The 57091-nt window shown below is 65.2% G+C and carries 50 protein-coding genes and 1 pseudogene (1 of these 51 cut by a window edge); 30 read left to right on the top strand and 21 right to left on the bottom strand.

The window, feature by feature from the left end:
• A protein-coding gene (locus tag ACQ3DC_RS19120) for a DNA/RNA non-specific endonuclease (RefSeq protein WP_430752959.1) crosses the window boundary here: on the top strand, positions 1-43 show its end. It extends 2132 nt beyond the left edge of the window; 43 of the gene's 2175 nt are visible here — the last part of the coding sequence; the start codon falls outside the window, past its left edge; its stop codon occupies positions 41-43.
• A 296-nt stretch (positions 44-339) separates the two neighbouring features.
• Positions 340-1068 carry a hemerythrin domain-containing protein gene (locus ACQ3DC_RS19115; RefSeq protein WP_430752958.1) on the top strand — a complete coding sequence of 243 codons (729 nt, stop codon included), beginning with the start codon at positions 340-342 and terminating at the stop codon, positions 1066-1068.
• Positions 1069-1192: 124 nt separating this feature from the next.
• Here the strand turns inward: ACQ3DC_RS19115 and ACQ3DC_RS19110 are convergent, their stop codons facing one another.
• Positions 1193-1570: a hypothetical protein gene (locus ACQ3DC_RS19110; RefSeq protein ID WP_157242406.1), complete on the bottom strand. Its 378-nt coding sequence runs from the start codon at positions 1568-1570 to the stop codon at positions 1193-1195.
• Between the two features lie 247 nt (positions 1571-1817).
• Between ACQ3DC_RS19110 and ACQ3DC_RS19105 the strand changes: the two genes are divergently transcribed.
• From ACQ3DC_RS19105 to ACQ3DC_RS19095, 3 genes are all read left to right on the top strand, one after another.
• Positions 1818-2441, top strand: coding sequence for a TasA family protein (locus tag ACQ3DC_RS19105; RefSeq protein WP_430752957.1), 624 nt, complete (start codon positions 1818-1820; stop codon positions 2439-2441).
• Positions 2442-2508: 67 nt separating this feature from the next.
• Positions 2509-3129, top strand: coding sequence for a signal peptidase I (locus ACQ3DC_RS19100; protein ID WP_430752956.1), 621 nt, complete (start codon positions 2509-2511; stop codon positions 3127-3129).
• Between the two features lie 118 nt (positions 3130-3247).
• Positions 3248-3709: a hypothetical protein gene (locus ACQ3DC_RS19095; RefSeq protein ID WP_430752955.1), complete on the top strand. Its 462-nt coding sequence runs from the start codon at positions 3248-3250 to the stop codon at positions 3707-3709.
• Positions 3710-3776: 67 nt separating this feature from the next.
• On the opposite strand, the gene ACQ3DC_RS19090 is transcribed toward ACQ3DC_RS19095, so the two are convergent.
• A complete protein-coding gene (locus tag ACQ3DC_RS19090) occupies positions 3777-4808 on the bottom strand; it encodes an NADPH:quinone reductase (RefSeq protein WP_430752954.1) in 1032 nt (343 codons plus the stop codon).
• Between the two features lie 106 nt (positions 4809-4914).
• Between ACQ3DC_RS19090 and ACQ3DC_RS19085 the strand changes: the two genes are divergently transcribed.
• Positions 4915-5886, top strand: coding sequence for a CapA family protein (locus ACQ3DC_RS19085; protein ID WP_430752953.1), 972 nt, complete (start codon positions 4915-4917; stop codon positions 5884-5886).
• Between the two features lie 71 nt (positions 5887-5957).
• On the opposite strand, the gene ACQ3DC_RS19080 is transcribed toward ACQ3DC_RS19085, so the two are convergent.
• Positions 5958-6656, bottom strand: a complete 699-nt coding sequence (locus tag ACQ3DC_RS19080) for a maleylpyruvate isomerase family mycothiol-dependent enzyme (protein WP_430752952.1) — start codon at positions 6654-6656, stop codon at positions 5958-5960.
• 323 nt (positions 6657-6979) lie between these two features.
• Between ACQ3DC_RS19080 and ACQ3DC_RS19075 the strand changes: the two genes are divergently transcribed.
• The 4 genes from ACQ3DC_RS19075 to catC all read left to right on the top strand — a co-directional run bounded on the left by ACQ3DC_RS19075 (position 6980) and on the right by catC (position 10844).
• On the top strand, positions 6980-8365 hold the full coding sequence (locus ACQ3DC_RS19075; protein WP_430752951.1) for an MFS transporter: 1386 nt from the start codon (positions 6980-6982) through the stop codon (positions 8363-8365).
• 128 nt (positions 8366-8493) lie between these two features.
• Entirely contained in the window at positions 8494-9438 is a 945-nt protein-coding gene (locus ACQ3DC_RS19070; RefSeq protein ID WP_430752969.1) for a LysR substrate-binding domain-containing protein, read from the top strand.
• Positions 9435-10538 carry a mandelate racemase/muconate lactonizing enzyme family protein gene (locus ACQ3DC_RS19065; protein WP_430752950.1) on the top strand — a complete coding sequence of 368 codons (1104 nt, stop codon included), beginning with the start codon at positions 9435-9437 and terminating at the stop codon, positions 10536-10538. Before ACQ3DC_RS19070 ends, ACQ3DC_RS19065 begins: the two co-directional genes overlap by 4 nt.
• A gap of 27 nt (positions 10539-10565) precedes the next feature.
• The gene (gene catC, locus ACQ3DC_RS19060; protein ID WP_157242418.1) at positions 10566-10844 is read left to right on the top strand and encodes a muconolactone Delta-isomerase; all 279 of its coding nucleotides are present in this window, start codon (positions 10566-10568) and stop codon (positions 10842-10844) included.
• A gap of 21 nt (positions 10845-10865) precedes the next feature.
• On the opposite strand, the gene ACQ3DC_RS19055 is transcribed toward catC, so the two are convergent.
• The 5 genes from ACQ3DC_RS19055 to benA form a co-directional block, all read right to left on the bottom strand.
• A complete protein-coding gene (locus tag ACQ3DC_RS19055; RefSeq protein WP_430752949.1) occupies positions 10866-13697 on the bottom strand; it encodes an AAA family ATPase in 2832 nt (943 codons plus the stop codon).
• Positions 13698-13750: 53 nt separating this feature from the next.
• Positions 13751-14578: a 1,6-dihydroxycyclohexa-2,4-diene-1-carboxylate dehydrogenase gene (locus ACQ3DC_RS19050; RefSeq protein ID WP_421093617.1), complete on the bottom strand. Its 828-nt coding sequence runs from the start codon at positions 14576-14578 to the stop codon at positions 13751-13753.
• Positions 14578-16149, bottom strand: a complete 1572-nt coding sequence (benC, locus tag ACQ3DC_RS19045) for a benzoate 1,2-dioxygenase electron transfer component BenC (protein WP_323057246.1) — start codon at positions 16147-16149, stop codon at positions 14578-14580. Before benC ends, ACQ3DC_RS19050 begins: the two co-directional genes overlap by 1 nt.
• Before the next feature lie 121 nt (positions 16150-16270).
• Positions 16271-16807: a benzoate 1,2-dioxygenase small subunit gene (benB, locus tag ACQ3DC_RS19040; RefSeq protein WP_321216128.1), complete on the bottom strand. Its 537-nt coding sequence runs from the start codon at positions 16805-16807 to the stop codon at positions 16271-16273.
• Between the two features lie 35 nt (positions 16808-16842).
• A complete protein-coding gene (benA, locus tag ACQ3DC_RS19035) occupies positions 16843-18228 on the bottom strand; it encodes a benzoate 1,2-dioxygenase large subunit (protein ID WP_323057247.1) in 1386 nt (461 codons plus the stop codon).
• A gap of 330 nt (positions 18229-18558) precedes the next feature.
• Between benA and catA the strand changes: the two genes are divergently transcribed.
• The 3 genes from catA (at position 18559) to ACQ3DC_RS19020 (ending at position 21904) form a co-directional block, all read left to right on the top strand.
• Complete coding sequence (gene catA / locus ACQ3DC_RS19030) at positions 18559-19443, top strand: catechol 1,2-dioxygenase (protein ID WP_323057249.1); 885 nt, start codon at positions 18559-18561, stop codon at positions 19441-19443.
• A 109-nt stretch (positions 19444-19552) separates the two neighbouring features.
• Positions 19553-20878 (top strand): benzoate/H(+) symporter BenE family transporter, encoded by a 1326-nt coding sequence (locus ACQ3DC_RS19025; RefSeq protein WP_430752948.1) that lies wholly within the window; start codon positions 19553-19555, stop codon positions 20876-20878.
• Between the two features lie 612 nt (positions 20879-21490).
• Positions 21491-21904, top strand: a complete 414-nt coding sequence (locus tag ACQ3DC_RS19020) for a thermonuclease family protein (protein ID WP_430752947.1) — start codon at positions 21491-21493, stop codon at positions 21902-21904.
• A gap of 77 nt (positions 21905-21981) precedes the next feature.
• Here the strand turns inward: ACQ3DC_RS19020 and ACQ3DC_RS19015 are convergent, their stop codons facing one another.
• The 3 genes from ACQ3DC_RS19015 to ACQ3DC_RS19005 all read right to left on the bottom strand — a co-directional run bounded on the left by ACQ3DC_RS19015 (position 21982) and on the right by ACQ3DC_RS19005 (position 25134).
• The gene (locus tag ACQ3DC_RS19015; protein WP_323057252.1) at positions 21982-22899 is read right to left on the bottom strand and encodes a hydroxymethylglutaryl-CoA lyase; all 918 of its coding nucleotides are present in this window, start codon (positions 22897-22899) and stop codon (positions 21982-21984) included.
• Positions 22899-24218 carry a CaiB/BaiF CoA transferase family protein gene (locus ACQ3DC_RS19010; RefSeq protein WP_321216115.1) on the bottom strand — a complete coding sequence of 440 codons (1320 nt, stop codon included), beginning with the start codon at positions 24216-24218 and terminating at the stop codon, positions 22899-22901. Before ACQ3DC_RS19010 ends, ACQ3DC_RS19015 begins: the two co-directional genes overlap by 1 nt.
• A gap of 124 nt (positions 24219-24342) precedes the next feature.
• Positions 24343-25134 (bottom strand): IclR family transcriptional regulator, encoded by a 792-nt coding sequence (locus ACQ3DC_RS19005; protein ID WP_321216114.1) that lies wholly within the window; start codon positions 25132-25134, stop codon positions 24343-24345.
• 142 nt (positions 25135-25276) lie between these two features.
• Between ACQ3DC_RS19005 and ACQ3DC_RS19000 the strand changes: the two genes are divergently transcribed.
• The 5 genes from ACQ3DC_RS19000 (at position 25277) to ACQ3DC_RS18980 (ending at position 31378) form a co-directional block, all read left to right on the top strand.
• Positions 25277-26122 (top strand): ABC transporter ATP-binding protein, encoded by an 846-nt coding sequence (locus ACQ3DC_RS19000; RefSeq protein WP_321216113.1) that lies wholly within the window; start codon positions 25277-25279, stop codon positions 26120-26122.
• A 62-nt stretch (positions 26123-26184) separates the two neighbouring features.
• Positions 26185-26982 carry an ABC transporter permease gene (locus tag ACQ3DC_RS18995; protein ID WP_197432532.1) on the top strand — a complete coding sequence of 266 codons (798 nt, stop codon included), beginning with the start codon at positions 26185-26187 and terminating at the stop codon, positions 26980-26982.
• Positions 26983-27014: 32 nt separating this feature from the next.
• The gene (locus tag ACQ3DC_RS18990; RefSeq protein ID WP_321216112.1) at positions 27015-28088 is read left to right on the top strand and encodes an ABC transporter substrate-binding protein; all 1074 of its coding nucleotides are present in this window, start codon (positions 27015-27017) and stop codon (positions 28086-28088) included.
• An 84-nt stretch (positions 28089-28172) separates the two neighbouring features.
• Positions 28173-30170 (top strand): aconitate hydratase, encoded by a 1998-nt coding sequence (locus ACQ3DC_RS18985; RefSeq protein ID WP_430752946.1) that lies wholly within the window; start codon positions 28173-28175, stop codon positions 30168-30170.
• Positions 30167-31378, top strand: a complete 1212-nt coding sequence (locus tag ACQ3DC_RS18980; RefSeq protein WP_323057255.1) for an MFS transporter — start codon at positions 30167-30169, stop codon at positions 31376-31378. The genes ACQ3DC_RS18985 and ACQ3DC_RS18980 overlap by 4 nt, the downstream gene beginning before the upstream one ends.
• Positions 31379-31382: 4 nt before the next feature.
• On the opposite strand, the gene ACQ3DC_RS18975 is transcribed toward ACQ3DC_RS18980, so the two are convergent.
• Positions 31383-32435, bottom strand: a complete 1053-nt coding sequence (locus ACQ3DC_RS18975) for a tartrate dehydrogenase (protein ID WP_430752945.1) — start codon at positions 32433-32435, stop codon at positions 31383-31385.
• 435 nt (positions 32436-32870) lie between these two features.
• Here ACQ3DC_RS18975 and ACQ3DC_RS18970 point away from each other — a divergent pair, with 435 nt between their 5' ends.
• A complete protein-coding gene (locus tag ACQ3DC_RS18970; RefSeq protein WP_430752944.1) occupies positions 32871-35021 on the top strand; it encodes an amylo-alpha-1,6-glucosidase in 2151 nt (716 codons plus the stop codon).
• 159 nt (positions 35022-35180) lie between these two features.
• Here ACQ3DC_RS18970 and ACQ3DC_RS18965 read toward each other — a convergent pair whose 3' ends face one another.
• Positions 35181-38099, bottom strand: a complete 2919-nt coding sequence (locus ACQ3DC_RS18965) for an exo-alpha-sialidase (RefSeq protein WP_430752362.1) — start codon at positions 38097-38099, stop codon at positions 35181-35183.
• A 177-nt stretch (positions 38100-38276) separates the two neighbouring features.
• On the opposite strand from ACQ3DC_RS18965, the gene ACQ3DC_RS18960 reads away from it, so the two are divergent.
• Positions 38277-39968, top strand: a complete 1692-nt coding sequence (locus tag ACQ3DC_RS18960) for a sialidase family protein (RefSeq protein ID WP_430752274.1) — start codon at positions 38277-38279, stop codon at positions 39966-39968.
• Between the two features lie 52 nt (positions 39969-40020).
• On the opposite strand, the gene ACQ3DC_RS18955 is transcribed toward ACQ3DC_RS18960, so the two are convergent.
• A complete protein-coding gene (locus ACQ3DC_RS18955) occupies positions 40021-40923 on the bottom strand; it encodes a DUF4862 family protein (protein WP_421093630.1) in 903 nt (300 codons plus the stop codon).
• Between the two features lie 117 nt (positions 40924-41040).
• Between ACQ3DC_RS18955 and ACQ3DC_RS18950 the strand changes: the two genes are divergently transcribed.
• The 8 genes from ACQ3DC_RS18950 (at position 41041) to nagA (ending at position 50541) form a co-directional block, all read left to right on the top strand.
• Positions 41041-42666 carry an ABC transporter substrate-binding protein gene (locus ACQ3DC_RS18950; RefSeq protein ID WP_157242445.1) on the top strand — a complete coding sequence of 542 codons (1626 nt, stop codon included), beginning with the start codon at positions 41041-41043 and terminating at the stop codon, positions 42664-42666.
• 111 nt (positions 42667-42777) lie between these two features.
• On the top strand, positions 42778-43734 hold the full coding sequence (locus ACQ3DC_RS18945; protein ID WP_323057261.1) for an ABC transporter permease: 957 nt from the start codon (positions 42778-42780) through the stop codon (positions 43732-43734).
• Between the two features lie 3 nt (positions 43735-43737).
• Positions 43738-45864: a dipeptide/oligopeptide/nickel ABC transporter permease/ATP-binding protein gene (locus ACQ3DC_RS18940; RefSeq protein ID WP_430752275.1), complete on the top strand. Its 2127-nt coding sequence runs from the start codon at positions 43738-43740 to the stop codon at positions 45862-45864.
• Positions 45861-46667 carry an ATP-binding cassette domain-containing protein gene (locus tag ACQ3DC_RS18935; protein WP_430752276.1) on the top strand — a complete coding sequence of 269 codons (807 nt, stop codon included), beginning with the start codon at positions 45861-45863 and terminating at the stop codon, positions 46665-46667. The genes ACQ3DC_RS18940 and ACQ3DC_RS18935 overlap by 4 nt, the downstream gene beginning before the upstream one ends.
• 35 nt (positions 46668-46702) lie before the next feature.
• Complete coding sequence (locus ACQ3DC_RS18930; protein WP_430752277.1) at positions 46703-47632, top strand: dihydrodipicolinate synthase family protein; 930 nt, start codon at positions 46703-46705, stop codon at positions 47630-47632.
• A 22-nt stretch (positions 47633-47654) separates the two neighbouring features.
• A complete protein-coding gene (locus ACQ3DC_RS18925; RefSeq protein WP_430752278.1) occupies positions 47655-48626 on the top strand; it encodes an ROK family protein in 972 nt (323 codons plus the stop codon).
• Positions 48623-49306 (top strand): N-acetylmannosamine-6-phosphate 2-epimerase, encoded by a 684-nt coding sequence (locus ACQ3DC_RS18920; protein ID WP_430752279.1) that lies wholly within the window; start codon positions 48623-48625, stop codon positions 49304-49306. Before ACQ3DC_RS18925 ends, ACQ3DC_RS18920 begins: the two co-directional genes overlap by 4 nt.
• Positions 49303-50541 (top strand): N-acetylglucosamine-6-phosphate deacetylase, encoded by a 1239-nt coding sequence (gene nagA / locus ACQ3DC_RS18915; protein WP_430752280.1) that lies wholly within the window; start codon positions 49303-49305, stop codon positions 50539-50541. The genes ACQ3DC_RS18920 and nagA overlap by 4 nt, the downstream gene beginning before the upstream one ends.
• Before the next feature lie 32 nt (positions 50542-50573).
• Here nagA and ACQ3DC_RS18910 read toward each other — a convergent pair whose 3' ends face one another.
• Entirely contained in the window at positions 50574-51341 is a 768-nt protein-coding gene (locus ACQ3DC_RS18910) for a glucosamine-6-phosphate deaminase (RefSeq protein ID WP_430752281.1), read from the bottom strand.
• Positions 51342-51440: 99 nt separating this feature from the next.
• Positions 51441-52172 carry a FadR/GntR family transcriptional regulator gene (locus tag ACQ3DC_RS18905; RefSeq protein WP_323057270.1) on the bottom strand — a complete coding sequence of 244 codons (732 nt, stop codon included), beginning with the start codon at positions 52170-52172 and terminating at the stop codon, positions 51441-51443.
• A gap of 525 nt (positions 52173-52697) precedes the next feature.
• Here ACQ3DC_RS18905 and ACQ3DC_RS18900 point away from each other — a divergent pair.
• Positions 52698-52838, top strand: coding sequence for a hypothetical protein (locus ACQ3DC_RS18900; protein WP_157242452.1), 141 nt, complete (start codon positions 52698-52700; stop codon positions 52836-52838).
• A 59-nt stretch (positions 52839-52897) separates the two neighbouring features.
• Here the strand turns inward: ACQ3DC_RS18900 and ACQ3DC_RS18895 are convergent, their stop codons facing one another.
• Both ACQ3DC_RS18895 and ACQ3DC_RS18890 read right to left on the bottom strand, forming a co-directional pair.
• Positions 52898-53176 (bottom strand): hypothetical protein, encoded by a 279-nt coding sequence (locus ACQ3DC_RS18895; protein ID WP_157242453.1) that lies wholly within the window; start codon positions 53174-53176, stop codon positions 52898-52900.
• Positions 53177-53444: 268 nt separating this feature from the next.
• Entirely contained in the window at positions 53445-54098 is a 654-nt protein-coding gene (locus ACQ3DC_RS18890) for a hypothetical protein (protein ID WP_157242454.1), read from the bottom strand.
• Positions 54099-54563: 465 nt separating this feature from the next.
• On the opposite strand from ACQ3DC_RS18890, the gene ACQ3DC_RS18885 reads away from it, so the two are divergent.
• Positions 54564-55136 (top strand): hypothetical protein, encoded by a 573-nt coding sequence (locus ACQ3DC_RS18885; protein ID WP_157242455.1) that lies wholly within the window; start codon positions 54564-54566, stop codon positions 55134-55136.
• Positions 55137-55185: 49 nt separating this feature from the next.
• On the opposite strand, the gene ACQ3DC_RS18880 is transcribed toward ACQ3DC_RS18885, so the two are convergent.
• The 3 genes and pseudogenes from ACQ3DC_RS18880 to ACQ3DC_RS18870 form a co-directional block, all read right to left on the bottom strand.
• Positions 55186-56391 carry an MFS transporter gene (locus tag ACQ3DC_RS18880; protein ID WP_430752282.1) on the bottom strand — a complete coding sequence of 402 codons (1206 nt, stop codon included), beginning with the start codon at positions 56389-56391 and terminating at the stop codon, positions 55186-55188.
• Between the two features lie 143 nt (positions 56392-56534).
• Positions 56535-56786 carry a hypothetical protein gene (locus ACQ3DC_RS18875; RefSeq protein ID WP_430752283.1) on the bottom strand — a complete coding sequence of 84 codons (252 nt, stop codon included), beginning with the start codon at positions 56784-56786 and terminating at the stop codon, positions 56535-56537.
• Between the two features lie 99 nt (positions 56787-56885).
• A pseudogene (locus ACQ3DC_RS18870) lies at positions 56886-57091 on the bottom strand (pyridoxal 5'-phosphate synthase lyase subunit PdxS); the annotation flags it as partial.

Below are 57091 nucleotides of genomic sequence, written 5' to 3'. Positions count from 1 at the left end.
CCCGGCCAGGGAACTCCATACGTTCGAGGACCTGCAGCTGTAAGAGGCGCTCCGGCGCTTCGTTACTACAAAAGTAGTGACATCCCACTACTTTTGTAGTAAATTATTTGCATGACCGGCACAGCCGTCATTCCGGCGGACTTGGGCGCCCATTCCTGCGATCGCCCCAGGGCAACAACCAGCGAGCGCCTTGCGACGCCCTCCCCTTCAGGCGCGGAAGCCGCCGTGCACGTCGGCGTCCTCCCTACGCCGACTGGACCCAACGCAACCGGGCCCGCCGACAAACACCAGCCGCAACCCGGGCGGTCCCGCCCGATTCCCGAAATGGAGGCAATCCAAATGACTGACTTCTTCACGATGCTGCCCGGCGAAACCGCAGCTCCCGTGCCCCCGGGACCGGTCCTGAGTTCGGGCTCTACCGGCATTCGGCGCGTTCACCGTTTCCTCCTCTGGGCATACCGGGAGGCGCCCAACCTGGTGCGCTCGACCGCGGCGGGAGACACCGCCCGCGCCGCGCTCGTGGGGGAAGTGCTCGGCAACTTCGACAAGGTGCTCCTAGTCCACCAGGAAGGCCAGAACCTGTTCATGTACCCGCAACTCGCCGAACGGGCTCCGGCATGCGCGTCACACGTGGAGCAGATGCTCCAACAACACCGAGGGATCAAAGACCGAGTGGAGAGCATCGGGCCCGTTCGCAAGCGCTGGATGCAGACTGCAGAGGCAGGCACCAGGGACGAACTCGCAAAAGGCTACGAAGACGTTCACTCCGTTCTCAGCGAGCATCTGCGCCGCGAAGTCACCGAGGTGATGCCCGCCGTCGATCGCGTAATGACGGAGGAGGAATTGAACGCAATGGTGCAGCACGGCGTCAGGCAGCACGACAAGAAGTTCCTGGTCACGTACCTCGGACTGATTCTGGCCACCAACCCGCCCGAGGACCGAAGGGCAATCTTCTTCGAGGAGATCCCGGCCCTCGCCCGCCTCGGCTACCGACTCATCGGCCGCAGGATGTACCGCAGGCAATACGCGGCACTCTTCCCGGGACGGCCGATCCCCGAAACGCTTTAGCCGGCCCGGCGGGCGGCAGCGCCAGCGAAGGAAGAGCCCGCGCCATCGGCGATCGCCCGCTGCCAGGGGGCGTCAGTGGCGCGGTGTTCAGCCAGCACCAGTGGGTCGGAAAGCAGCAGTGCCGCTAGCCCTGCACAGGCTCCCCAAGGTTCCCGGCTCGGGCAACGGACCGGCGGATTCCCACGATTCTGACCGCGACTCCCGTCAGGACCAGGCCGATCCCCAGCGCCATCACAATCCAGACCGAAACCGACGCGGAGTCGATCTGCCGGTAGCACTCTGTCGCCAGCCCGACAGTCTGTCCCTGCGCGTCGGAAATTTCAGCCGCACGGCTATTCGGGAGCAGCGGGCTGCCGCACAGCGGCCCCACTGGTTTCAGGCCGATGACAAAACTCAGCAGTTGCAGCGCGAACCCGACCGCGATGGTCAGAATCCACCCTCGCCGTTGAGTGAGCTCTTGATTGATGTTCCTGGTTGTAGCTTCCGGATCTCGAACCGCCATGTTCAGAGCATAGTGCGAGCCCCACCCGCATGCCGCCCGCGAGCATCGCGGCTTCCTCGCAAAGGTTCAGAGTGTGGACCTTGATCGAACCTTGTGCGTGCGGGCCGTTTTTTGATGGGATCTTGGCCGTATTCGACCCGGCAACTTGATACGGGACCGGCATTGTTGGCGTTGTCGGCAGGAGAACCGGCAGCCACAAGGTCCGCAAGAAGGCGGGCCGCCGTCAAAGAAATGGGAGTTCGTCATCATGGGTCTCAGCCTGAACACCACCACCGGTAAAGTCGTCGCCTCCCTGGCCCTGGTCGGCACCGCCGCCGGCGTCGCAGGCCTGGGCACGTACGGCGCGTTCACCTCCAGCACCTCCGCCTCCACCGATGTTGCCTCCGGTACCGTGGCAATCTCGCTGGGCGCCTCGGGCGCAGCCAACCGTCTCAGCGTCGCCGCCACCGGTCTTGTCCCAGGGGACACGGTGCAGCGAGCCGTAACGCTCACCAATGCCACAGGCAACCAGTCGGTGTCCGCCATCACGCTGACCACACTGGCGACCGCCACATCCAAGCTGGACACGGACCCGGCATTGGGCCTGCAGCTCGCGATCGACAAGTGCTCCGTGCCGTGGACCGAGGCCGGCACCGCCCCCGCCTACACCTACACGTGCTCGGGGGGCACCGTCACCCAGGTCCTGGCCTCCCGCGCCGTCATCGGCGCGGACCTCGCCCTGGCCGGCCTGAGCTCCACCGCGGCCGGCAACACCGATAACCTCCGGGTGACCCTGTCGCTGCCAGGTGCAGCGGACAACACCTTCCAGGCCAAGAGCAGCTCCATCGACCTGTCCTTCACCGGAACCCAGCGCTCCGGCGCCAGCAAGTAACCACAGCTTCCTCCGCCGCCTGCCGAAACCGGGCGGCGGAGGAACACCACCCGGAACGGACACTGCCATGACGGCATCACCAACCCAATGCACCCGGCCAACGACGGCGGTCTCCCCCACCACTGCGCGGACCACACGATGGGCCAAGGCATTCCGGGGCATCACCAGGGCCGCCACCACGTCCGTGATGATCGGCGCCGCGGCCCTCTTCCTGTTCCTGGCCGTTGGGCCCAGGGTTCTTGGGTACCAGACCAGCACGATGCTCACCGGATCCATGGCCCCCCTGATCAACGCCGGCGACGTCGTGGTATCGGTCCCGAAGCCTGTCAGCGAGCTCAAAGCCCGGGACGTCATCACGTACGGGATACCCGTCGAGGACCACCGCGTCGAAACCCATCGGATCGTCGAGATTAGCCGGAACGACAACGGCACCACGGTCATCCGCACCAAGGGCGATGCAAACAGTGGTGCCGACCCCTGGACCGCCGCCCTGCAGGGCGGCACGGTCCATGTCCACGCCGCCACCATCCCCTACCTCGGCACGGCCATCCGGGCCCTGCGCGAACCGGTGCTCCTGCAGGGCTTGATGTATGGCGCTCCCGCCGTCCTGGTCTGCATGGTCCTGGTGTCGATTTGGAAGAAGGAACCTGGCGTGAATTCCCCGCCCGTCACGGACCACCGGCGATGAGTACCGGACGTGCGGTACTGGTCTAGGCCCTGAGCCTGAAACGGGTCCCGCGAGCCCAGGCGCCGTGGACAGGCAAGAATGGATCCCGACCCCGAGACTGACAAGGAGAGCCCAGGCCGTGCGCACCAGCGGAAAGACCGAGTCAGGCCGGCCCTCCGGTTTCGCGCGTTCCGCCGGGGTCCTGACAACGGCCGCGGTACTGCTCCTCGCACCCGGGATTGCGGAAGCAGCGTTTACAGCCGGGGCCACGGGCCAGATGAATGCAGCGACGTTAAGCCTGGCCCAGCCTGTCGGTACCGTGGCTGCCTCCAGCTGCAACGGCAGGGACCTGACGATCACCTTCACCAACTATGGTTACGTACCCCGCGCCAGCGCGTTCCGTGTCGAGATCTTTCGTGACCCCACCGACACGGCGCCGCAGTTTGTGGTGGACAGGGCCCAAAATGACCTCAGCCCGATCACCGTGAGAGTCTCAGGGGGAAGGACGCCCAGGCCCTATAACGTTCGAGGACTTTATCCCACAGTGGGAGGGAACACCTGGATCGGGCAGCCCCTACCCGGTACAACCGTCGCATGCTGAGAGCCACCCCGCCCGGTCCCGGCTGCAGGGTGATGACCCCCGTGCGAGGCTCCCGATGCGTTATTTGTTAGCCCGCTGACACATCGATCAGGACCTTGCCGACGATGCTCTCTTCCACCGCGGAGTGGGCCGCAGCCGTGTCAGCCAGGTCAAAGCGATGCAGCGGCAGGCCTGCGGCCTCTCCCACCGGAAGGGCGCCGTCGGCGATGGCTGCATTGATGTCCTCGGCGGCGACCTGCACCGCCGCCATGCCAACGGTGTAGAGCAGCACGAACTGGTAGCGGACATTGAGGCTGAAATGCCTGCGTACGTCCAGGGTCATCTGATCGCCGCCGTTGTTGGCGTAGACGGCGATGGAGCCGCGGTTCCGGATCACTGCCAAGTCGAGTTCGGCGTTCCGCGCCGGTGCCACCTCCACGATCTGGTCGATGCCGTTGGGAGCAATCCGGCGGATCTCCGCGGCCGCGTCGGTTTCCCGGTAATTGATCACGTGATCGGCGCCCGCGGCCGTGGCCAGCGCAGCCTTCGCCGGGCCGCTCACGGTCGTGATCACGACGGCGCCGGCCCACTTGGCCAGCTGGATCGCCGCATGGCCCACGGCGCCGGCCCCTCCCGCGACGAGAATCACTTTGCCTTCCAGGGCTCCCGGGTGCAGGCGCCGCGGGCCGTCTTCGGCAATGGTCAGGGCCCGATGGGCGGTGACCGCGGGAACGCCCAGGCTCGCGCCGACGTCGAACCCGGCGTTCTCCGGCAGCGGAAAGACCCGCTCGGCCGGCAGCACGGCGAACTCCTGCGCCGTCCCGCCGTCGGCGCGCTGATAGGCGGCCAACGCCAGCCAAACCCTGTCACCGATGTGGAAACGCTCGACGCCGGGTCCCACGGCGTCCACAACTCCGGCGCCGTCCTGGTTCGGGACGACCTCCGCGAAAGGCAAGGGTTCGCCCGGTTTGGAGCCGCGGCGCGACTTCCAGTCGGTGGGGTTCACCGCGGACACCATGATCCGCACGCGCACCTCCCCGGGCCCCGGGTCGCGGATCTCGCGGTCTACGAGCTCGAGAACAGACGGATCACCGGTGGCACGGTACACGATAGCTTTCATACTCAGACCTAACGCCGGCCCCGACCGAAAATTCCCGCCGCGCGCCGGGCGGGACGCTCCAACGGTCGCTCTTTCGCTTCCCGGACAGGCAGTCCATGCTGGTGCCATGCAGATCGCATTCCTCGGCGACGTCATGCTCGGCCGGCTGGTGAACGACCACTTGCAGACCGTTGCCTCCGCCTATCCCTGGGGTGACACCCTTCCGGTCCTGCGGCGGGCGGACCTGAGGATCGCCAACCTCGAATGCGTGCTGGCCGACGGCGGCAAACCCGCGCCGGGCAAGGTCTTCACGTTCCGCACCGACCTGAAGAACGTACGCAGCCTGCTCCTGGCGCAGATCGATCTGGTCTCCCTGGCGAACAACCACGTGCTCGATTACGGAACGGACGCGCTGCAGGAAATGCTTCCCACGCTGGACCGGCACGGAATCCTGCATGCGGGCGCGGGTACGGACCTGACCTCAGCCGCTCGGCCAGCCGTCTGCCGCGTGGGAGGCACCGCCGTCGGGTTCGTGGCGTTCACGGACAACCAGCCGGATTGGGAGGCGGCTCCCGGCACCCCTGGCGTGTACTACGTCCCCGTGACAACCCACGGGCAGCGCGTCGACCAACTGCTGGCGCTGCTCCGACGGACCAAGGCACGTGTGCAACTGCTCATCGTATCGGCCCACTGGGGCGGCAACTGGGGCTCCGACGCCCCACCAGAGCACCGGGCACTGGCGCGGCAGCTGGTCGAGGCGGGCGCCGACGTCGTCTTCGGCCATTCACCGCATGTCTTCCGCGGCGTCGAGGTCTACCGGGGCCGGCCCATCATCTACAGCGCCGGGGACTTCGTCGATGACTACGCCGTGGACCCTGAGGAACGCAACGACCTGTCCTTCATCTTCCTGATGGAAACCGCCGGCGGAACGCCGCGGGCCCTGCGCTTGTTTCCCACCATCATCGCCGGCTTCCGGGTCCGGCTGGCAGTCCGGAGCGCCCGCGGTACCGCGGACCGGATGGCCCGCCTCTGCGGCGACTTGGGCACCGGAAGCAGCTGGAATGCCGGCGAAGGGTGCCTGGAGGTTCCGCTGGTGTAGCCGTGCGGGTGCGGATGGCACCGATAGCTTCAGCGTCCCGGGCTTGCCGCACTGCTGATTCTCGGCCCGGCCTACCAAGCTGGCAGGACAGGCAAGAGTCCGTCGGCCTCTATATGCTCACTGTCCCCGCGGGCAAGCCATAAGAGCAGGCCTTCCCGGTCCGACCTAACGTGCAGGGCGCCGTCACCAATCACCCATTCATCCCGTTCTTCGGTGACCGCGGTAATTCCCGGAATGCCCTTGGCGCGCAGCGAACGAACCACGGCTTCGATGGCGTTCAGGAGTGAATCAGGGTCGGCTTCCTCGATGGTCCACGCCGTGTCAAGGTCATGGTGGTGCACGACAACTTCAGCGATGCGAAGTGCCACGATGGACGTCGCAGGGATGACCTTGCCGTTCACGTTGACATCCGGGGCAGCCAGCTCCGCGTTGAGCCGTTGGGCCTGCTCCGCGAAGCTCCGGGCCGACTCCCGCAGTTCGTCCAGGAGCTCCTCGCGCGGCAGTGCGGCCAGGGCGGAAATTTCTTGGGAGCGCGCCTCGGGTGAGGCATAAAGCTGCCGTTCCCCGCCGGAGGCAGCGCCGTCGATGAGGTTCACCAAGGCGCGGCCGCTTGATGCCACGTGGGCGATGACGTCAGCCCGGCTCCACCCTTCGCACAGTGACGGAGCCGCCATCTCAGCATCGGAGAGGGACGCTACTGTGGCCAGAAACATGTCGGTTTCCCTGCCCAGGCGGGACAGGTCCGAATATAGGCGGGCGGTATTGATCATCCGGCCAGCCTAGCCGCGGCCTTCTCAGTAACACCACCGTTTAAGGGCCCTCTTCCATACCGGAATCGTCTGGACTGATAGGCGTATCCACGCGGATCAGGGCAGCGCGGCAGAGGGTCCCTACGTTCGTGCGGATTTGTAGGATCTATTACCTAAAGCGCACCTTTCAGTAGTTCTGCGCTCCTAATACCCCCCGGGCCTAATCCCGGGGATTTGCCTCATATGTCCCGCATCACACCTCTGTCAGGCTGAAACAACCGGGTCGGATGCCATCTTTACGCGCATGCCCACCCCGCCATCACCTAGAGAGGAACTTGGGGACCATGACACAACCGCATGCCGTTATCGCCGAAAATCCAGGAAAAGAAAAACGCACGGCCAATTGGGTGGCCTTCATCATCTGCGCGGCCCTCGTGTTCGATGGCTACGATCTGGTCATTTACGGCACCGTCCTGCCGGGGCTGCTCGCCGATCCCTCCCAGATCGGGAAGTTCGACGTGGCCACAGCGGGCCTCCTCGGTTCGTGGGCGTTGATCGGGGTACTCGTGGGCTCGCTGGTCTGCGGCGCCGTGGGCGACTTCTTCGGCAGGCGCCGGCTGATGCTCCTGGGCATCGCCTGGTTTTCAATGGGCATGTTCGTCACGGCACTGACGGCAAGCGTGCCTGCATTTGGGGCCATGCGGTTCGTAACGGGCCTTGGCTTGGGCGTGGTTATCGCCACTGCAGGAGCCACCATGGCGGAGTTCGCACCGGCAGGAAGACGCCAGTTCTACAACGCGATTGTCTACTCCGGCGTCCCGGCAGGCGGCGTCCTCGCGTCCATAATGGGCATCCTGTTCCACGACACCCTCGGCTGGCGGGGACTGTTCATCATCGGTTCCCTGCCGCTGGTTATCCTGCTGCCTATTGCGTGGCGCAAGCTCCCCGAGTCCCCGCGCTGGCTGCTGGCCCGCGGTCGCGAACAGGACGCCATGGCCGTCGCGGAGCGCACGGGCGTACCCCTCCTCGAGGAACGCGTGATCCTTGAGGTGGGCGCAGCGCCCCGGAAGTCCGGCTTTGCCGCCGTCTTCTCCCGGCAGTTCGCCGCGGCTTCCATCCTGCTGGGCCTCATGTCCTTCTGCGGCCTGCTGCTGACCTACGGCCTCAACACCTGGCTGCCCAAGATCATGGAGGGTTACGGCTATGGACGGACCTACGCCCTGTTCTTCCCCCTTGCACTGAACCTTGGCGCCGTCGTGGGCGGCCTGGTCGCCTCCCGCCTGGCGGACAAGAGCGGCCCGCAGCGCATCATCGCCTCCACGTTCGGACTTGCCACCGTCTCGCTCGTGCTCATGACCTTCAGCTTTCCGCTGCCCATGCTCTTTGCCTTCATCGCGGTTGCCGGCGTGGGAACCCTCGGCACCCAGGTCTTGGTGTACGGGTTCCAATCCAACTACTTCACTACCAACGCCCGCGCAGCGGGCGTCGCGTGGTGCGCCAGTGTAGGGCGGCTGGGCGGCGTGCTGGGTCCGATCATCGGCGGCTGGCTTGCCGCCGCGGGCATCGGCGGCTCCACGGCGTTCTACATTTACGGCACAGTGGCGCTCCTGGGCGCCTTGGTCACCGTGCTGGTCCCCCGCCAGCGGAAGCTTGAGGAGGCCGGGCACAAGGTGGAGGAGCTGGCCGGGAGCCGTATGGAGGAAAAGCTGACGGCCCCTCAGCCCAAGTAGCCGGCGGAGGCTGTTCTGGCGTAATTGAGTCACATTAATAATCCAGTAGCGCATTTTAGGGTTATTCTGTGAATCAATCGCGCGGCCAGGGCAGCCCCGGCGTGCGCCAACGGAAGGGCGGGCACACTGTGGAGCTCCGGCAGCTGAACTACTTCATCGCTGTTGCGGAGGAGCGGCATTTCGGCCGGGCGGCCAAGCGCCTCCATATGGCCCAGCCGCCCCTCTCCCAGCAGATCCGCCAGCTTGAGGAGCAGCTGGGAGTGCGCCTGCTCAACCGCACCACGCGGCGCGTGGACCTCACGGCCGCGGGGCAGCTCCTGCTTGATCGGGGACGGCAGATCGTCAACGAAATAGGAACGCTGGAAGCGGACGTGTACCAGGTCGGCAAGGGCGCCACCGGCGTCCTCCGGGTGGGGTTCTCAGGGTCCGCAACTTATGGCGTCATGCCCCAGATCGCCCGCCTTGCCAAACAGGTCCTTCCCGGCCTGTCCCTGGCGTTGAACGGCGAAATGCTCACCCCGTCCATGGAAGCGGGTCTCCGCGACGGAACTTTGGACGCAGCACTGCTGCGTCCCCCCGTCTCATCCCAGGAGATTGACTACCGCGTCGTCGACCGGGAGCCGCTCGTCGTCGCGGTTCCCTCCTTCAGTGCGCTGGCGGAGGACAGGTCCGTGGCGATGCATGAACTGCAGGATCAGGACTTCATCGCATATGCGCCCGAGTCCGTGCTCTACCGCATCACCGCCGACCTGTGCCGCCAGGCCGGCTTTCAACCGCGCATTACCCAAGTCGTCGGCGAGACCTCCACGATGCTGGCATTCGTTGCCGCCGGCGGCGGCGTGGCGGTCATGCCGTCCCGGGTGCGGGCTTTCCAGCTCGACGGCGTTGCCTACCGGGAGATCGAAAACGTCCCTTCCGTGGAACTCGCTGTCGCCTGGCTGCGGGGCAACCACTCCACCCTGCTGCATAACTTCCTGGACATCGTCGGCGCAGCTACGGCCGCACAGCCGGTGCCCGACCCGGCCTCCGGGCCCGTCCCGCTTCCTACCGATGAAAGGCATCCCCCGTCATGAAAATCGCAGCTATTGAGGCGATTCCTTACTCGATCCCCTACCGCCACCCGCTGCATTTCGCCTCCGGATCCGTCCACGAGGCTGACCACGTGCTGGTCCGCCTCCGCACGGACGACGGCGTGGTGGGCCTCGCGGACACCCCGCCGCGCCCGTACACCTATGGTGAGACGCAAAAGTCCATCGCCGCGGTGGTGCAGGACGTGTTCGCTCCGCAACTGATCGGCGTCGACATTTTTGACCGCGAGAAGATCCAGGAGATCCTTTACCGCACCATCCACAACCAGACCGCCAAGGGTGCCGTGGACATCGCCCTGTGGGACGTCATCGGCAAGACGCTGGGGCAGCCGGTGACCAAGCTGCTGGGCGGCTACACCGACTCGCTGCGGGTTTCCCACATGCTTGGCTTCAAGCCCGCCCAGGAGCTGCTCGACCTGGCATTGGAGTTCCGCGAGACCTACGGCATCAACACGTTCAAGCTCAAGACCGGCCGGCGCCCGCTGCACCTGGACATCGAGGCGGCCCGCGCGCTGCGTGAGGGCCTCGGCGGGGACGCCGAACTGTACATGGACGCCAACCGGGGCTGGTCCGCGAATGAAGCTGCGGAGGTGCTGCGCCGCACCGCGGACCTGGGCCTGCAGTTCCTCGAGGAGCCGGACGACGCCCGCGAAGTCCTGGGCCGCCGTCGGCTCGTTGCCAACTCCCCCATCCCCATCGCGGCGGACGAATCCGCCCCGAATCTCGGCGAGGCCGCCCGGGAAATCCTCAACGGCGGGGCCAACCTGCTGGCGGTCAAGACCGCCCGCTCCGGATTTACCGAGGCGGCCAAGATCGTGGGGATGGCCGAGGGCATGGGCATCGACGTGTACATCGGCAACCAGATCGACACCCAGGTGGGCACGGTGGCTTCGGTGGTGTTCGGCGCCGCGTTCGCCCACACTGCCAAGCGCGCCGCCGAACTGTCCAACTACCTGGACATGGCGGACGACCTGCTGGCCGAACCCTTGCAGATCATCGAAGGGCGCATCCGCGTCCCCGAGGGCCCCGGCGTGGGCACAGGGGTCAACGAGGAGAAGCTCGAACGCTACCGCAGCGACCGCTAAGCCACCCCTTCCACGAAAGGAACATCAATGAAGTACCTGGTCCATATGGACGTCAAACTGCCCGCAGACCTGCCCGCATCCGAGGCTGCTGAGATCAAGGCCAAGGAGAAGGCCTACTCGCAGGAGCTGCAGCGCTCGGGGAAATGGCCGGAAATCTGGCGCGTGGTGGGTGAATACGCCAATTACTCGGTCTTTGACGTGGGTTCAAACGACGAACTCCACGACATCCTGCAGAACCTTCCGCTGTTCCCGTACATGGAGATCTCGGTGGTGCCGCTGGCCAAGCACCCCTCCGACGTTAAGTAGGTACCAGCCCGCCGTTCCGGGTCAGTCGCTGGCCCGGAGCGCGGCGGCGAGCTCGCTGCGGGACCGGATGCCCATCTTCCGGTAGAGCCGCGTGAGGTGGTACTGCACCGTCTTCTCGGCGAGGAACAGGGCCCGGGCCGCCTCCTTGTTGGTCGCCCCGCCGGCCACGAGTTCGGCCACCGCCTGCTCCTGCGCGGTGAGCTGGACGTGGTGGTCCCGGGCGGCGGTGAGTACCGAATCGGCAGGGTCAGGGAGATTGCCGACGTCGAGACCGGTTGCCTTGAGCTCCCTGTCGCAGCGCTCCACATAGGTGGCCGCGCCCAGTGAGTCGTAGAGGTCCCGCGCCGCACGCAGCACAGAGGACGCCAGCCGCCGCTTGCCGGCCCGGCGCATGCTCTGCCCGAACGCAAAACTGATCCGCGCCCGCAGGTAAGGCCGGTTGAGCCCGCGGAGGTGGCCCAAGGCGGCCTCGAAGTGCTCCCTGGCAGCGTCGGGATCTCCCTGGGCTGCCAACAGCCGGCCCCGGGCCCAGGCCATCCGTGCCATGTCGGAAGGGACTTCGCGTTCGCGCCGCAACCCCTCGAAAGAGGTCAGGAAAGCGTCAGCGGTATCCAGCTGATCAGTCATCACCAGCGCATTAACGTACGTGTCCTGCCATGGCCAGAAGGACACCCGGTCCTCGGTCCACGGGTCCAGTTCGGTCAGCGGCTGCAGCACGGCGAGGGCGCTTTCATAATCAGCCCGCGCCTCGTGGAACCGGGCCCGGGCAAGGCTGGCCGGCACCTGCATGGCCCGGTAGGTTCCCGGCTGGACCGCGGCCTGGGAGACGTAATAGCGGGCGCGGTCCCAGTCGCCGCGCATGGACCAGAGCTCCGCGGCGGTCCAGTACAGCAGGGGCCGGATCAGGGGCATCCGGGAGGTTTCCAGGCGGACGCTGGAGCGGGCGATGGTGGCCGCTGCGGCATCCCAGTTCCCCAGCACCAGATGGGTGCGGGCCAGCCATGCCTCGGCCCACAGGGAGATGCGCAGGGACCCGCCGCGGTACTCGGTGGGGGCGGCGGACTCGAAGTTCACCAGGGCCGCTTCCACGTTGTCCATCCGCAGCGCCAGCCAGCCGGCTCCCATTTGCACGCGCTGCTTCTGCGCGTTCTCGGCGGCGTGCGCGAACGCCCGCTGGTAGGAAACCTCCGCCTCCCCCAGCCGGCCCCGCGCGTACAGGCCCAGGCCATAGATGGCTTCCGACTCGACGTGCGCCGGCGTCCCGGGCTCAGTCAGGGCCATCGCGCGCTCCGCCCAGCCGGTGATCATCGGGCCGTCCCAGGATGCAACCCCGTGCAGGACGAAACGCTGCGCAACCTGGGCGGCGGCCTTGGGATCGCGGTCCGGGTTGCTGGTGCGCCACGCCATTTCCAGCTGGCTTTGGGCGCTGTCATTCTGGCCGGACACGGTGGACAGGTAGCCCAGCACTGAGGAGCGCAGCGGCGAGGGCGGCAGGGCGTCCACGGCGGCGGACCAGGTCTGCGCCTCGGCAACATTGCCGGCCCCGACCAGTGCGTCTACAGCGCGCAGGAGCCGGTCGTTGCGGGCCCGGATATCCAACGACAGGCGGGACGCGGAAAACAACGCCGTCGCCACGTCCTGCCATGCACCCACGGCCGCCTGGCGGCCGGCAAAATCCTCGAGTTCTTCGGCGAGCGCCTGGTCCGCGGCGGGCGTTGCCGAGACCCGATGCCCCAGCTTTTCGCCCTCCGGCTCCACGGCCTCCGCAGCCAGGCGGTGCAGCGCGATGCGGCGGCTGGGAACAATCTGTTCGTAAATCGCCTCGGCAGTACCGGGCTCAACGAACACGACGGCGGAACGCGCCTGGTCGACGGACAGCCGCAGGAGGCCGGCGCGGTGTCCTTCATCCAGGGCTTCGAGGACGGACTCCACTCCGCTGACGGAGGCTACTTCCGACAGGCCCGCGCTGCGGCCCAGCACGGACGCGGCTTCGGCGACGGCAACGAGTCCGGGCGAGGCGGCATCCAGGACGCTGTGCACCCTGGCGCGCAGCCGGGAGGTGGGCGGCAGCGAGGGGAACCAGGCCAGCCAGATTTCCGGGGGCAGCTCGCGCAACAGCTCCACCACTGGCTGCGGCAGGCCGCCCGTGTGCCGGACCAGCCCGTGCGCCGCGGTGACGCTGAGGTCGATGCCGTGCAGGCGCCGGGCCACTTCCTGGACCTGTTGCGGGGTGAGCGGCTCCATGGGAATGCGGACCACCTGGTGCCCGGTCAGGTAGTCCAGGACGCCGGCGGGGATACGCGGCGCGTCGGCGGGGTTCAAGGTGAGCAGGAAAAGGATCCGCTTTCCGTGCAGCCGGCGCATGACGAACGTAAGGATGCGCAGGCTTTCCACGTCGAGTTTGTGGACGTCGTCGACGGCGACCACGACGCTCCCGTGCGACTGCAGCCCTTCGAGGTGGGTGCCCAGCGTCGAAGCGTAGTTGACCACCTGGTCCGTGCTCAGGGAGGCGAGGGGACCCGCCGGAAGGTGCGGGCCGCCGTCGTACGCCTTTGCCGAACGCAACGGCGAGGTGAGCATGAGCTGGGAGTAGCCGGCGAGCGCGAACTGCGCTTCCCAGTCATCGCCCATGGCGGAGAGGACGCGGACGCCGCGGACGCCCGTGCGGCAATATTCCAGGAAGGACTCGAGCACCGCGGTTTTCCCGGAGCCGGCCGGTCCGGTGAGGACGACCGTGACCACCTTGCCCTTGCGGACGGCGCGGAGGATGTCCAGGAGCTCCTCGAACACCGAGTCGCGGCCCACCAGCGGCGAATCCGCACCGATATCGCCTTGGACGGACCCCGCAGTCATGGCCGCCAGTCTACCGGAGCGGCCTGCCCGCCCTTTGCGGCGGTGTCCAACCGCTATCCCAGGTCCCCGCCGGCCACCGGAAGGATGCTGCCGGTGAGGTAGGACGCTTCGTCGGAGGCGAGGAAGACAATGGGCGCGGCCTGCTCGTCAAGGGTGCCGTAGCGCTTCATGAAGGAGGATTCCACGGTCTGGTCCACGATCACCTGGTACCAGGCCTTCTCGGTGGCGGACTCGGCTTCCGGGCCACGTTTGACCTTCCGCGGCGGCGCCTCGGTACCGCCCGGCGCCGTGGCAACTACGCGGATTCCTCGCCCGGCCACCTCCATGGCGAGGGCCTGGGTCAGTGCGTTGACGCCGCCCTTCGCAGCGGCATAGGGGACGCGGTGCATGCCGCGGGTGGCCACCGAGGACACATTGACGATGGTCCCCGACTCCTGTTCCAGCATCGCCGGCAGTACCGCCCGGCAGCTCCAGAGGGTGGGGAAGAGCGAGCGGCGGATCTCCTTTTCGATCTTGTCCTCGTCGTACTCCTCGTAGGGGCGTGCCCAGATGGTGCCGCCTACATTGTTGACCAGGACATCCACGCGTCCGTGTGCGGCAAGCGCAGCTTTGACGGCCTGGGTGGCGCCGACGAAGGTCTCCAGGTCCGCAGTGACGGATGTGGCCGACCCTCCGGAACCGGAGGACTTGGCGGCCTCTTCGATGCCGCGGGCCACGTCGCGGACCAGCTCCGCGCGGTCCACCAGGACCACGGCCCCGCCTTCGGCGCCGATGCGTTCGGCCACTTTCCGGCCGATCCCCTGGGCGGCACCGGTGACGACGGCGACCTTGCCGCCGAACCTGCCTGGGGTCACGAATTGCCCGGCGTACGGTTCAGCCATCAGAGGGCGGCCTTCGCGTCGATGGCGCCGGCCATGGTGTCCTTCGCATCGTGGGCGTGCGCGGTGATGACGGCGCGGAGGCGGTCCTTGTCCCCGCGCTCAAAGGCGTCCACGATGTCCAGGTGGTCCTGGGTGACCCGCTCGAAGATCGGCGTTCCGGTTTCGAAGGCCGCAGCCATTTGGGCGTGCACGTCCAGGCGGCGGTAGGACTCCAGCAGCATGGGGTTGTCGCAGATCATGAAGAGGTACTCATGGAATTCCTCGTTGGTGCGCGCGAACTCCTCGGGGTCCGTAATGCTCCCGCCGTCCACTGACGCCGTGGTGGCTTGGGCGAGCCGGCGGAACTGGCGCAGCTGTTGCTCGCTGAGCCTGCCCAGCAGCAGTTCGCTGACCGCCAGCTCCAGGCCCATGCGGGCGTCGAGCTGGGCGAAGCTGTCCTCCTTGCGGAAGTCCAGCCGGCCGGTCTCCAGCGAGGACACGGCCTCGCCGCGGCTCATCGTGTCGCCTTCGGCCTGGATCTTCCCGGCCGGCGCCGGGGCTCCCGTCTCGGCGTCGCCTCCGGTAGTCTCCTTCGGCGCGAACCGCTCGAAGTAGAAGTTGGCGGGCTGGATGCCCTCGGCGTCCAGCCACTTGGAGACGGCGTTGACCATGGGGGGCGGGCCGCAGAGGTAGATGTCCACGTCGCCTTCGTTAAGGTGCTTCGGTTCGATGATCTGTGTGACGTAGCCGGTGTGCGGGGCGGAGGTGCCGGGCTCGGAGGCGATGTAATCCCAGGTGAAACCGGGCAGCTTCGCTTCGTAGGCCCGCAGCCAGTCCAGGCCGACGATGTCCGCTTCGCGGGTGAGCCCGTAAATGAGGTGGACCGGGGTGGACGGCGGGTTTTCGGACAGCTTTTCGAGGATGGACAGGAGCGGGGCCAGGCCGGTGCCGCCGGCCAGGAGCAGCAGGGGCCGCTTGGGCTCGCGCAGGAAGAACGATCCGTAGGGGCCGGTGAACTCGATGGAGTCGCCTACTGCGGCGCGGTCCCGCAGGTACTCGGACATGGCGCCCTGTGGGGTTACGCGGACCATAAAGGACGCGTCCTGCACTTCGGGTCCGCTGCTGAAGGAGTAGGAGCGCTCGGCGTCGGTGCCGGGGACCCTGAGGTTGACGTACTGGCCGGGAAGGAAGGCCAGTGCGTCCCGGTTGTCCACCTCGAGGGTGAAGGACACCGTGGTGTCCGTGTGCCGGTTGAGCTCCTTGATGGTGGAGCTGAAGGTGGCCGCCGCCGTCTTGGCCGACTCCGACGTGGCCGGGATCTGGATGGCAAGGTCGGACTCGGGGACGGCCTGGCAGGTCAGCAGGTAGCCCTTTTCGAGTTCCTCTTCGGTCATGGCGTCGTCAATGTAGTCGCCCGGGTCGAAGGTGCCGGAATCGCAGAACGCCTTGCAGGTGCCGCAGGCGCCGTCGCGGCAGTCGGACGGAATGTTGATGCGCGCCTTGTAGGCCGCGTCCATGACGGTCTCATAGTCGCCGACCTTGATGACTTTGGTGACGCCGTCTTCGAAGCTGAGGGCTACTTTATGGCCCATGGTGTCCTCCTGGCTGGGCGGGCGCGTCGTCGCGTCCCGGGAAAGTTCTGGCGTGCCCGGCGGGCACGGGATGGGAACTGCCGTACGGCACCCGGGACTTCCGGGCGCCGGTTCGGGCAGGTCAGATCATGTAGACGTCCACCACGTGGTGGATGTAGTCGTTCTTCAGGACTACCTTCTTCTTCAGGATCACCGGTTCCGGGCCGGAAAGGTCGATCGTGTAGTAGCTGGTGCCGAAATATGTGTCCGTCGTGTTGTAGCGGAAGTAGAGCGTGAACCAGTTGAAGCGCACCTCGACCCGGCCGCCGTCGTTCGCCAAAACCTCAACGTCCGTGATGTTGTGCCCCGTGCGCGGCTCGGGGAGGGAGGTGGCCGATGACCTGTCGGTCTTGATCCGGAACACCCGGTCCTCGATGCCGCCGCGGTTGTCGTAGTAGATCAGGGAGATCTCGTTCTGCGGGTCCTGCGTCAGCTGGTCATCCACGTCCCAGGCCGGCATCCAGAATTCGGAGTCGGGGTGGTAGCACTCGAGCCACTCATCGAACTGGCGGTCGTCCAGCAGGCGGGCTTCCCGGTAAAGGAAGGCACGGACGGTTTCGAGGATTGCAATGTCCTCCGCGGCCTTGAGGACCGGGGCGGTTTGGGTCAGGCTGGTCATTGTGTCTGCGCTCTCTGTGGTTCCGGTGGGCTCTGTCAGGCGGAGGCGGGGACGGAGGCCAGCGCGGAACGCTCCTCTTCCTCCGCCAGGGCACGGTCCATGACTTCCTTCCAGTACCCGTGCTGGATGGGGTAGAGCCCTTCATCTTCGGTGCGCACTCCGGAGGCGATGACCTTGGTCATGCCCAGGGCCTGGGCCTGCTCGTCCGGGCCGGCGATCTCGTGGGTGGAGCCGCGGGTCATGTCGTTCCAGGGGGCGCTGGTGGCCCAGTAGGTCTTGTTGCAGGAGCGGAATTCCTCCAGGTCGTCCGGGGTGGCCATGCCGGTGGCGTTGAAGAAGTCCTCGTACTGGCGGATGCGCTTGGAACGGTTCTCCTGGGACTCGCCCTTGGGTGCGATGCAGTAGATCGTCACCTCGGTCTGGTCCGCGGAAATCGGCCGGAAGTGGCGGATCTGCGAGGAGAACTGGTCCATGATGTAGACGTTCGGGTACAGGCACAGGTTGCGCGAGATGTTGATCATGAAGTTGGCCATCTCCTCGCCGTACTTCTGGACCAGTTCCTCCCGGCGGTCCCAGAGCGGACGGTCCTCGGGGTTGGTCCACTCCTGCCACAGCAGCAGGTGCCCGTGGTCGTAGGAGTAGAAGCCGCCCTTGACCTTGCCCCACTTGCCGGCATCCATGGCCTTGGTTTTGTTGGCCGAGTCACCGGCGCTGCGGCGGGCCGTGGTGGCGGCGTAGTTCCAGTGCACGGCCGTGACGTGGTAGCCGTCGGCGCCGTTTTCGGCCTGGACCTTCCAGTTGCCGTCGTAGGTGTAGGTGGAGGAACCGCGCAGCACCTCCAGCCCTTCGGGTGACTGGTCAACGATCGAATCGATGACCTTGGTGGCGTCGCCCAGGTGCTCCTCCAGCGGCAGCACGTCAGCCTTCAGCGAGCCGAACAGGAAGCCGCGGTAGGACTCGAAGCGGGCCACCTTGGTGAGGTCGTGCGAGCCTTCCTTGTTGAAGGTCTCGGGGTAGCCGGCGTTCCGGGAATCCTTGACCTTCAGCAGCTCGCCGGAGTTCTTGAACGTCCAGCCGTGGAACGGGCAGGTGAAGGTGGTGCGGTTGTCCGTCTTGCGGCGGCACAGCATGGCGCCGCGATGCGAACAGGCGTTGACGATGCAGTTGAGCTTCTCGTCCTTGTCCCGGGTGATCATCACCGGGGTGCGGCCGATGTACGTGGTGAAGTAATCGCCTACGTTGGGAATCTGGGACTCGTGGGCCAGGTACACCCAGTTGCCTTCAAAAATATGCTTCATCTCAAGTTCGAAGATCTCCTGGTCGGTGAAGATTTCGCGCTTGGCCCGGATGATGCCGTTCTCACGGTCGTCGATCACGGCGTCGGCAAGGACCTCGCGGGCATGGATCAGGTTCTCGGTCATGGCGTGCTCCCTCATTGGAGATTGCTGGACGGATGGGCGGGAGGTCCGGGCTGGCGTCGTTGCCGGCGGTGGACGTTAGAGGCAATTCTTCCCCCTCGTGACTGGTCTCACATCAGGCAAACACCTAGGGTCGACCAAGGGTGTCTTTATGTATCGATCATGACTAAAAAGCAGCATTATCAATATTTGTTTCGTCATTATCTTCGGACCTACGATGAGACAGACATCACGCGACGCCACGGAACGGCAGGCACTCCTGCACCGGCGTCCTGCGGCGGGTCCAGGAGACCTTTCTGGGCCCCAATTTCAAAGACGAAGGTGGAGACCGCCATGACTGAGACTCAAGTGGACATCCGGAACGAGAACGAGGGCACAGCCGTTGAAGCCGGCTCGAAGGCCACCGAACGCTTCGCCGCTTCCGGCAAGCTTTCGGAACTGCGCGTGCCCAAGGAGCGCGTGAGCCTGCTGGCCGGCGCGCTCATCAAGGCCGCCAACGACATTGTCGTTGAGCACCAGGTCACTTACGAGGAGTACAACGCGCTGAAGGCTTGGCTGATCAAGGTGGGTACCGACGGTGAGTGGCCGCTGTTCCTTGACGTGTGGCTGGAGCACACGGTCGAGGACGTCAACTCCCAGGACCGCCCCGGCACCAGGGGCACCATTGAAGGCCCGTACTACGTGCCCGGATCGCCGGAGCTTGCGACGCCGGCCACCGTCCTCATGCGCGACGGCGAAGAGGGCACCCCCCTGCGTTTCACCGGCCAGTTCACGGACACCAACGGCAATGCCCTGCAGGGCGCACAGGTGGAGATCTGGCACGCGGACGCCGCCGGCTTCTACTCGCAGTACGCCCCGGGCCTGCCGGAGTGGCTCTTCCGGGCCACGGTCAAAGCCGACGACGAAGGCCGTTTTGAAATCAACACCATGCGTCCGGCGCCGTACCAGATCCCCACGGACGGCGCCTGCGGCCAGCTCATTGAGGCGGCCGGCTGGCACGCCTGGCGTCCGGCCCACATCCACATCAAGGTATCGGCACCCGGCTACCAGCCCGTCACCCAGCAGCTCTACTTCCCGGGCGACCCGCACAACGCTGACGACATCGCCTCGGCCGTCAAGCCTGAACTGATGCTGGACCCCAAACCCCGCACGGACGGCGGGGCCGGAGAGGACGCCGTGTACAACTACGTCCTCGCCAAGGAAGGCGAGACCAAGTAGGCCTTTGCCCCTACTGTCTGAGGCCGGGCGCCAGGACCCGGCCACATGGCGCCCCGGAGCTGCATCTTCGGGGCGCCTGCCTGTTCCAACCACGCAGCCAGGAGCCAGGATGCCCACTTTCCGCCAGGACCCGGCGGCCCAGCCGGAAGCCGCAGCAGAACCCGTCACTGGAGGGCCGGCTCCCGGACTGTCGGCCGCGGAGATGCCGCCCGCGCGGCAACCGCTGCTGGAACGGCCCGGACGCCGCCCCGCCGGACCACGCCGTTTCCTTCGGGACGTGGCGCCGACCTACGTGTCCAACGGTGCCATTGGCCTGGTCTTCACCGCCTCCGGGCCCATCGCCGTCACCCTCGCCGTCGGGGCAGCAGGCGGGCTGAGCCAGGAACAGCTCGCCTCGTGGGTTTTCGGCATCCTGTTCTCCGGCGGAGCCGCGACACTGATCATGTCGCTGCTGTACCGGCAGCCGCTGGGGTTCGCCTGGTCGATTCCAGGCACGGTTCTGCTCGGACCGTCGCTGCACCATCTTTCCTTCGCGGAGGTGGTGGGCACGTTCTTCACCGCCGGCCTGCTCGTCCTGGCCCTGGGCGCCACCGGAGTGGTCCGTCGGATCATGGCGATGATCCCCATGCCGATCGTCATGGCCATGGTCGCCGCCGTGTTCCTCCGCTTCGGCACGGACATCATCTCCGCAAGCCAGGCCAATCCGGCCGTCGCCGCCCCGATGGTGGGCGCCTTCCTGCTCCTGACCGCCGTGCCGGCCCTGGGGAAATTCCTTCCCCCGGTCCTGGGGACGCTGGTGGCCGGTTGCCTGGCGGTGGCGGTCAGCGGGCAGTATGTTCCCGGGGAGCCGGGACCGCTCCTGGCCGTCCCGGCCTTCACCCCTCCGGTGTTCACGTGGGCGTCGCAGCTGGAACTGGTGGTTCCCCTGGCCTTGACGGTGTTGTTCGTCCAGAACGGCCAGGGCATCGCCGTGCTTCGGGCCGCAGGACACCGGCCGCCCGTGAACGCTTTCGCCATCGTGTCCGGCGCGTTTTCCTTGCTGAACGCCGGCTTAGGCGCGGTATCAGCATGCGTGACGGGCCCTACGAACGCCCTGTTGACGTCGTCGGGAGTTAAGGGACGGCAGTACACAGCAGCGGTGACCTACGGTTGCCTCGCACTGGCCTGCGCGGCGCTGGCTCCCACCCTGACCCGGCTGATGCTGGCCACGCCCAAGGAATTCGTCCTGGTCCTGGGCGGAATCGCGATGCTGCGGGCACTCCAGCAGGCGTTCGTGACCGCCTTCTCCACCACCTTCACCCTGGGAGCGCTGGTGACCTTCGTGGTGACCATCTCCGGCCTGGATCTGTTCAACATCCACGCAGCCTTCTGGGGCCTGGTCATCGGATACTCCGCCTCACGGCTGCTGGAGCGTCCGGACCATGCAGGATCATAAAAGCGGACCGGCGAGTACCCGGCGAAGGCGCCCCTAGGGTGTCCCTGCCCAAGAATTTCACCTGAGCTGGGCAAAACCATGGGAAGTCTTGATCCAGCCGCGGCATGGTTAACCCAGCAGCAGCACCAGCCGAACCGAGCCACTGATCCAGCAGGCACCCAGCCGGATGCGCGGAACAGGAGTAGCCATGAATCAAGCACCCACACCGGACGTCGCCTCCGTCGTCGGCGGTAGCGGCACGGTTCACCGCGGGAGCCTGACGTGAAACGAATCGCACCGCTGAATGCCCTCGGCAGCCCCTCGCGCACTGGCGAAGCCAATGCGTCGACCCGCATCAGTTACCCCGTTACGGGGCGGCGGGCTCCATCCGCTGTTCCGCCGACATGGACCTCCGGCAACGGCCTTCAAGAGGCAGACCAAATCTGGCCCGACTGTTGCGACTGAAAGTGCCATCCGATGGCCACCCGAATACGGGCCGCCTGGCGCACGACGGCGACAGCTGCCCTCTTCGCCGTTTCGCTGGCCGGGTGCTCCCTACCGGGAAACGGCCCGAATCCAACCACGCCGGCGCCTGACCGGACCCTGCCAACACGGGCGGAAGGACCCTTTCCCGTGACCTCTGTCACTGACGGGGACACGATCCGAGTCACCATCGATGGAAAATCGACCCGCGTCCGCCTCATCGGCATTGACACCCCGGAAGTCAGCGATCCAAGGAAGACGGTCCAGTGCTTCGGACTCGAAGCATCCCGGCGAGCCACCGAACTCATGGACGAAACCCAGGTCTGGCTGGAATACGATCCCAGCCAGAGTCGCCGCGACCGTTACGGCCGGACGCTGGCTTACGTCTGGCAATCTGCAGGCGTACTCGTCAACGAAAAAATGGTGGCCGAAGGGTTCGCCCACGAATACACCTATGAGACCCCCTACAAATACCAGGACAGGTTCCGTGAGGCCGAACAGGCCGCCCGTACTGCAGAACGGGGCCTGTGGAGCCCGGCCACGTGTGCAGGCAACACAAACTGAACGAGGCGGGTTCCCCGATCGGCGCTGACGCTACTGCACGCTGACCGGGGCGCGAGGCGCAGCCAAACTACTGCGCCCTACGCTGCCGCGGGGAACACCCCTGCCCCTGCCAGTCCGGAACGCGGATTGGTTCCGACCAGGCCGCAAATCCAGCGGCCCAGTTCCGTTGCTTTGTGCACGTCGATGCCTGTCGGGAAGCCTGCACGCCCGAGCATCCACGCGAGATCCTCCGTGGAGATATTTCCGGCCGCGCCGGGAGCGAAGGGGCATCCTCCGAGACCACCGACGCTACTGTCGAACACATCGACACCCGATGCCATCGCCGCATAAGTATTGGCCAGCGCCGTGTGGCGGGTCTCGTGAAGGTGGGCCCTCAACTGCAGGTCGGTTTCCTCGCGCAGCGTGGCGAAAGTCTCGCCCACCTGCCACGGGACGGCGCAACCAATCGTGTCGGCCAACGCCACTTCCGCCAGGTTCGCGCGACCAATTGCACTGCGGACGACTTCGAGGGTCTGCTCGATCGGGACGTCTCCCTGGTAGGGGCAGCCAAAAGCGACAGCTGCGGTGACGCTGAGTGGAATGGATGCGGCGGCAGCGATGTCCGACACTTCCTCCAGAGCCCTAAGCGCTGCAGCAACTGTGGTGTTCTGGTTGGCTGCGGCGAATGCGTCGGTCACCGGCAGTACATAGTTCATCTCGTCCACCCCGGCATCGACAGCCCGGAGGGCACCCCTGGTGTTCAGCACCAGGCCGATATAACTCACGGCGTCGGTGCGCGGGACCGACGCCATCACGGCGTCGGCATCTGCCATCTGGGGTACGGCTTTGGGATTCACAAAGCTGACGGCTTCGATCCGCCGCGCACCCATCCGGATCAGCTCTTCGATGAGCCGGACCTTATCTTCCGTGCTCACGGGGGTCTTCTCGTTCTGCAGCCCGTCGCGGGGGCTGACGTCCACGATCGAGACCGGCCTGGTTCCGTGGGCAAACGCCATCAGATTGCTCCTTCGCTACGTGCATTCTGAAACTCTTCTTCGGTGAGGTTCAGGAGGCCCTGGTACACATCGGCATTGTGGGATCCATGCACCAAAGGCCCGTTCCAGCTAATCCGGCCGGCGGAGCGCGTGAGCTTGGGAACGATTCCCGGCTGGACCACGGCGCCCAGCTCGTCGTCAGCCACTTCCACGAGCATGTCCCTGGCTTTGAGCTGCGGATCCTCGAAGATATCTTCAACGGTGCTCACGGTGCTGTTCGGAACAGCGTGTTTATCGAGCAGGCTGACCAGCTCGCCGGCGGAGTAGTGCACCGCCCAATCGGCGATGATGCTTTCAAGCTCCTCCTGGTTGCGGCCCCGCTGCGCATGATCACGGTATTTCGGGTCCTCCGCGAGCCCGGGCATGCCCATCGCTGTGGCCAGGCGGACGAAGACCGAATCCTGGTTGGCCGCTATGACAACCCACTTGCCGTCGCTGGAGCGGAAGATGTTCGACGGCGCGATCCCCTTCAGTCCCGAGCCGCTGGGTCCGGGAACAATACCGGTGGCGGCGTAGTCCGGCACCGCGCTCTCCAGTAGTGAAAAGCACGCCTCAACGAGCGACACATCGACCACCTGGCCGGTCCCCCCGCGGGCATCCCGCCAGTACAACGCCAGCAGGATCCCCTGCAGGGCATACAGCGAGCCGAGGCTGTCCCCCAGTGAAATACCTGTGCGGGGTGGCGGCTGGTCGGGGTAGCCGTTCAGGTGCCGCAATCCGCTCCGCGCTTCGGCGACGGAGGCATAACCCGGCTTTGACGCTTCCGGACCAGTCTGTCCGTATCCGGAGACCCGGGCGATGATGAGGCCGGGATTGATCTTCCACAGCTCTTCAGGGCCGAGGCCAAGCTTTTCCATAGTGCCCGGGCGGAAGTTCTCGAGGATGACGTCGGCGTCCTTGCAGAGCTCAAGAAAGAGCTCCCGGCCGCGCGGGGCTTTCAGGTCCATAGTGACGCACTTTTTGCCGCGGGACTGCACCGACCACCACAGCGTGTGGTCATTAACGCGCGCGCGGCCCCATTCGCGCATGGGATCCGGCCTGTTTGGGGATTCGACCTTGATGACTTCGGCACCGAAGTCTGCCATCTGCCGTCCCGCGAAAGGGCCGGCGATCAGAGATCCCAGTTCGAGGACGCGCACGCCGGACAGAGGACCCGCACCATCGCCCGCGATTTTGGGCCTGCCTGCGACGGCTGGTGGCGTTTCTTCAGCGATCCCGTGGCCGGCCCCGTCCTCTGCGTCCTTGCCAAGCTTCGCTGTGCCGGTTTCGACAACCTTCATCAAATCTCAACTCCTGATTCCTGATGCGGACCCAGTGGGCGACGTACACACGGACGGAGGTTCATGAGCTCCCCGTCGTACAGGAACCAGTATGCACTCCTGTCCTCATATTGTGAACATGAAATCACGATATGGGCTCCACCTCGGAGGGAAGACTTCCGCCGATCAGCCGGGTACCTTCAGCTGCCGCGGCGATGACCGGCTCTATCCAGGAAGCACACACGTCGTAAGGCATCCTCATGGTGGGCCCCATGACGGTGAGTGCACCGTAGAGCTCAGCCTGCGGGCCGAAGATCGGAACAGACAAGCCGCTGGCCCCGGAAACCCGCTCCCCGGTAGTGATGGCAAAACCGTCCGCACGAGTCTTCGAGACGGCGGCATCAAGGCTTGCTGCGTCCGTGATGGTCTGGTCGGTGATGGACCGGAGCCCTGACCCGTAGACCTTCTCCGCCAGGTCGGGGTTCCAGGCGAGCAATACGCGGCCCGCCGAACCGGCGTGGAGCGGCATGATATCGCCGACCTCGACCGCCCTTCGAAGAACCCGTCGGGTCTCGGCCAACGCGACGCAAACCCTGCTTCCCTGCGATTCCCTGAAGATGCAGACCGTCTCGCCCAGCTCATCCCGCAATCGCCGTATTACCGGTGTCAGCAATTCCAGGAAGTCCAGGCCCTGCCGGGCGGGCGCCGCCCAGTGGGTCATACGCAACCCGACCCGGAATTGGTCATCACGCCGATCGAGCATTCCCTCATGCACCATATTCGCGACCAGGCGCTGCACCGTGGAGTGCGGCAACCCGGTCTCCGCGCGTATTTCGGCGAGGCTCAATTCTGGCCGCACCAGGGAGAAGGCATCAAGGATGGCCGTGATCTTCTTCAGCACCAGCAACGGGGCGGCGGCGTTTTCGGTTGCGCTCATGGCTCGATTCCAGGTTCCTTCTTCTCGGTCAGGGCGGGGTGGCGCCTATTTGAAGCCCCCTTGTAGTGTGACAGACGTTACTGTTAGCGTAGTGCCCACTATATGGCCAACAACTCACAATGTGGTTAGCGGGAGAATAGCAATGACGCAGCCCTCACAGCCTGAATCATCGAATTTTGCGGTTGAGCTCAACGGATGCACCAAGGAGTTTGCAACTCCCGGCGGTGGATCGTACTTCGCTGTCCGGGACATCGACCTCAAGGTGGAGCCCGGACGGTTTGTCTCCATCGTTGGGCCGACGGGATCGGGTAAGTCCACGATCCTCAACATGGCAGCGGGACTCCTGAATCCTTCCTCGGGCACTGTCCACAGCTTCGGTGAGCCCGTATATGGGGTGAACCGCCGCGCCTCCTACATGTTCCAGCAGGACGCCCTGCTGCCTTGGAAGTCGGTCATCGACAACGTCAGCCTCGGGCTCACCATGGCCGGGGTCTCCAAGGCCGAGGCCTACGACGAGTCACGCCGCTGGCTCGAGAAGGTGGGATTGAAGAACTTCGCTGACCGGTACCCCCACCAGCTCTCCGGCGGCATGCGCAAGCGCACCGCAGTCGCCCAGGCCTGGATCGTCAACCCCGACATCCTGCTGATGGACGAGCCTTTCTCCGCACTCGACGTACAGACCCGTCAGATCATGGAGAACGAACTCCTCCAGCTCTGGCAGGAATCGGACAAGGCCGTCGTGTTCATCACCCACGACCTGGATGAGGCAATTGCCCTGTCCGACGAGGTGGTCATCCTCGGGGCCGGGCCGGGAAGCACCGTCGTCGGCAGCTACGAGATCGACATCCCCCGCCCCCGTGACCTCCTGGACATCCGGGACGATCCCAAGTTCGTCGAGCTCCACAGAGAAATCTGGGGGCGCCTCAAGGTTGAGGTATCCAAGACCTACGAATCAGCGCGGGAAGAGGAAGAGAGCGACGCAGCATGACGGTGGCACCAGTTTCCAAGAAGACACAGCGCTTTCCCCTCCGGAAGGAGCGGGGTCCGGCCATGGTTGAGCGCCCCCGGCGCAAACGGGGTGAAGCGTCCAACTTCTCCATCCGGATGGGACAACTGGCCCTCGCCGTCATTGTCCTCGGCGCGTGGGAATTGTTGGGACGCGTTGGCGTTATCGACCCATTCTTCTTCCCCCTCCCCTCCGACATCCTGATGACGGTATGGGTCTGGATCTCCAGCGGCTTCGTCTTCCCGCACCTGTGGATCACCCTGCAGGAATCGATCCTCGCCTTCCTGACGGGCGCGGCGGCCGGCCTGGTCCTGGGCTTCCTCCTGGCGAGGGTCCGTTTCCTGGAGCGGCTCCTGGACCCGTTCCTGCAGATGTTCAATGCCCTTCCCCGCGTGGTGCTGGCCCCGATCTTCCTGCTGTGGTTCGGCCTGGGGATCTGGTCAAAGGTCGCCTTCGGTTTCACCTTGGTGTTCTTCATCGTCTTCTTCAACACCCTCGAGGGCGTCAAGAGCGTGGACCGGGTCCTCGTGGACAACGCACGCATGCTGGGGGCGTCGGAGAAGCAGCTCCTCCGCCACGTCTTCATCCCCAGCGCCCTGACCTGGATCTTCTCCAGCCTGCATATCAGCGTAGGTTTTGCCATCACCGGCGCAGTGGTGGGTGAATACCTCGGAGCTTCCGCCGGTGTGGGCTACGCCATAGCCCAGGCCCAGGGTGTCTTCGATACCAAGGGAGTCTTCGCCGGCATGTTCATCCTGATGTTCGTGGTCCTGATCATCGACCTCCTCGTCAACCGCCTCGAACGGCACCTCCTCAGGTGGCGCCCGGCCCGGTCCTCGTAACTATTACCATCACCGCCTGAAAGGGAACTCTCATGACCCAGAAAGAAACCCGGCGCCGTAGGCTCTTCCGCCCCCTGACCCTGCTTGCCTCCGTTGCCCTGGCTCTCTCCGCCTGCGGCGCCCCTTCGGCTGCACCTCCCGGCCAGGGCGGGACCGGTGCTGCCGGCGGCGGGGAAGGCACCAAGGTGATCATCGGCGTCGGCGGCCAGACTCTCCTGACCTACCTTCCCACCACGCTGGCCCAGGAACTGGGCTACTACAAGGAAGAGGGCCTGAACGTCGAACTCCAGGACCTGCAGGGCGGCTCGAAAGCGCTCACTGCGATGGTGGGCGGCAGCACAAATGTCACCAGCGGATACTACGAGCACACCATCCAGATGCAGGCCAAGAACCAGCCCATCAAGGCGTTCGTCGACATGGGCGAGTCGTCGGGGCTTGCCCTCATCGTGGCGCCCAAGAATGAGGGCCAGATCAAGTCCATTGCGGACCTCAAGGGCAAGAACGTCGGAGTGACCTCACCGGGGTCCTCCACCGACATGTTCGTAAAGTTCCTGCTGGCCAAGAATGGCATGCAGCAGGCAGATGCCGCAGTTTCAGCGATCGGCGCCGGGTCCTCTGCCGTTGCCGCCGTGGAGCAGAACCAGGTGGACGCCGCAGTGATGCTCGAACCTGACATCTCCGTACTCGCAAAGCGGATAGGCCACGATCCGGTGCTGCTGGAAGACGTCCGGACCGTGGAGGGTCTGAAGGAAGTATTCGACACCGACTCCTGGCCGTCCTCCTCCCTCTACGCCAAGACTGAATGGCTGGACAAGAACAAGGAAACCGCAGGCAAGCTCGCCAAGGCGATCAAGCGCACCCTCGAATTCATCGACGGCCACTCCGGCGAGGAGATTGCCGCGAAAATGCCTGAGAAGTTCGCCGGCGGAGACAAGCAGCTCTACGCCAAGGTCATTGAGGACCTGAAGAAGACGCTCAGCAAGGACGGATCCTTTACCGAGGACGGCGTTCAGGCGGTCCTGAAGACACAGCGGGTGGCCAACCCGGAGGTCGGGGATAAAGACATCAAGCTGGCGGACACCTACACGAACGAATTCCTGAAGTAGCACCAACCGGCAGAGGCACGCCATCCGCAAGAGATGGCGTGCCTCTGCCGCCATCACCGCCTTCCTGCTTGAGGAGAGCTCTGAATGCCCGAGACACTGACCCACAAAATCCTGGCCAGCCATCTCGCGTCCGGCGGCCTGACTCACGGCGCCGACATCACCATCGCCGTTGACCAGATCCTCATCGAGGACGCAACCGGAACCATGACCGCCATGCAGTTCGAAATGCTCGGCATGGACTCCGTCGCCGTGCCGCTGGCGGTCATGTACGTCGATCACAACGTCCTGCAGATCGATGAAAAGAACATGCAGGACCACCACTACCTCCGCACCTTCTCCGCCCGCTACGGGCTGCGCTACTCCCCCGCCGGGCACGGCATCTCCCACTACATCCACCTTGAGAAATTCTCCAGGCCGGGCCAGGTCCTGGTGGGCGCGGACTCCCACACCTCAACGGCGGGTGCCCTCGGCATGTTCGCCCTCGGCGCCGGCGGGCTGGAGGTCGCCGTGGCGATGGCGGGCTACGGGTTCGACTTTGTGTGCCCCGCCGTCGTGGGGGTGGAACTGACGGGCACGCTCGGACCCAATGCCGAAGGGAAGGACGTGGTGCTGGAGCTGCTGCGCCGCCATGGCGTGCGGGGCGGCCGCGGGAAGGTGTTCGAGTTCTACGGGGAGGGTGTGGCTTCCCTGTCAGTCTCGGCGCGCGCGACCATCTGCAACATGATCATCGAGACAGGTGCCGCCACAGCCATCTTTCCCTCCGATGACCAGACCCGCGCGTGGCTCCGGGCCCAGCGCCGAGAGGATCAGTTCGTCCCCCTGGCGGCCGACGCCGGCGCAGGCTACGACGACGACGAGCAGATTGATCTATCAAGCCTCGTTCCGCTCGTGGCGCTGCCGCACTCACCAGGCAACGTCCGTCCCGTGTCCGAACTGCCGCGCACTGAGGTGGTCCAGGTCTGCGTGGGTTCCTCTGTGAACAGTTCGTACGAGGACCTGGCCACTGTGGCTGCCATCCTCAAGGGACATACCGTCCATCCGTCCGTCCAGCTCACGGTGACGCCGGGATCACGCCAGATCCTGCAGACGATCATCGCCTCCGGCGTCTATGAGGATCTTATGGGGGCCGGGGCGCGGATGCTCGAGCCGGTATGTGGCCCCTGCGTGGGCATCGGGCAGGCACCTACGGAGGGTGCGCCGTCGTTGCGCACGTTCAACCGCAACTTCCCGGGCCGCAGCGGTACAGCCGAGGACTCCGTGTACCTGTGTTCGCCGTCGACCGCTGCTGCCAGCGCGCTGGAAGGCGCCATCGTCGATGCCTCCACCGTCAGCCGCGGCGAGCTCCGCCCTGCCACTCCTCCGCATCCGGAAGTCCATGACCTGCATATTGCCGGTGTCCTGCCCCTTGAGGCACGTCGCAACATCGAGATCGAGCGGGGCAGCAACTTCGTCCCGCCGCCACAGCCCACACCGCTGCCGGCTGACCTGGACGCCCGGGTGCTGATCGCCGTCGGTGATGACATCTCCACTGGTGACATGGCTCCCGACGGCGCCATCGCCATGTCTGTATGGTCCAACATCGCCGTCTGCGCGCGCTTCATGTTCCGCCGCCTGGACCCCGGTTTTCACGATCGCGCCCTCGAATGGGGCGGCGGAATCATTGCGGGCGGGGAAAACTACGGGCAGGGTTCGTCGCGGGAGCATGCCGCCCTGATCCCGTTGTACTTGGGGGTCCGGGTGGTCGCTGCCCGCAGCTACGCGCGGATCCATCGCCGCAACCTCATCGCCGCCGGCATCGTGCCGCTGATCTTGCCCTCCGACGCGCAAAGCTCAACCGGGCAGCGGTGGGTCATCGAAGGGCTTGCTGACGCCCTGGCCGATGGTCGCCGCTCCGTCACTGCCCGAGTGGACGGAGGCACCGAGTTGACGCTCGGGCTCGACTTCTCGCCGGCCGAACGTGCCGTCCTCACTGCCGGCGGCCTGCTGGCCCAGGTGCGGACCGGCGGGCGCTCCATGCTGGCCGGCGACGCCGTCGTACAGGACAACGCGGCAGTCGTTTCGCAGAGCCGATCTCCACGGTGAGGCCAGCCGCCGTCGGCCCCGTTCGAACACCGGCGCGTCGACCGGGACAGCGCGCCACGGCCATCGCGGCGCTGACAACGGTGGTGGCGGTGCTGCCGGTCTTCCTCGTCGGCGGGCTGGCTGTCCAGCTTGAGCAGGACCTGGGCATGACGGCGTCAGCACTCGGAGTCGCGGTCTCCACCTTCTGGGCTGTCTCAGCACTGCTGTCCGCCCCGGCCGGGTATGTGGCGAGCGGACTGGGGCTCCGCCGCGGAGTCCCGCTCGCCGTCGGGCTGGGCTTTGTTGCACTGGCCGGCATCGCCTTTGTCACTCCGCACTGGGCGTGGCTGATCGTCTGGCTCAGTTTCGCCGGTACCGCAAACGCCCTGATCCACCCGCTGTCCAACGGCCTGATCGTGGACCAGGTGGCGGTACGCAACCGCGCCTTCTCGTTTGGCCTCAAGCAGGCCGCCATTCCGACGGCGACGCTCACCGCCGGCCTGTCCGTCCCGCTATTCGCTCTTACCGTGGGGTGGAACTGGACCTTTGCGCTGGCAGCACTGCTGGCGGCGGCCCTGATCCCGGCGCTGCTCCGCACCCTCCCACGCACTGCCCCGTTCCAAGGGCGCTCCGGTAAAGCCGCCAGGGAACCGCTCCCCCGGAGGCTGAAACCATTCCTTTTTGCCACCGCCGTGGCCAGTGCCCTGGGAGCCGGGCAGGCCAATGTAGTGGGTGCTTTCACTGTGACCATGGCTGTGCAGGCGGGATTCGATGCCGCCGGTGCGGGCCTATTGCTGGGCGCCGCCAGTGTGGCCGGGATTCTGGCCCGCCCGCTGGTGGGTATTGCCGCGGACCGGGGGATCGGCGGCTCGATGGCCACGGTGGCCCTGATGATGGGGGCCGGGAGCCTGGGGCTGCTCGGCATGGCGTCCGGTTTCCCGATCGCCTATGCAGCCGGAGCCGTCGTCGCGTTCGGTCTGGGCTGGGGCTGGAACGGCCTGGCCCATTACGTGGTCTCACGCACGGCGCATCCGTTCACCATCCAGGCCACCGGGATCACTCAGAGCGGTACCTACATCGGCGGAACGCTGGGGCCGTTGCTGTTCGGGATCGTTTTCTCCCAGTTCAGTCCCGCCGTTGGATGGACGCTTGCAGCGCTGGTCGCAGGTGCCGGGGCGGCTGCCTCGCTGGTCGCGTTCCGTTTGGAGAAGCGATTGCGCACCAGCTAGTTGGTTAGGACAGGCGCGACAGCACTGCGGCGGCGAACTCCACGGTGGTGGCGGTGCCCTTCAGGTCCGGCGTCGCAATGCCGTCCGCCAGCGTTCCCTCAAAGGCAGAGGTCAGGGACCGGGCGGCCTCCGCCTCACCGAGATGGTCGAGCATCATTGCAGCGGCCCACAGAGCGCCCACCGGGTTGGCGATACCCTTGCCCGCAATATCCGGAGCAGAGCCGTGCACGGGCTCGAACATCGACGGGTGCCGCCGCTCCGGGTTGAGGTTGGCGCTGGGTGCAATGCCGATGGACCCGGCAATACCAGCTACCAGGTCCGAAAGAATGTCCCCGAACAGGTTCGACGCAACGATGGTCCGGATACTCGTCGGCTTCATCACCAGCCGTGCCGCCAGCGCATCAATGAGCACCTTTTCGACGACGACGCCGGGGAACGCCGTGATTGTCTCCGCCACCACCTCATCCCAGAACGGCATGGTGTGGATGATGCCGTTGGACTTTGTTGCGGAGACGAGCCGGCCGCCGCGTTCGGTGGCGACGTTAGCGGCATAGCGCGCCGCCCGGGCGATACCGCGCCTGGTGAAGACGCTCTCCTGAACCGCGAACTCGCCTTCGGTTCCGGCGCCGAACCTTCCTCCGATCTGGGAATACTCGCCTTCAACGTTCTCCCGTACCACCACGATGTCCAGGTCCTCGATGCCGGGCATGGCACCGACGATGCCGGGCAGCAACCGCATGGGCCGGAGGTTGATGTACTGGTCGAACTCCCGGCGGATAGGGATGAGGAGCCCCCAAAGAGTGACATCGTCGGGCACGTCCGGTGTCCCGACGGCTCCCAGGTAGATGCCATCACCGCTGCTCAGCTGCTCTATTCCGTCAACAGGCATCATGCGGCCCGCCTTGCGGTAAAAGTGGCTGTTCCAGTCGCGGACCCGCCACTGGACGTCGAAGCCGTACATTCCGGCGACGGCGTCGACGCACTGCATCGCGACGTCGGTGACATCCACGCCAATGCCGTCGCCGGGAATCGCATCGATGACATAACGGCGGCTCATGCGCATCCAATCGTTCGTGGTGTTTAAAGAGCATATGCGGAGGGCCAGGCGCTCCGCCCCAACGAATCACGGCCCGGTTCAAATTAAGGGGCCGGCAATGCCACAAACCTCCGCTTGTGTCCCCCGCCCGGTAGCACGAGGATGGCGCTTGCCACCGGAGCGCGCCCCGACGGCGTCTCACGCACGGGACAAGACCGGATTGCTGAAACTCCAAACGAGTCATGGCAGCTGCCCTTTCCGTTTCCGCCCGCCTCGGGCATCGCCCTCTGGCGCATGTGGGCCGGTTCTCGCATTGACGGCTCACGCCTGAATTCCCGTTTCGGGCTCTGGCGGCCAAAGGGCAGCAGGCGTAGCGTCGATCACAAGGGCAGCCGGGCCGGTGGGCAAGGCCTGTTGGCCAGTCCGGCAGCATGGGATTTTCCCAAGGAGGCAGGCATGGCAGGGTGGAACGCCGACACGGCGGCCGGGCCCTTAGGGGCTGGAACAGTCACATTGGTGGAGGGCTCGTCCTTCTGTATCTCCATGCCGAATGGAGATATCCATCCGGAGCATCCCCACGGCCTTTTCGTCCAGGACACCCGGTATGTTTCCACGTGGGCCCTGACGGTTAATGGGCAGCCGCTGGAGCCGCTCGCGGCCGAGGTAAAGGAGCCCTACCGTGCCCTTTTCGCAGGACGCGTCCCGCGTTCTGATGGTTATGCGGACAGTCCCCTTATTGTCGAACGGCTGCGCGAAGTGGGTGCGGGCATCCGGGAACAACTCACGGTCCGGAATTTTTCCCTGATACCCATGGAGTGCGTCATCCAGCTGGTGGTTGGGTCGGACTTTGCCGATTTGTTTGAGGTCAAGGAAGCCAGGAACCAGAGGCAATGGGAGGAGCACCGGCGCGCCGACGTTGGAGTGCTGAGAATCCACGGCCGGTGGAGGGACGTCGAAAAGGACATCGTCATCAATGCTCCCGATGCTGACGTGACCACCGACGCCATTACCTGCCGGGTCATAATCCAGCCAAGGTCGGAATGGTCCACGACTGTCATCGCCGTGCCGGCCACGGGAAAGGCCGGCCAGCCAGCCTTCAGCCACACGGGCGGGGAGTTGTCTCCCAGCGATCGGCGCCACCGGGAATGGGTAGCCAGAATCCCGATGCTGCGGATGGGAAATCCCGCAATCGAACGGACCCTCCAGCGCAGCTACGACGACCTGGGAGCGCTGCGAATCGAGGACCCAGACCATCCGGACCGCGTGGTGGTGGCCGCCGGAGCGCCCTGGTTCATGACCATTTTCGGCCGAGATTCGCTCTGGGCCTCTGAAATGGCGCTTCCGGTGGACCCCTCCCTGGCGCTGGGCACGCTGCAAACATTGGCCGACCGCCAGGGAACCGTCGTTGATCCCGTCAGCGAAGAGGAACCTGGCAAAATCCTCCACGAAGTAAGGCTCGATGTCTCAAGCGGGCTCTCCCTGGGCGGAAAATCCACCTACTACGGCAGCGTGGACGCCACCCCTTTGTTCGTTGACGTCCTGGGGGCCGTCAGCCGCTGGGGATTTGCCAAGGAAACCATCAACGCATTGCTGCCCCATGCGGACCGGGCACTGGAATGGATCCGCGACTACGGCGACAAAGACGGCGACGGTTTCGTCGAATACCAGCGGCTCAACCCCAATGGCCTGATCAACCAAGGGTGGAAAGACTCGTGGGACGGCATAAATTTCGCCGACGGGCGGCTGGCGGAGCCGCCTATCGCGCTCTGCGAAGTCCAGGCCTATGTCTTCGCTGCATACTTGGCCCGGGCATGGATGGCATACGACGCTGGCGACTATGAGGTCGGAGACACTTACGCTGACCGCGCAGCCCTCCTGAAGAAGCGGTTCAACGAGGAGTTTTGGATACCCGAACGCGGCTACTACGCCGTCGCCCTCGACGGGAAAAAGCAAAAAGTCGACGCATGTGCCTCCAACATGGGCCATTGCCTGTGGTTGGGACTAGTGGACGAGGACAAGGCCGCGCAGGTGGCCGGGCACCTGATGTCCCCGGAGATGTTCAGTGGCTGGGGTATCCGCACGCTCGCAAGCGACATGGGCGCCTATAACCCCGCCAGCTACCACAACGGTTCCGTGTGGCCGCACGACAACGCGATCATCCAGGCGGGCCTGGTCCGGTACGGGTTCGTGGAGGAGGCACAGCGGATCTCCACGGCGCTCCTGGAAGCTGCCGACTTTTCCGGCGGCCGATTGCCGGAACTTTTCTGCGGGTTCAGCCGCGACCAGTTCACCGAACCCGTCCCCTATCCCACCGCGTGCTCGCCCCAGGCATGGGCAGCGACCTCACCGATCCTGCTGCTAACCAGCCTGATGCGCTACGACGCCCACGTCTCCCGCGGCGGAGTCTGGCTGGACCCCGTACTGCCGAAATCCTACGGCGACCTTCAGATCACCAACGCGCCGCTGGGCAGCAACCACGTCACCATCAACATCACAAACGCAGTCCCCAGCATGGAGGGCCTACCCGAAGGAATAACCTTCCACCGAGGGCACCGTCCCTGGATCACCGAGCTCGTAGAACAAGCCAGCCGAGACCGCAGAACCTGACGAATAGGGCCAGGAGGATCGACAATCCGGCTACATTTCCAGCCGAAGGTCCGGGTTGTTGTGTCGGTTGTCCCATCTTTTCTCATCGTTCTGGACAGGAACGGCCGGCGTGACCGCCGGCCGTTCCTGTCCACTCTGTTCTCCTTGAATTCTGGCCGGTTATCCCTTCGGGGTCACCTGCAGCCTGTCGAAGGAGGCCTGTTTGCCGTCCTGGTCGAGGACCACGACGTCGTCGCGTCCGTTCTGGACGTCAGCCGGCAGGATGAACTCCACAGTGTTGTGAGTGGTGGGGAAGAACCAACCGATGCGCTGGCTGTGCTTGTTGAGGTAGACGTAGTACCACTGGCCGTATTCGAGGCCGTTGAGGACCACTTTCTGGCCGTTGCGGTATTTCTCCGCGGTGCCCAGATCGAACGGCGGAAGCTGTTCCTCAAGGTCCTGCACGGTCAGCGCCGGAACGGTTTCCGGGCGCGCCGGCTGCAGGTCCAGGACGGTTTCGCCGCCGGCCAGCATTGCGGAGATCTGCTGTGCACCGTTGGCGGCTGTGACCTCGAACTCCACAGCCTCCAGCCGTCCGGCGGCGATGTCGGCAGCGGTCAGGACGTAGTCGCGGGTTGTCGTTACGGTGGCGCCCACCCCCAGGCCCGGTTCGTAGATGGCAGCGTCGGGGGCACTCAGTTCCGTCAGGGAGACATTTCCGGCGTTGCCCAGGGTGTAGGTGTAGGTGACGGTGTCGCCTGCAGAGGCATACCGGTCCCCGTCGGTGTCCTTCCACTCCGTTGCTACGGTGCCCTCAAGCCGTGCATCACGGACCTTGAGGTCCACTTCCCCGCCATCAACGGCGTAGGTCCGCGCAGACTGGCCGGAAGAACTGACCTCCCACGTGGTGGCCGGAACAAAGAAGCCCTGCTCGGCTTCCGCCGCGGTGACTTCATGCCGCGGCGTGGTGCAGGCGTAGCTCTGGCCGGCGGGCAGCACACCGTAGCGGCAGTTGCCGGGGCCTTCAGGGACAAAGGGGCTGAAATTTCCGGCCGTGGGAACGACCTTCTCCGTCAGCGGGCTGGTGTTGGTCACATTGAATGTGTAGGGAAAGGCTTCCCCGGCGGTGTAGGGCTGGGTGGCCAGGTCACGGCCGGCATCGTTCCGGGTGCCGCTGATGTCCGCTGCAACCAGTCCGTCCCGTAACGCAACGGCCGCACCGGTAAACGTGACTGTCTTGGTGAGGGATGGCGTCGAGCTGGCCGTGATGGTGAAGCTCGCCTGGGGAACAAAGTAGCCGCGTGCGATGTCCTCGGCCGTCAGCGTGTGCTTTGCCGTGGTGCAGTTGTAGCTTGAACCGGCGGCAAGGTTGTTGTACCGGCAGTTCGGAGCCGACGGCGGAAGGAAGCCGGCGTCGAAGGTGCCGGATACGGGCACCGAGTTCGCCGTGACGTTGGCCGTGCTCCTGACGTTGAACGAGTAGCCCAGCGCCTCGCCCTCACGGTAAGGGTTGGCGATGACGTCCCTGGCAGGTGCGGATCCTGCGACGGAGAGGCCTACCTGCGGCGCCACCGGAACGGTGGCCGTGAAGGTGTGCTGCGAGACCCGGCCGTCCGACGTCGTAAAGGCCGCGTTGAGGTTTTGCGGACCGCTGGCGCTGGTTGAGGCGGTCAGGTCGACGTTGACGGTCACCGAGGCGCCGGGCGCGACGTCGGGCACGGGAACCGTGGAGGCGGACCAGCCGCTGGGGGTGTAGACCGTGGCGTTCGCGCCCGAGAGCGTGGCGGCTTCCTGGTTGGTGATGGTGACAGGGACCTGCTGGGTGGCACCGGGTGCGGTGGTGACAGCCGGCACTGACAGCGGAGCGCAGGCGTAGTTCAACCACGCGTCGTCGAACTTGGAGAACGTGATGTTGTCCGTGTAGTTGCCCTCGTAAAGGACCCCGAACTGCCCGTCTTCCAGCCGGGTCACGGTGGAATAGGCGGAGAAGCCCGGACGGATGGTGCGGACCCCCGGCCAGGTCGCTCCGTCGTCACACGAAATCCTTGCCGATACGTTCTCCCGGCCGGTCTTGGAATTGGAGTTGGTGAAGATCAGTTTCCTGGCCTCAGCGGATCCTTCCGCTGCCGCAGGATACATCCGGGCGATGGCTCCGTTGTTGGCCGGGTCCGGAAGTTCCGTGTCCTGCGTTACCGGGCCGTAAGTGGCGCCGCCGTCGGTGGAGATCGCCACCTTGCGGTAGCCCTGGTTGGCGTTGTCGCGGGAGTTCAAGAGGACCCGGCCGTCCGAAAGTTCCACGGTTTTGTTTTCATCCATGCGGTCACCCACGTTGGCACCCTTGTGCCAGGTGGCCCCGTGGTCATCCGAGAAGACGCTGTAGGCCTGGATTTTATTGGTGCCGTCAGCTTGCCTGACATCCCCGGCGTACTGCTGGATCAGGCGGCCCTTGTACTGGCCGTACTTGAGCTGGATCCCCTCTCCGGAAGACGCAAAGTTGGATCGGATGTCACCTGCTGCGGGGTTCGTCTTGTTGGTGCCCGGCTTCGTGACGCTGGTAATCAGCCGCGGTTGGCTCCAGGTGACGCCGCCGTCGGAGGACTCGATCACGGCGGAGGATATGACAGTGCGGTCGGCATCGTCGTTTCCGTACTGGCTGCCGAAGAAGCCCTGGTCCTTGGAGTAGACGAAGAAGGTGAACACCTTGCCGGTCTCGGCATCAAAAATGTAGGAGGGGTCACTGTAGCCGTACTTGGGGGTGGTTGCATTGCCGGTGTGGCCCGCAGCGATGACCTGCACGGGACCCCAGGTGCGGCCGCCGTCGGTGCTGCGCCGCTGCACGATCGAGTTGGGGTTTGGGGCGTCGGCGGCGCTTCCCGGCCTGCCGTCCCAGGAGGCCAGGACAACACCGTTTCCCAGGTATGTCATGGCCGGGATCCGGTAGAAGAAGTTGCTGGCGGTCCGGTCTGCCGCCAGGTTCATTTCCGACAAGGTCCCGGGAGGTGCCGTGGGGCTGTTCGGCGGGATGGGGGCGGCTCCGGCAGGAACGGCTCCGGCCAGCAGGGCAAGGGCCAAGGCCGCTGTTCCTGCACTCCTTCCCACCACTGCTGCGCGTCTGGTTCTTCTTTTGGTGGAACCCAAATTAGATGTCCTTTCGGGGTGCCCGCTGCATTTGCGGGCCTGGTGAGGTGACCGTCGGGAGAGGCAAAAATCTGCACCTTCTACATACGACGTCCTACCACCGTATAGTGGTCGGCTTCACATTGCTAGACTTAAGGGGTGACGTCCTACATCTTCCCTCATGTCCCCCGACTCCCAGATGCCGTCCCGGCCGTGGAGCACGTCCTCGCCACCCGCGGCACCGGCGGCTACCGGCAGTACCGCATCCCGGCCCTCGCCGTCACCGCACAAGGAACCCTGCTGGCCGCCTACGATGGCCGGCCCAACCTTGATGACCTGCCAAGCCCCATTGACTTGCTGCTCCGCCGCAGCACGGACAGCGGCCGCACATGGGGCAAGCAGGCCGTGGTCCGCACGGGAAAAGGCCTCGAGGGTTTCGGGGATCCGAGCCTGCTGGTGGACATGGAAACGCAGCGCATCTTTCTCTTCCATGCGGCGGGCACCCGGGCGGGATTCTTCGAAGCCACCGCGGGCCACGATCCGGACGATGAGTACGTCCAGCACTGCGATCTCAGCTTCTCCGACGACGACGGCCTGACCTGGCAGCACCGCAGGATCACCAGCCAACTGAAGAACAGTACTGACCGCCCGGTCACGGGAATCTTTGCTGCTGCCGGCCAGGGCATCCAAATCCATTCAGGACCTTTTACGGGCCGGCTGGTGCAGCAGTTCGTTGTCCTCTGCGAGGGCACCATCATGGCCGCCTCCGCGTACAGCGATGACCACGGAGACTCCTGGACCCTCGGCCAGCCTGTTGGTGAGTGTACGCACGGCTTCAGCCCCAACGAAAACAAGGTGGTTGCACTGGCGGACGGCCGCCTCCTGCTGCACAGCCGCGGCACGCCGCGCCGCCTGGCAGCAACATCAGACGACGGCGGGGCCACCTGGAGTGCGCTTAGTCCCGTTGAGGAGCTTCCGGATCCGAGCGACAACGGTTCCCTTGTCCGTTTCGACGGCCTGCCCAATGTGGCCGGCCGGACGGACGGCGCCACCGACTCGTGGCTGCTGGCCACCAACAACCACGACACGGCCCTGCGGCGGAACACTGTACTCAGCCTGTCGCCGGACAACGGCCGCACCTGGCCAACGAAACTGGTCCTGTGCCCGGGAAGCTCCGCGTACTCGACGGCAGCGCGTCTCCCCGACGGCAATATCGGCGTCCTGTATGAGCGGCAGGGTTACCGGGAGATCGTATTCGCCTCCGTGCCGCCGGAGCAGCTCACGCAACAACGTGCTGCGCCTCCCGAGACTGCGCCGGGGGAGGAACCTGGACTGGTATTCGATATGGAACTCCGTTCCATCACCCCCGGACGCCCGGCCGCCTGGCTCAACGCGGGTGATTTCCACGTCATGCCTGCCAATACGGGAGGCTGGAACGTCCATACCTGGAAGGAGATCGGCCAGGGCTACTCCGACGAATCAGCGCAAGTTATCGGCACCCGGGAGGCACAGGACCTGAACTACGGCCCTGTCACACCCGGTTACAGGGCCGGTGACATCCTGGCTTTCACCGGCAGGGCACGCAATCGCGGCACTCTCCCAGTGACCGAGATGCGCCTGGACGGCCCGGGCGCGGATGCGTTCCCCGCTGCGGATCTCCTGCCCGGGGCGGAAGCGCTCTACTTCACTCCCACGCACACCGTGACCGAAGCCGAGGTAGAGCGAGGGTCCGTAGAAGTGGCGTACACGGTCGAGGGAGTCGTGGGCGGTTCCCGCCACCGCACGTCCCGGACCTTTCATTTCGATACTGCAACAGGGGCGGTCCGCGTCGAACACAGGCCTTGGTCGTGACCGGCTTCCGGCCGGACCGTCACTGATCTGCAGTTACGGCACTCCATCCCGGTCAGATCGGCGCCTCCACCAGATCGCACATCTGCCGCAGGCGCCCTGCCCTGTCGCCGGCCGACAGGCCATGCTGGGGAAGCCCGATCTTGAAGCCTGAGATGGCTACCGGCCCCGCCGCCGCCAGGCAGCGCTGGACCTCGGCGCGGTTCAGCAGCGAGCTCGGCGGGGCACCATCAACCTCAAGAGCAGGGAGGTGGGCATCAATCCATGGGTATCCGAACTCTGTTGGCTCCGGGGAGCATCCGGAAAACATAATCCCCGCGAGGACGCCTGCTTCCCGGGCAAGCAGCAAATGCTCAACTGCGGTGCCGGTGTCCCCTGATTCAATGACCGACCGCGCCCAATTGACCAGGACTCCAACCTGATCCCACCCCTGGCCCTGGAGCGAGGCGACGACATTGACCTCCTCAGCGAATGTCAGAAAGCCCTTCTCCGGCCTACTCCCCCGCCGCGGAGCGTCGCAGTGCTCCACGAGCACACGCGTGCTGCCCCATTCCCAGTCGAGTACTTCCTTAAGGGACTCCTCAAACAAGCGGGACGAGGAATGCAGGGGCGGCGCAGAGTGCAGCTCAATTGCCTCCACCTTGTGCCCCTCGCCCGCGAGGCGGGAGGCATAATCCCGCACGCCTGAAACAAACTGCAGCGCCGCCCTCCGCCCTTCATCGTCCCTGGAGGCCAAGCCGAAAGTGGGGGCCTGGCTCACTCGCTTCATGGTGCCGGGAATTGCGGTCACTACGGCCGACCACCCCTCGGGAGCCCCCGCCGGCCACGGGCTTCCGCCATGGGGGCCGTAGGGCAGCTCCAATCCCCGGATTGAAGGGATACAGCCCAACTCCTGGTAGAAGCGCTGCGGCAGGTCTTCCGGCTGGGCAGGATAGGCACCAACGATGAGGGACGACATTTGGACTCCGTTGTGGATGGCGAACGCACTTGACGATGCGCTGTGATGGGACTTACAGTTTTATCACGAGCTCGGACGTCCTACATCCGATAAACCCTCTGGAATCGCGAGGCCCACATGAACATCTCCTCCAAGAACCTGCCGCTGGTCAATGACGCCAGCCGCCGGAACTTCCTCAAGCTGACTGGCGCCATGGGCGTCGCCGCGGCCTTCACCGCTTCAGTGGCTGCGTGCGGCAGCCCGGCAGCCACAACCACCGGCGGAGGCGCCGCAAGCGCCGCCGCGATCAACAAGGACCTCATCATTGAGGCGGGCATCTCCTACGCACTCTCCACCGGTTTTGATCCCCTGAGTTCCTCCGGAGCCACGCCCATGGCCGCGAACCTGCACATCTTTGAAGGCCTCGTGGAGCTGCATCCGGCCACCCGCGAGCCGTATAACGCCCTGGCAGCCGCGGACCCCAAGAAGGTCAACGACACCACGTACCAGGTGACCATCCGCGATGGTGCCAAGTTCCACGACGGTTCGCCCGTCACCACCGAGGACGTCGCTTTCTCGTTCACCCGCGTCATGGACCCGGCAAACAAGTCCCTGTTCTCGCAGTTCATCCCGTTCATCCAGGACGTAAAGCCCGTCGACGCAAAGACGGTGGAGTTCACCCTGAAGTACGCCTTCCCCGGGTTCGGCCCCCGCATCTCCGTGGTGAAGATCGTCCCCAAGGCACTCGCCAGCGACCTGAAGGCCTTTGATGCCAAGCCGGTGGGCTCCGGTCCCTACAAGCTCATCTCCGCCGTCAAGGACGACAAGATCGTTTTCGAGGCGTTCGCCGACTATAACGGCCCCAAGCCTGCGCTGGCCAAGGGCATGACCTGGCACCTGCTCTCCGACGCCGCTGCCCGCGTCACCGCCGTGCAGTCCGGCCGTGTCCAGGCCATCGAGGACGTCCCCTACCTGGACGTGGAAGGACTCAAGTCCAAGGTCAAGGTTGAATCCGTCCAGTCCTTTGGCCTGATGTTCCTGATGTTCAACTGCGCAAAAGCCCCCTTCAACAACAAGCTCGTCCGCCAGGCGCTGCACTACGGGCTGGACAAAGACGCCATCATCAAGAAGGCCCTCTTCGGCAACGCCAAGCCGGCCAGTTCCTACTTCCAGGAAGGCCACCCGGACTACGTCAAGGCCAAGAACGTCTATGGCTACGATGCCGGTAAAGCTGAACAGCTGCTCAAGGAAGCCGGCGTCACCAGCCTTGAGTTCGAACTGCTCACCACGGACACCGCCTGGGTCAAGGATGTCGCGCCGCTGATCCTCGAGTCCTGGAACAAGATCCCGGGCGTGAAGGTCACAGTGAAGAGCATCCAGTCCGGCGCGCTGTACGCGGACCGCGTTGGCGCCGGTGACTACTCCGTCGTCGCGGCTCCGGGCGATCCGTCAGTCTTCGGTAATGACGCGGACCTGCTCCTGAGCTGGTTCTACTCGGGCGCTACCTGGATGGAAAAGCGTGCCTACTGGACCGCGCCTGAACGCGCCAAACTGCAGGAACTCATGAATAAGGGTTCGCAGGCAGCTGCGGCAGATGCCAAGAAGATCACCGGCGAAATTGTGGACCTCGTCTCAGAGGAACTTCCCCTGTACCCGATCTTCCACCGCCAGCTGCCCAGCGCGTGGGACGACAAGAAGCTCAACGGCTTCAAGCCGCTGCCCACCACTGGCATGTCGTTCATCGACGTCGGCCGCACGTCCTAGGCAGCCCCTTGCGTTGCGAGGCCGGCCCCGCGCACCTGATCCCCTCGGGAGCAGCCAGGGCAGGCCTCGCAACTTATTGAACTGCAGCATCCAAACACACCGGAGAATAAATTGGTCACGATATTGCGCCTGCTGGGCCGCAGGCTCGCAGCATTGCCATTGATGATCCTGGGCATCACCCTGCTGGTCTTCCTCGTACTGCAGGCCGCACCGGGCGATCAGGCAAGCTCGGCACTGGGCGAAGGCGCCAGCGAAGAAGCAAAGCAGCAGTACCGCCAGGAGAATGGGCTGGACGATCCGCTGGTCGTCCAATACTTCGCTTTCCTTGCAAAGCTGCTGCAATTCGACCTCGGTGTCACCACACCGCCCGCCAAGTCCGTGGCGTCGATGATCGGCTCAGCGTTCCCGCTCACGCTCCAGCTGACGTTCCTGGGCGTCATTATCGCGGTGGTCGTATCCCTGGTATTCGGAATCCTCGGCGCACTTTACCGTGATAAGTGGCCGGACCAGCTGGTCCGGGTCTTCTCCATAGCCGCCATCGCCACACCGTCGTTCTGGCTGGGCATCCTGCTCATCCAGTGGTTCGCCTTGGGCTCCAGTCCCCTGTTCCCCTCAGGCGGAATTGCGACGCCGGAATCAGGTTTTGGCGGATGGCTGAACTCCATGGCCCTCCCGGCCCTCGCCCTCGGCATTCCCGTCTCGGCATCACTGATCCGCGTGGTCCGCACCTCAATGGTGGAGGAACTGGACCGGGACTACGTGCGCACAGCCATCGGCAACGGTGTTCCCTACCGTGAGGTGGTCTCCCGGAACGTGCTGCGCAACGCACTGGTGACTCCGGTGACCGTGCTGGGACTCCGCGTCGGCTACCTGCTGGGCGGCGCCGTCGTGATTGAAATGATTTTTGCCCTGCCCGGCATGGGCCAGCTCATCCTGAACGGCATCACCAACCTGGACGTCAACCTCGTCCAGGGCGTGGTGCTCACCATCTCCGTCACCTTCGTTCTGGTGAACATCGTGGTGGATCTCCTGTACTTGCTCATCAACCCCCGAATCAGGACGGTATAGCCCATGCGCAGCAAACTCGCTGAACGGCTGAGCGCCCCGGGCCTCCGGTTCAAAGCCCTACCCTGGGGCTCCCGCATCGCCCTCCTCTTCCTCATCGCGGTCGTCCTGGCCGCCATCCTCGCGCCGGTCCTCGCCCCGCACGATCCGCTTGAGACCTTCATCCCGGCCACCCCGCCCGGCGCCGAGCACTTCTTCGGCACCGACCGGCTGGGACGCGACATCTTTTCCCGCCTGCTCTTCGGCGCCCAGTCCTCGCTGCTGATCGGCCTCGGCGCCGTTGGCCTGGCCATCCTGGTGGGCGCCCTGCTGGGCTCCTTCGCAGCGACGTCCAGCAAGGCCGTGAACGAACTGATCATGCGCCTCATGGACATCCTGATGGCCTTCCCCGGCATCGCCCTGGCGGCGGTACTGCTGGCAGCGTTCGGCAACTCGGTTCCCACCATCATCATTGCGATCGCCATCATCTACACCCCGCAACTGGCCCGCGTGGTCCGCGCCAACGTGCTGTCCCAGTACGGCGAGGACTACGTCCGCGCCGAACGCGTCATCGGCGCGGGCCGGTTCTACATCCTCCTCAAGCACATCGTCCGCAACACGGCCGCCCCCGTGCTGGTGTTCGCCACGGTCATGGTGGCCGACGCCATCATCCTCGAAGCGTCGCTCTCCTTCCTGGGCGCCGGCGTGCAGGACCCCGCGCCATCGTGGGGCAACGTGATCTCCTACGGACGCAACCTGGTGCTCTCCGGCGGCTGGTGGGCCACAACCTTCGCCGGTGCCACCATCCTGCTCACGGTTCTGTCGCTGAACATCCTCGCCGAGGGCCTTACCGACGCCATGGTGAACCCCAGGCTGCGCAAGGCGGCGGCCGTAAAGGACGACGACGGATCAGCTGCGGCTATTGGCGCTGCAGTTGCGGTGGACACGGAAGTTGGCACGTCCGTGGCCCAGTCCTCCGTCGTGGAACAGCACGAGCTCGACGGCGTCCAGGCGGCTCCCGGCGGCGTCCTTACCGAGGAGGACTACAACCAGGCCGCCGTCCTGTCCGACCCGAAGCTTGCTGCGGCGAACCCGCACCTGCTGTTGGATAAGGAACTGGAACTGCTGGCCGCCATCGAAGCCAGGCGCACCGACAGGCTCCCCCAAGTGGAACCGGGCGCCCGCAACGTGCTGGAAGTGAAGAACCTATCCATCCGTTTCCCGGCCCGCTTTGGTGACATCGCAATCGTGGACAACGTCTCGTTCACAGTCCGCGAAGGCGAGACCATGGGCCTGGTGGGCGAGTCGGGCTGCGGCAAGTCCATCACGTCCCTGGCGGTCATGGGGCTTCTGCCCAAAACGGCAGAGGTCACCGGGTCCATCAAGTTCGACGGCAAGGAACTGCTGGATCCGGCCACGAAGCACAGCAGCATCAAGGCCTACGAAGGCCTCCGTGGTGAACAGATCGCCATGGTCTACCAGGACGCCCTGAGCTCCCTCAACCCGTCCATGAAGATCAAGGACCAGATGGAGCAGCTGACCAGGCGCGGCGGCCGCAAGACCCCCGCCGAGCTGCTGGAAATGGTCAAGCTCGATCCGGTACGGACCCTGGCCAGCTACCCGCACGAGCTTTCCGGCGGGCAGCGCCAGCGCGTGCTGATCGCCATGGCCCTGTCGCGCTCCCCCAAGATCGTGGTGGCCGATGAACCCACCACCGCCCTGGATGTGACCGTCCAGAAACAGGTGGTCGACCTGCTCAACGAGCTGCGCGAGCAGCTCGGATTCGCCATGGTGTTCGTCAGCCACGACCTCGCCCTGGTGGCGTCCCTGGCGCACCGGATCACCGTGATGTACGCCGGCCAGGTGGTGGAATCCGCCCAGGCATCCGAGCTTTTGCGCAATCCCAAACATGAGTACACCCGCGGCCTGCTCGGCGCTGTCCTCTCCATTGAGGCCGACGCCGTCCGCCTGCACCAGATCCCCGGCACCGTTCCCTCACCGCGCGACTTCGCACCGGGCGACCGCTTCGCGCCGCGTTCCCTGCGGTCCGACGCCGATCCCGACCAGAAGCTGGTCCTGACCCCGGTTGGAGCCGCGGCCGGCGGCGATGCCGACCACTACTGGGCAAGCCACCTGAAGGAGGATGCGAAATGAGTGAATCAACCGGCAAGCCGGTCATCGAACTCAAGGACGTCAAGGTCTACCACCAGGCGCGGGGCGGCAAACTCTTCCGGCCCAACATAGTCAAAGCAGTGGACGGCGTGGACTTCACCATCAGCCGCGGCGAAACCGTCGGCATAGTGGGTGAGTCCGGCTGTGGCAAGTCCACGCTTGCGTCGGTCCTTGTGGGGCTCCAGCCGCCGACGTCGGGCCAGGTGCTGTTCCACGGCAGGCCCGCCATTAAGCGGAACGCCGCGCTGCGCAAGGAGTTCGGCCGGTCGGTGTCCGTGGTCTTCCAGGATCCGGCCACTGCACTGAACCCGCGCATGACGGTCCAGGACATCCTCACGGATCCCTTGCAGATCCACGGGATCGGCACCGCCGCTTCCCGTGCAGCGAAGGTCAAGGAACTGTTGGCGCTGGTGGGACTGCCGCAGTCCGCAGCCGAAGTGACGCCGTCACAGGTCTCGGGCGGCCAGCGGCAGCGCGTGGCGATCGCCCGGGCACTGGCGCTGGACCCGGACATCATTGTGGCCGATGAGCCCACCTCGGCACTCGACGTGTCCGTCCGTGCCCAGGTGCTGAACCTGCTCTCTGACCTGAAGACCGAACTGAACCTCGGCATGGTGTTCATCTCGCACGACATCCAGACCGTCCGGTATGTCTCCGACCGCATCTGCGTCATGTACTTCGGCAAGATCGTCGAGCAAGGCAGCGCAGCCCAGGTGTTCGACAACCCCACCAACGACTACACCAAGAAGCTCTTGGGCGCTGCCCCGAGCCTTCTCCACATCTAGATCCCCCCATCAGCACCAATCATCGGAGAACCTACGTGTCCACCCAGTTCCAGGGCGTCATCCCGCCCGTTGTCACCCCCCGCCACGCCGACGGCAGCATCGACACGGCGTCGCTGACCAACGTCACCAAGCATCTGCTCGACGGCGGCGTATCCGGACTGTTCGTCCTGGGCTCCTCTGCAGAGGTTCCGTACATGACCAACGCCGAGCGTGAGCTGGTGGTCAGCACCATCGCCGAAGCCAACGCGTCTGCTGGTGCTGACGCCGTGCCGCTGATCGTCGGCGCAAACGAGCAGACCACGAACCGCGTCATCGAGGAGGCGAAAAAGGTCATCGACCTCGGCGCCGACGCCATCGTGGTGACCTCCATGTACTACGCGATCGGCAACGCCGCAGAAACTGAAACGCACTTCCGCGCCGTCCACGCCGCCGTCGACAAGCCGATCTTCGCCTACGATGTTCCGGTCCGCACGCACTTCAAGCTCCCCACCGACCTGCTGGTCCGGCTGGGCCGTGACGGCGTGATTGCCGGCGTCAAGGATTCCTCCGGCGACGACGTCTCCTTCCGCCAACTGCTGCTGGCGGCGAAGGACATCCCGAACTTCGACATCTTCACCGGCCACGAAGTCGTTGTCGACGGCGCCCTCCTGGGCGGTGCACAAGGCGTGGTGCCCGGCCTGGGCAACGTGGACCCGCGCGGCTACCGCAGCCTCGTCGACGCCGCCCAGGCAGGCGACTGGGCAAAGGCCGCATCCGAACAGGACCGCCTCGCAGACCTCTTCGAGATTGTGTACACCCCCAATGGCCGCGTCTCCGGCGGGGCGGCAGGCCTCGGTGCCTTCAAGACGGCCCTGCAGCTCATGGGCATCATCGAATCCAACACCATGAGCGTGCCGATGCTTTCCCTCAACGAAACCGAGACCACGGCCATCAAGGTGATCCTGGAACGCAACGGGCTGCTCTAGCACCGCCCAAGAAAGAGAGCAGATGCAGTACGCGATCGGTGTTGATCTTGGCGGCACCAAGACTGCTGCGGGCGTTGTTTCCTCCGCCGGCGAGGTCCTGTTCCCGGAGACGATTCCTACTCTGAACCGGGCCGGCAGTGATGCACTCCTCGATGCCACCGCTGGACTGGTTTCATCCCTCCTTGGCCGGGCCCGGGCTGAAGGCCTGGATGTTGCAGGTGTCGGGGTAGGCTCTGCCGGGGTGATTGATGCCGGGCGCGGCGTGGTGGTGTCGGCGACGGACGCGATCTTCGGCTGGACCGGGACGGCACTCACCGGCGGGTTGGCAACGCGGCTGGGCCTGCCGCCGTCGTCCATCAAGGCCGTGAACGATGTCCACGCGCACGCCCTGGGTGAATCCTGGGCAGGTGCCGCCGCTGGAACCGCCAGTTCGCTCCTGGTGGCTTTCGGCACCGGCGTCGGCGGAAGCTTTGTGCTCTCCGGGCACCCGGTCCTGGGCCACCGGTTCGTGGGCGGCCATGTGGGCCACTTCGCTTCACCCTACGCGTACGACGGCGGCACTCCGGTTCCCTGCGTTTGCGGCGGTTCCGGCCATGTCGAGGCCATAGCCTCCGGGCCCGCCATCCACGCCACCTATCTGAGGCTCGGCGGCCGCGAGGGGGAGGCGGCTGACACGCGGGCCGTTTTCGCGCTGGCGGGAGCGGGCGACACTACGGCCATCAGAGCCGTAAGGCTCGGCGCGTCTGCCGCCGGCCAGGCTGTTGGCGGACTGGCCAACGTCCTCGACCCGGCGGTAGTTGTTGTTTCCGGCGGACTCACCGATGCCGGCGCCCCCTGGTGGGAACCCATGGAGCGGGCGCTGCGGGCCGAGCTCCTCCCCGCCTTGTCCGGGCTTCCGGTCCTGCCCGCCAAGCTCGGCAACGCAGCGGCTATCGCGGGCGCTGCGCGCCTTGTCCTGCCGCACACAAACCCCTCCGAAGGAACCGACCAGTGATCCTGACTTCCGAAGCACTCGAGGCCCTGCGCGGGCACCTCATTGTGTCCTGCCAGGCCTATCCCGGGGAGCCAATGCGCGATCCCCGGACCACGGGGCAGGTAGCCGCCTCCGCGGTTATTGGAGGCGCTGCCGCCGTGCGGGTCCAGGGCCTGGCCGACGTGCAGCACACGCGTTCCGCGGTAGAGGTCCCGGTGATCGGGCTCTGGAAAGACGGCCATGACGGCGTCTTCATTACTCCCACCCTTCGGCACGCACTGGCAGTCGCCAACGCCGGCGCCCATGTTGTGGCAATCGACGGCACCCGCCGGGGCCGGCCGGACGGCCTCACCCTGGCGCAGACGGTGGCCGGCATCCATGCTGAATCCCACGCCCTCGTGATGGCGGACTGTGGTTCCTTCGACGACGCCGCGGCAGCGGTCGAAGCCGGAGCAGACCTTGTGGGCACCACGCTGTCCGGCTACACCGGCGAGCGTCCCAAAACCTCCGGCCCCGACCTGGACCTCCTTCGGCATATCGCGGGAGCGGACTTTGGGGTCCCCGTCATCGCCGAAGGCCGCATCCATACTCCCGCCCAGGCACGGCAGGCCCTCGACGCCGGCGCCTTCGCCGTCGTCGTCGGGACAGCGATCACGCACCCGGCCACCATCGCCGGCTGGTTCGCCGAGGCCCTGAAATGACGCCGCCGGCCGCGCCGCCCGGCAACTACCTCATCTCGGGCACAGTTGTGACGGACGGGCATTCTGCCGCGAATTCCGCGGTCGCCGTAGTTGACGGCATCATCGCCTACGTGGGGCCCTTGGCCGATCTTGACCGCTCCGTCCTGCCTGAACTTGAACCGCTCGAACCTCCGGCCGGAAGCATGATCCTGCCAGGCCTGGTGGATTTGCACTGCCATGGCGCGGCCGGCGGAGACTTTCCAAGCGGCAACCTGGCCGCGGCCCGCACTGCCATAGACTTCATCCACCGCAGCGGTACCACTACCCTGCTGGCCAGCCTGGTGACCGCGCCGCGCGAAGACCTGTTGAAGGGCATGATGGCCCTGCGGCTGCTGACTGACGAGGGGCTCATCGCGGGCATACATGCCGAGGGCCCGTTCCTGTCCGACGCCCGCTGCGGGGCGCAGGACCCGCGGTTCCTGCTGGACCCCGACCTGGACCTGCTGGACGAGTTGCTGGACGCCGCCGGCGGTCACCTGCGGACCATGACTTATGCGCCGGAACTGGCCGGCGCGGAGGCCCTGGTCCGAAAGCTTGCGGAGAACGGCGTGGTTCCGTCGCTGGGCCACACGGATTCTGACGCACGGACTGCGGCGGCTTCCCTCACGGAGGCCGCGGAACTGCTTGCCGCCTCCGGCCGCGAACCGATCTCGCGCCCCACGGTCACACACTTGTTTAACGGGATGCCTCCGCTTCACCACCGCAGCCCGGGCCCTGTTGCCGCTTGCCTACGGCTGGCCGGCGCCGGCAGGGTGGCCGTCGAACTTATCGCCGACGGCGCGCATCTTGACCCGGATACCGTTCAGATGGTTTTCGAACTGGTGGGCGCGGACAATATTGCTCTCGTGACCGATTCCATGGCCGCCACAGGCCTGCCTGACGGTGACTATCGTCTGGGGCCTGCTTCCGTCTCGGTCAGGAATTCCGAGGCGCGACTGACCGGCAACGGGTCCCTGGCCGGCGGCACCGCGACCCTCCTTGACGTTGTCCGCCGCACCATCGAGGCAGGTGTGGATCCGGCCGCCTCCGTTAAGTCAGCTACGGCCGTTCCGGCGGCGATTATCGGCCGGGCCGGAGACCTTGGGAGCCTCCGCGCGGGCCGCCGCGCCGACGTCGTTGTGGTGGACCGGGACTTCCACCGCGTCCTGGTCATGCGCGCTGGCCGCATCCTGTGCCGCCCCGCAGCCCGGCCCTGAACCTGCCGTCTCCGGCTCCTTGTGCAGCGGCCCTACACTGCGGCGGATGCACCGCCCACGCGCACGGCTACCTGTCCGCTGCCTGGAGGCAATTGCGCAGCAGCGGCTTCGTCAGCCACCACCGTCACGTGAGGGTGCAGCTGCAGGACCGATGCAGGGCAGTCCGATGTCACAGGTCCGTTGAGGGCGGCAGCAAGGATGCCTGCCTTGTCCGCGCCGTTGACCACCAGCAGGAGATGCCGGGCTTCAAGAATGGTGCCCAGTCCCTGGGTGATGCAGAGCAGGGGCACGTCCGACGGCGAGTCGAAGTAGCGCGCGTTGGCCTGCCGGGTTCGTTCTGTGAGCATTTCAACCCGGGTCCGGGAATCCAGTGCCGAGCCCGGTTCATTGAAGGCCAGGTGGCCATTGTGGCCGATCCCGAGGATCTGCACGTCAATGCCGCCCGCGCCGGCGATGGCAGCCTCGTAGTCAGCCGCCGCGCGTTGGGGGTCCGGGGCGCTCCCGTCCGGCACCGAAACCTTCGCGGGGTCAAGGTGCAGCCTTTCAGTCACTTCGCGCCGGACAACTTCAGCGTAGCTTTCAGGATGTCCTGCCGGCAGGCCCACATATTCGTCCAGCGCGAAGGCCCTGGTACGCGTCACATCAAGCTGGTGCCTGGCCAGAGCTTTATAGATCGGAAGGGGCGATCCTCCCGTTGCCACACCCAGCACGGCGTTCGGCTTACTGCGGATGACGGCTGCCAGGATCCCGGCCGCGACGGCGCCTGTGGCTGGGGCGGTAGGCACTACGAAAATTTCCACGGCAAAGCACTCTCTACGAAAAACGGAACCGGGCACGGGTGAGGCCGCCCGGAGCGCGGGCGTTGAAGGAAGTCCAGGCAGGGAGTCGGCGGGCGTCCGTCAGGAGGCCGCGACGTCCTTGAGTTTCAGGCGGATGCCGTCGAAGTGGCGCTGGAGGCGCTCTGATGCCAGGGTCTTGTCCCTGCCGGCTACGGCCTCGTAGATGTCCCAGTGGATCTGGACCTGTTCTTCAAGGTTGACCGGCCCGGAACCGAGCGCCTCATGGATTTGGCGGTACACCTGCCAGAACACGTCCATCAGGTTGATGAGCAGTTCGTTGTTCAGGGGTGCGTAGAGACGGCGGTGGAACTCCGCGTCATGCTCCGCGAGGGGTTCGCCTTTTGCGGCGGCATCCTGCATCGCCTGCATGGTGGACCGGAGGTCTGCAAGATGGTCCTCCGTCAAAAGGTCGATGGCCGAACCGATGAGACCCGATTCAAGTGCCTGCCGCACATCAATGAGTTCCATTGCTTCTTCGCCCTTGTGCCTGAGCGAGAGCCTGCCGCGGAAGGTCAGTCCGGACACCAGGGCACTGAAGTTGTTGGGGGCAACGAACATGCCGAACCCGTGCCTGATTTCTATGACGCCGAGCGCCTGCAAAACCTTGAGGGACTCGCGGACAGTGTTCCGGCCTACACCCAGCTCAGCGGACAGTTCACTCTCGGTGGGAAGCGCGTCCCCAACATCGAGGCCACGTTCCAGGATCAGTTCCATGATGCGCGTTTGAAGTGCCTGGGAACGGATTTGCGCGCTAAACCTTGCCGACGATACCGCTGCGGGTGTTACTGTCACGTGATCTCCTTCGACCGCACTCTGTCGGCGGTCTTCCTCTTTTAGTAAGTGTACAGGAGATAGGACGTCCCTCCTTCGTTTTCGGGAAATGTTTTATCCGCTCCCGGCAGGGCAGGTGCCCAAGTTCCCAGGACGGCCAGTCCCGGGCATGGCGATCTTCACGCTCAAGATCACCTGGTTGAACTTCAGCTACGGCGTTCCTGCTGCCGGCGAACCCCCGCCCCGTCCGGCCCGCCCACCCCCGACTGCAGGGCCAGGCCAGTACGGACGGCCGTGGAAGTTATCCTTCATCATCCCGATCCACCCAGCGCCGGGTAGTCATGGTTTGCGGTTAGGGCTTGCGCTACGGGTCAAGGCCACCACTTGCAAACCCTATCGTAAGCATGCTTATGATATGTGCAGCCGAAGACGAACGGCATGGAGAATCGAGAAGGGCGCGCTCAGCGAACGGGGCGCGCTTTTTTCGTGCCTAAGCGTTACGGAGTTGCGCCCGGGTCTCCGGTCATGCCGTCCTAGACTTTCGCCATGCACCCCTTAGCGGCAATCGGCCTGGTGTTCCTCACAGGGCTTGCCTGGATGGTCACCATCCTGACCTTGTTGATTGCCCTGGCCAAAGCCCGGCGCCGTCCTCCGGCTGAAATCAGGCACGCAGGCCCAAACGACTGATGGCGAGGCAGCGTAGCATTAGCCGGCTAGAGGGTTGCCAGTTCAGGAACACTTGGCAGCTACTTGGGCAGAGTGAAGAAGCTCTCGGAACCGTCCGGATGATGCACTGGAGCCTCGGCGCGGACGACCTCAAGCTCAGCAATGTCCACAAGCCGCCGGCTCCCGGCGAGCACGTCCATCATCCAAAACAGCTCATGATTGGGGGCCAGCTCCGTCACCTCACCGCGGTGGACAAGGGTGCCCTTGCAGTAGGCCTCTACGCAGTCACCGGAGGTGAGCTCACTGTTGGAGCGAATGAATGTGCCGCGGGAATCGGTCAGGTCGGAATTGTCGTCCATGCTCCCAGCCTTGCGCTTGAAGGTTACTAGCAGGTAACCGGGGAGAGACGCCTTCGGCGTCCCCTAAGGGACGGATAGTCCGCTCCGCTCTACGCCCGGTGGCTGGAACGCCGCAAAATCACTGCAACGCAAGGCCCGCGGGAAGGTCGCTGACAGCCGTGGTCAGAAACCCATTCAGGAACACCCACCAGACACATGAACGCCGAGAACTCGGACAGAAAGAGACCTGACGCGACGTGGCGAGTTCACTGACACAGGTGTGCGCCTGCTACGCCCGCGGGACCGATTCAACCGAGTCCACCGCGAATGGCTTGGCCGCCGAGCGCTGCAGGGGACGACGAAGGCGGACCTGGTACAAACCATCCCTGAACGTGACGCGGGGATCCAACTGGACAACCAAGAGGGGCTCTTCGCGGGCCGCGTCCACCCTCAACACTATTCCCTCACGCCGGCCGTCCACGAGCAGCGGTGTGGCCGGCTCCACCGCGGTCTCCCTCAGGCGGTTCTGAAATTCCGCCGTGGCCGCCAGGAAGAGGATTCCATGGGCGGCCCCAACGACGCGCAGCGGAATCACCATGTCACGCGGCGGGTGTGCGGGAGAGGGCGGAGCTTGCACCTGATAGTGCCGGGCAGACGACGTCCTGGCTGCCTTCAAGACCCGGTCGCATTCCGGGCAACGGGTGCGCCTCCCGACGTCGGCCACCATGGTCACCAGCAGTCCCCTGGGTGCGTGAGCCCACTTATCGGCCACAATGTGGCACCACGCCGGGTGGTACTCGTTCCCGTACTTCATCACGTAGACCTGATCATCGCCGAGGAGGGGCATCCCCTCCCGCCAGGCGGCCGGCTGGATCGGCTTGAGCACGCCGAGGTCACCGGCTCTCGCATCGGCGGGGCGGCCCGCATTAAGGTACTTGCGCAACAACGGACTGCGTTGCCTTTTTGACTGTGGAATCCCAGGTCCTTCCTGTGCAACGGGAGTGCGATCAGGCACACCCTCATGACCCCCTACTCAGCTTGCGTCCATTTCCCGCAAGTTGCCAGCCGGGACTATATCTTTCTGTCCGGACCAGGGCGCGAAGTTCCGCCAGGATGCTTGACGCGTGATAATTCACCCCCGCAGTCATGCTGCCTGATCTCAATGCCCCGATGAATGAGCAGAAGTTCCATCGCTGCTTGTCATTCTGATATGCCCCCATAATCGCCGGGCGCGTCCTCCGCGCAACCAGGGCGCTACCGCGCCGGCGTCAACCCGGCCAGGAACTCCCCTACGCGCGCACCGTCGCCCTCTACCTCACCAGTGACACCACCGCCACCTCCATCCGCCTTCCACCATCCACACCAGCGAAACCGCCGTCCGCGGACAGGCCTACCTCATGCCGGCACCATGGCGGCGCTCACCGGAGTGCTCGCCGCACAGGGCGTCACTATCGTCGGAGACGAAACCTTCTCCCCTACGACGGCGAACCCGGCACCAGCCGCCCTGCCCGTCGGCTCCACCCAAACCAGCGCGATCAACGCCGAATTCTTCTGCCGCGGCAGCTTCCTCGAACCCACCGACCGCATCACGCTCCCGACCACCCGTCAGGAAGCAGCCAAAGCGGCCGCCGTCGAACACCCCGTGGAAACCATCGCATCCCAGCCAGCTGATGCGACGCTCCGGCAAGGCCGGCACCACTGGGCAGACGTGCTCGATTCCAGAACCTTCCCGAGCGATGAAGACTGCCCCGCACTTCTCGCCAGCCTGCAATTCCAGGGAATCCGCGACCGGCTCAACGCAGACTTTCCCGGCCTGGACGAACCGATGGAGCTGATCCTGTTCGCCCAAACCGACCAGGCACCCAAGTGGTCACGCATCGGGCGGGCACAGCAACTGCTCCACCATGCATACTCGCACCAGCGTCGACCGGACTCCAGGTTGTCAGGCTGTTTCATGCACGCGCCGGGCTTCTCGGCATAGGCCGCTCCGCCATCCCGTCGCTGCGTCTCGTGCCAGTAGCGACCCCATGTCAATTTGAAGCGCTGATCACCCGATCACGCCCGGCAAAAACGCCCGTCACGGTAAGCACTGCCATGATGCCCGCGGTGACGAGGAGCGCAAGCGTCCAGTCTCCGCTTACGTCGCGAAGACCGCCGAACATTACCGGCCCCACCGCACCGAGGCCGTACCCGACAGATTGCGCCATGCCGGACAGGGATGCGGCCTGCGGGTAATTCACGGTCCGGAGGCTAAACAGGGACAGAGCGATGACAATGAGGCTCCCGCACCCGATTGCCCCGAGAAAGATCCACAGCAGTATGAGGTCCGGCGCAAGGGCCAGCCCGAGAAACGTCACGAACATAAGCGCGCCGCTCGTAAAGGATACGAGCCGTTGGTCCGAACCCCGGTGAAGGATTCCCCCTGCGGCAAGGCTCGCGAACACGCTGATGAGCAGGAAAACGGACAGATGGATGCCCGCAGTAGTCGCGGGGACCCCTTGGCCTTGCTCGATAGTGGGCAACCATGCCATCAGGACGTAGAAGGCGATCGATTGCAGCCCCATGAAGATCGTCACCTGCCAGCCCAAGGCCGAAACCCAGGGCGACAGGTACGAGGCGTCTGGCGTGATGACGTGTGCGGTGCCTGCCCTGTGCCGGCGCAGCCACGGCAGGAGCACGGCCATGGCGATAAGGGCAAGTCCCACCCAGATTCCGAGGGCAAGCCGCCAGCCCCCCGGGGATGTTTCTGCCACGGGAACGACGACGGCGGCCCCGATCGCGGCGAAGGCCGCCTGTGTGGCGGTGTAGCTTCCGGTGACCTGGCTGACCCTCGTCGGAAAGTCCCGCTTCACGAGGGAAGGCACCAAAACATTGAGAAACGCGATAGCCATGCCGATCAGTGCGGTGCCCGCCCAGATGAAGCCGGGCACCGGTAAGGAGCGAAGCACGATGCCCAAGGCAAGGATCAGCAGGGACATCCACAGCGCCCGGTCGAGACCCAGACGGGAAGCGAAGCCGGGCGCCACAGGTGAGAAGACTGCGAAAGCAAAGAGCGGAAGGCCTGTGAGGAACCCTGCTGCGGCGCTTGAAAACTCAAGATCACTGCTGATGTTCGCGAGTACCGATCCCACACTGACAAAGGACACCCGAAGGTTAACCGCGATGAGCAGTACCCCGATGAAGGCCAGGCCAAACCTGACAGTGCGATCCGGGGCGTTCCGGGTGACAACGGGCATGATACGTTCTTCCACCGTTCAGGAGATTAGGAGCGCACGAGGCGCCCAGCCGATTCCAGCCTTGCCGGTAGTGAGCAAGGGATCCCCAAGCAGCTGGAGTGGTTATCCAAGGGTGAGTGAGTGCCGCGAACATTCCTGCGCTGCTAGGCGCTGATTTCCAGTGTGACACCATCGTTCCCATGGAAAATTCGGCGTTCACCAAGATCCTTGAGCACTATCCAGACAAGTGATCCATCGGGTGTGGCGCAGTCTATCGTTCCGTACGTCACGTACCCTCCGCCGTCTGTAACCCGCACATCTTGGCCCTCCGCCAGCGCGTCCCGTGAGACTGATCGCCAGTGAGGTCTCACCAGGGATTGAGGGGGCAGTTCGAGTGACGCGGTTTCAATTGCCATTAGTGCTCCTAATTGATGCCGAAAGCCGCGGTCTTGGTGCCGAACCTTGTTCTGGACACGAGCAGGCTTCCGGTCAACGTGTTGTGGGGAACTCCCGTGTTACCAGCCGCGTTCGGCGAGGCGGTGGGGCTGGGGGATCTCGTCGACGTTGATGCCCACCATGGCTTCGCCGAGGCCGCGGGAGGCCTTGGCGATGACGTCGGGGTCATCGAAGAAGGTGGTGGCCTTCACGACGGCGGCGGCGCGCTGGGCCGGGTTGCCGGACTTGAAGATGCCCGAGCCGACGAACACGCCGTCAGCGCCGA

It is taken from the genome of Paenarthrobacter sp. NEAU-H11 (assembly GCF_050573415.1).
Taxonomy (GTDB): Bacteria; Actinomycetota; Actinomycetes; order Actinomycetales; family Micrococcaceae; genus Arthrobacter.
The sequence above is the reverse complement of the archived record's forward strand: the minus strand, read 5'-3'. Positions and strand labels throughout refer to the sequence as shown.

Bases quoted from the DNA above. Each gene is read 5' to 3' on its own strand.
- ACQ3DC_RS19115 (WP_430752958.1), top strand. From the start codon at position 340: ATGACTGACTTCTTCACGATGCTGCCCGGCGAAACCGCAGCTCCCGTG.
- ACQ3DC_RS19110 (WP_157242406.1), bottom strand. From the start codon at position 1,570: ATGGCGGTTCGAGATCCGGAAGCTACAACCAGGAACATCAATCAAGAG.
- ACQ3DC_RS19105 (WP_430752957.1), top strand. From the start codon at position 1,818: ATGGGTCTCAGCCTGAACACCACCACCGGTAAAGTCGTCGCCTCCCTG.
- ACQ3DC_RS19100 (WP_430752956.1), top strand. From the start codon at position 2,509: ATGACGGCATCACCAACCCAATGCACCCGGCCAACGACGGCGGTCTCC.
- ACQ3DC_RS19090 (WP_430752954.1), bottom strand. From the start codon at position 4,808: ATGAAAGCTATCGTGTACCGTGCCACCGGTGATCCGTCTGTTCTCGAG.
- ACQ3DC_RS19085 (WP_430752953.1), top strand. From the start codon at position 4,915: ATGCAGATCGCATTCCTCGGCGACGTCATGCTCGGCCGGCTGGTGAAC.
- ACQ3DC_RS19080 (WP_430752952.1), bottom strand. From the start codon at position 6,656: ATGATCAATACCGCCCGCCTATATTCGGACCTGTCCCGCCTGGGCAGG.
- ACQ3DC_RS19075 (WP_430752951.1), top strand. From the start codon at position 6,980: ATGACACAACCGCATGCCGTTATCGCCGAAAATCCAGGAAAAGAAAAA.
- ACQ3DC_RS19065 (WP_430752950.1), top strand. From the start codon at position 9,435: ATGAAAATCGCAGCTATTGAGGCGATTCCTTACTCGATCCCCTACCGC.
- catC (WP_157242418.1), top strand. From the start codon at position 10,566: ATGAAGTACCTGGTCCATATGGACGTCAAACTGCCCGCAGACCTGCCC.
- ACQ3DC_RS19055 (WP_430752949.1), bottom strand. From the start codon at position 13,697: ATGACTGCGGGGTCCGTCCAAGGCGATATCGGTGCGGATTCGCCGCTG.
- ACQ3DC_RS19050 (WP_421093617.1), bottom strand. From the start codon at position 14,578: ATGGCTGAACCGTACGCCGGGCAATTCGTGACCCCAGGCAGGTTCGGC.
- benC (WP_323057246.1), bottom strand. From the start codon at position 16,149: ATGGGCCATAAAGTAGCCCTCAGCTTCGAAGACGGCGTCACCAAAGTC.
- benB (WP_321216128.1), bottom strand. From the start codon at position 16,807: ATGACCAGCCTGACCCAAACCGCCCCGGTCCTCAAGGCCGCGGAGGAC.
- benA (WP_323057247.1), bottom strand. From the start codon at position 18,228: ATGACCGAGAACCTGATCCATGCCCGCGAGGTCCTTGCCGACGCCGTG.
- catA (WP_323057249.1), top strand. From the start codon at position 18,559: ATGACTGAGACTCAAGTGGACATCCGGAACGAGAACGAGGGCACAGCC.
- ACQ3DC_RS19025 (WP_430752948.1), top strand. From the start codon at position 19,553: ATGCCCACTTTCCGCCAGGACCCGGCGGCCCAGCCGGAAGCCGCAGCA.
- ACQ3DC_RS19015 (WP_323057252.1), bottom strand. From the start codon at position 22,899: ATGGCGTTTGCCCACGGAACCAGGCCGGTCTCGATCGTGGACGTCAGC.
- ACQ3DC_RS19010 (WP_321216115.1), bottom strand. From the start codon at position 24,218: ATGAAGGTTGTCGAAACCGGCACAGCGAAGCTTGGCAAGGACGCAGAG.
- ACQ3DC_RS19005 (WP_321216114.1), bottom strand. From the start codon at position 25,134: ATGAGCGCAACCGAAAACGCCGCCGCCCCGTTGCTGGTGCTGAAGAAG.
- ACQ3DC_RS19000 (WP_321216113.1), top strand. From the start codon at position 25,277: ATGACGCAGCCCTCACAGCCTGAATCATCGAATTTTGCGGTTGAGCTC.
- ACQ3DC_RS18995 (WP_197432532.1), top strand. From the start codon at position 26,185: ATGGTTGAGCGCCCCCGGCGCAAACGGGGTGAAGCGTCCAACTTCTCC.
- ACQ3DC_RS18990 (WP_321216112.1), top strand. From the start codon at position 27,015: ATGACCCAGAAAGAAACCCGGCGCCGTAGGCTCTTCCGCCCCCTGACC.
- ACQ3DC_RS18985 (WP_430752946.1), top strand. From the start codon at position 28,173: ATGCCCGAGACACTGACCCACAAAATCCTGGCCAGCCATCTCGCGTCC.
- ACQ3DC_RS18975 (WP_430752945.1), bottom strand. From the start codon at position 32,435: ATGAGCCGCCGTTATGTCATCGATGCGATTCCCGGCGACGGCATTGGC.
- ACQ3DC_RS18970 (WP_430752944.1), top strand. From the start codon at position 32,871: ATGGCAGGGTGGAACGCCGACACGGCGGCCGGGCCCTTAGGGGCTGGA.
- ACQ3DC_RS18955 (WP_421093630.1), bottom strand. From the start codon at position 40,923: ATGTCGTCCCTCATCGTTGGTGCCTATCCTGCCCAGCCGGAAGACCTG.
- ACQ3DC_RS18950 (WP_157242445.1), top strand. From the start codon at position 41,041: ATGAACATCTCCTCCAAGAACCTGCCGCTGGTCAATGACGCCAGCCGC.
- ACQ3DC_RS18940 (WP_430752275.1), top strand. From the start codon at position 43,738: ATGCGCAGCAAACTCGCTGAACGGCTGAGCGCCCCGGGCCTCCGGTTC.
- ACQ3DC_RS18935 (WP_430752276.1), top strand. From the start codon at position 45,861: ATGAGTGAATCAACCGGCAAGCCGGTCATCGAACTCAAGGACGTCAAG.
- ACQ3DC_RS18925 (WP_430752278.1), top strand. From the start codon at position 47,655: ATGCAGTACGCGATCGGTGTTGATCTTGGCGGCACCAAGACTGCTGCG.
- nagA (WP_430752280.1), top strand. From the start codon at position 49,303: ATGACGCCGCCGGCCGCGCCGCCCGGCAACTACCTCATCTCGGGCACA.
- ACQ3DC_RS18900 (WP_157242452.1), top strand. From the start codon at position 52,698: ATGCACCCCTTAGCGGCAATCGGCCTGGTGTTCCTCACAGGGCTTGCC.
- ACQ3DC_RS18895 (WP_157242453.1), bottom strand. From the start codon at position 53,176: ATGGACGACAATTCCGACCTGACCGATTCCCGCGGCACATTCATTCGC.
- ACQ3DC_RS18885 (WP_157242455.1), top strand. From the start codon at position 54,564: ATGGCGGCGCTCACCGGAGTGCTCGCCGCACAGGGCGTCACTATCGTC.
- ACQ3DC_RS18880 (WP_430752282.1), bottom strand. From the start codon at position 56,391: ATGCCCGTTGTCACCCGGAACGCCCCGGATCGCACTGTCAGGTTTGGC.
- ACQ3DC_RS18875 (WP_430752283.1), bottom strand. From the start codon at position 56,786: ATGGCAATTGAAACCGCGTCACTCGAACTGCCCCCTCAATCCCTGGTG.